The organism is Pseudomonas sp. p99-361 (genome assembly GCF_003935475.1).
GTDB lineage: Bacteria > Pseudomonadota > Gammaproteobacteria > Pseudomonadales > Pseudomonadaceae > Aquipseudomonas > Aquipseudomonas juntendi.
Window position 1 is genome coordinate 4,399 of sequence record NZ_RHQO01000029.1, and the last position, 54,815, is coordinate 59,213.

The following is a 54,815-nucleotide window of genomic DNA, read 5'->3' on the forward strand; positions in this document are numbered from 1 at the left end:
TGCGGGAGCCGGATTTGAACCGACGACCTTCGGGTTATGAGCCCGACGAGCTACCAGGCTGCTCCATCCCGCGTCAGTGGGGCGAATTCTACAGTTTGCAGCGTGTGTGTCAAGCGCTACTTTTTGATTTACCGAGACTTTTTGAAAAATCGCTTTTTCATGGCAAAGAAAAAAGCCACTGCGTGAACAGTGGCCTTTTCTCGAAACTGGTTGCGGGAGCCGGATTTGAACCGACGACCTTCGGGTTATGAGCCCGACGAGCTACCAGGCTGCTCCATCCCGCGCCTGTGAGATCGAATTCTACGGATTTGCGCGCTGGTGTCAAGCAATTGTTTTGAAAAAACCTTTTTTGTTCAAACCCTTAGCGCATCACACCTGCATGCGGCTCAGGCGCGGCGGGCCTTTCAGGCCGATTATCGCGTGGGCATGCGGGTCAGCTGTTGAACGGGCGGCCCCATGCGATACTATCTGTATGAATTTACAGTGCTGACGGTCATCCATGTCTTTGCGCAAGATCATCCACGTTGACTGCGATTGCTTCTATGCCGCGATCGAGATGCGTGACGACCCGCGCCTGGCCGGGCGGCCCATGGCAGTGGGCGGCTCGGCAGAGCGCCGTGGCGTGATCGCCACCTGTAATTATGAAGCGCGTGCCTACGGTGTGCGCTCGGCCATGGCATCGCGCCACGCGCTGAAACTGTGCCCGGACTTGTTGATCGTCAAGCCGCGTTTCGAGGCCTATCGCGAAGCCTCGCGGGAAATTCATGCCATCTTTCGAGACTACACCGAGCTGATCGAGCCCTTGTCGTTGGACGAGGCCTACCTGGATGTCAGCGACAGCCAATGGTATTCGGGTAGCGCCACCCGTATTGCCGAGGATATTCGCCGGCGAGTCGCGCGTACCCTGCATATCACCGTGTCGGCGGGGGTGGCGCCAAACAAGTTCCTGGCCAAGATCGCCAGCGACTGGCGCAAGCCCAACGGGCTGTTCGTGATTACCCCCGATGAGGTCGAGGCATTCGTTGCGGCCTTGCCAGTAGCCAGGCTGCACGGCGTGGGCAAAGTCACGGCAGACAAACTGACGCGCCTGGGTATCGAAACCTGCCTGCAACTGCGTGACTGGTCGCGCCTGGCGCTGGTGCGCGAGTTCGGCAGTTTCGGTGAGCGGTTGTGGGGGCTGGCGCGAGGTATTGACGAGCGTGCGGTGCACAACGATAGCCGGCGCCAGTCGGTCAGCGTGGAAAATACCTACGACACCGACCTGCCGGACTTGGCCAGTTGCCTGGCGCGTTTGCCGGAGCTGCTGGAAAGCCTGAACGAACGCATCGCCCGCATGGACAGCAGTTACCGGCCAGAGAAACCCTTCGTCAAGGTCAAGTTCCATGACTTCAGCCAAACCACGCTGGAACAGGCCGGGGCGGGCAGGGACCTGGAAAGTTACCGGCAATTGCTGGGGCAGGCGTTCGCCCGCGGTGGCAAGCCGGTACGTTTGTTGGGGGTAGGGGTAAGGTTGCGCGATCTGCGCGGGGCGCATGAACAGCTGGAGCTGTTTGCGCCTATATAAAGAAGCGGCCATGCGTCGCGGTGGGCGACGCAAGGCCGATCCACAAGGTGACCGCGACGCGTGGTGCGGGTAGAGACCGGGTTATTGCGCCCCCGGGTCAGCCACTAATCGCCCGGTAGCCTTGGTCAGCGACTGCAGAAACTCCTGCTGCAGCTCCGGGTCGTTGCGGGTCAGCTCGATCAGGCTCTGTTCCATTTCGCTGGCTTCTTCTTCAAGGCCCAGCTCGGACAGGCGCTTGACCCGGTGTACCCACTGGCTGACATCGTCATCTTCGAGGTCATCGAAGATCAGCTCATGGGCCTCATGCAGCTTGTTGCGCAGGGTGGCGCTGACCAGCAGGCTGGCGTCGCCACGGACCCCGTTGTCCTCGTCGAGCACTTGCAGGTGCAGGGTGCCGACGTGGTTGAGGTTCTGCTCCGAAAACGGGCTGTCCAGCAGGTTCAGGCGCAGTACGCCGCTACGGTCGGTGGTCAGCTCGTGAGTCATTTTGCCAGCCTTGACCTCGACCAAGCGTTCGCTCCACGGCATGCTGGTGGATTCTTCACGCTGGCCTTTCTGCACTTCGCTGATCCCGGCCAGGTTCTGCTGGGCGCGGCCATTGGACGCTACGTTCATGAACGGGTTGAGCCCGTCCACCCCATAGCTGAGCCAGTCGTGGGTCATGCTTTGCGGCAGGTTGCCCAAAGCGAAGACATTGACCACGTTGGCGCCAACCCCCGCCACAACGGCCACCGCACCCAGCGGGATCTCGTAGATCTCCCGCCAGGGCTGGTAAGGCGTGTAGCGATCATAGCGGCGGGTGACTTCGAACTCGGTCACTTCGAAACGCTTTTCCTCATGCACGCGCACACGCCGTTGCGGCAGCTCCATCACCTTCGGCTCGCCGACATCGATCTGCAGGGTGCGGGCGAGCAGTTTGCGCTCCACGCGCTCCTCATGGTCGCTGCGCTGGGACATCTGGTTGGCGCAGCCGCTGACGAGCAGGGCGCCGCACAGTGCAGCGCCCCCCCGGGTAAAGGTACTTCGCTTGAACATGATTACTCGTGCATTGGTTATCAGCGGCGAACGCGGGCCTGCAGGAAGGTCAGCACTTCATTGAGCGGCAACGGCTGGGCGTCCTGCTCGGTGCGGTGCTTGTACTCCAGGTTGCCTTCGGCCAGGCCGCGATCGCTGACCACGATGCGGTGCGGGATGCCGATCAGCTCCATATCGGCGAACTTGATGCCGGGGCTGGTCTTCTTGTCGCGGTCGTCCAGGAGTACTTCATAGCCGGCGGCGGTCAGTTCGGCGTACAGCTTGTCGGTTGCCTCGCGAACCGCTTCGGTTTCGTAGCGCAGCGGTACCAGGGCAATCTGGAACGGGGCCAGGGCGTCGTTCCAGATGATGCCTTTGTCGTCGTAGCTCTGCTCGATGGCGGCTGCCACCACGCGCGATACACCGATGCCGTAGCAACCCATCGACAGCACGACCGGCTTGCCGTTCTCGCCCAGCACCTGGCACTTCAGCGCTTCGCTGTACTTGGTGCCCAGCTGGAAGATATGCCCAACTTCGATGCCACGCTTGATGATCAGGGTGCCTTGGCCGTCCGGACTCGGGTCACCTTCAACCACATTGCGCAGGTCGGCTACCTGTGGCACTGGCAGGTCGCGCTCCCAGTTCACGCCGAAATAGTGTTTGTCATCGATGTTGGCACCAATACCGAAGTCGCTCATCAGCGCCACCGAGCGGTCGATGATGCATTCCAGCGGCAGGTTCAGTGGGCCCAGCGAGCCGGCGCCGGCACCGATCGCCTCGCGCAGTTCGGCTTCGGTGGCCATTACCAGCGGGTCGGCAACCTGTTCAAGCTTGGTGGCCTTGATTTCGTTCAGCTCGTGGTCGCCACGAACGATCAGGGCCACCAGCTTGCCCTCCTCGGCGCCGTGCACGATCAGGGTCTTGACGGTTTTCTCGATCGGCAGGCCGAAGTTTTCCACCAACTGGGCGATGGTCTTGGCGTTAGGCGTATCGACCAGGCGCAGCTCTTCGGTAGGCGCAGGGCGCACGGTTTCCCGTGGGATGGCCTCGGCCTTTTCGATGTTGGCGGCGTAGTCGGAGCTGTCGCTGAAGATCACGTCGTCTTCGCCAGACTCGGCCAGTACGTGGAATTCATGCGAGTAGCTGCCGCCGATCGAGCCGGTGTCGGCCTGCACAGGGCGGAAGTCCAGGCCCAGGCGCGTGAATATGTTGCTGTAGGCCTGGTGCATGCGGTCATAGGTTTCCTGCAAGGAAGCCTGGTCGGCATGGAACGAGTAGGCGTCTTTCATGATGAACTCGCGGCCACGCATCAGGCCGAAGCGCGGGCGGATTTCATCGCGGAATTTGGTCTGGATCTGGTACATGTTGAGCGGCAGCTGTTTATAGCTGGACAGCTCGTTACGGGCCAGGTCGGTGATCACTTCTTCGTGGGTTGGGCCGACACAGAAGTCACGCTGATGGCGGTCTTTGAGGCGCAGCAGTTCCGGGCCGTATTGTTCCCAGCGGCCGGACTCCTGCCACAACTCGGCGGGCTGGATGCTTGGCATCAGCACTTCGAGGGCACCGGCGGCGTTCATTTCCTCACGTACCACGGCCTCGACCTTGCGCATTACCCGCAGGCCCATCGGCAGCCAGGTGTACAGGCCGGAGGCCAGTTTGCGGATCATGCCGGCACGCAGCATGAGCTGATGGCTGATGACCACTGCATCGGCAGGGGTTTCTTTCTGGGTGGCGAGCAAATATTGACTGGTGCGCATGGTTAGCCGTGTCGATTGCCTAAGACGTTGAAATAGCCCCGCATTGTACGGGGGTGAAACGAAGGCGTACAGGATGCCCCAGGGCGTGACGCTTGTCAGCCAAGAAAAAGCCCGGCGAGGTCGCCGGGCTTTTCAGGTGCGGGGCACTGCAAGCCAGGCTTACAGGATGCTCAGCGGGTACTCCACGATCAGGCGCAGTTCGTCGATCGAAGGCGAACCGTAGTAAACGCCATCGGCCGAACGGTAGGTGGCTTGACGGACGCGGAAGCTCAGGTCCTTGGCTGGGCCGCTCTGCATCACGTACTTGACGTCGATGTCGCGTTCCCATTCCTTGCCGCTGTCGGTGGTGCGGGTGGTTGCACCGGTACCACGTACATAGCGGGTCATGAAGGTCAGGCCGGGTACGCCGAATTCAGCGAAGTTCAGGTCGTAGCGAGCCTGCCAGGATTTTTCGTCTTCGGCGTTGAAGTCGGAACGGGCCACGGAGTTGGCCAGGAAGACCGTGCCGCCACCGTCTACACCGTAGGCGTAGTCGCCGTCACCGGTGACCTTCTGGTAGGCCAGGGTGAAGGTGTGGGCGCCGACGTTGTACGCGGCCGACAGGCTGGCTGCGATGTTGTCCAGTTCGTTGCTGCCGTCGGACTTGCTGACGAATGCACCGGTCAGGTTGTTGCCGATGGACTTGGTGTCATAGATGTTGAAGTCGAACACCAGGCCTTGCTTGTCGCTGATCGGCAGCGCCCAGTTGATATTGCCGTACCACTTGCGGAAGTGGTCTTCGACACGCGAGTAGTAAACGCTGGTGCTGAGGTTGTCGGAGAGGGCATAGGTGCCACCAAAGACATTGGCCTCGGTCAGCCGCAGGCTGTCGTGGTAAGTCTGGGCCTGGGCGTTCAGCGCAGTGAAGTGACCAGCGTGCAGGGTCAGGCCGTCGATTTCGTTGCTGGTGATCAGGCCACCTTCGGCAACTTCTGGCAGCAAGCGGCTGTCGTCGGTTGCGAATACTGGCAGTGCGGTGAACTGGTCGCCCCACTTCAGTACGGTGTTGGAGATGCGCATTTTCACAGCGCCGCCCGCTTCCGAGTAATCATCTTGCGAGCGACCGTCCGAGCCAGTCGGGAACAGGCCGGTGCCGGCGCGGCCGCGGCCGCTGTCCAGCTTCAGGCCGAGCATGCCGATGGCGTCGACGCCGAAGCCTACGGTGCCTTGGGTGAAGCCGGATTCGAAGGTGCCCAGGAAGCCAAGGCCGGTTTCTTCCACGCGGCTCTGGCTGCCAGGCGCGTTGTTGCGGAAGTCACGGCTGAAATACAGCATGCGGGTCTTGACGTTCAGCTTGCTGTCTTCGATGAAACCTTTGGACTCATCTTGTGCGGAGGCCATTGCCAACTGCGAGGTCCCTGCCGTAACGGCCAGGGCGATCATGCTCCACTTCATCACGCGCATCGTGATTTGCTCCTTTGGTTTTTAGGAAGAGTACCGCTGCGTCCAAGTGTTTTAGTTATATGGAGCAGCTCTTTCTTGTTATGTCGGCGAAAATGTATAGCACGCTGACTGTTCTTGGCGATATGGCGATAGAGACTCTTTACGGAACTTTTCCACCATGTCGCGTTCAGGTATTTCCATGTCGCAAATCACGCCCCAATACAGGGCCGTACAACCCCAGCGCTGCTTCTTTAGCCGCCATGAATCGGTAACTACCGACGCCAGCTGAAGAAACTCCCTGGTAACCAATGCCGCTGTTGTTATTTGTCGCGTACGCCTGCCATTGCAGATGCCGTGCCGACTTGGCGTGAAAGGAATGCAACAAGCGTGCTCAAAATTCGCAACAGTTCATGAAATTTTCACAAAACCCCCTACCGAGGCTCGGAAAGTGCCGTAAACACGGGGTCGAGCGCCGTTTTGGTATTATTGAGTTCGAGAATCATTAAAATTTAAGGCGCGCTCATAAAAGTCAATGTGTTACCGCCATTTGTTCATCCAGAGTCGTTTGTGGGGTGGCAGGTGCGGGAGGGGTGGGTAGATGGCCTCATTTTGGTGCGAAAAGTAGCGCTGTGTTACCGGGATTGTGCAGGGTATTCTTGCCACCCATGTTTTCCGCGCCATGCGGGTCGTTTTGTCTTAAGGAGATATGCCGTGTTCGTCCTCGATTCGCGTCTGCAGCAGGATTCCCTGGTGCTGGGGGAGTTTGCGCTGTGCCAGCTGCTGCTGAGCAAGGATGCCAATTATCCGTGGTTCATCCTGGTGCCCAAGCGTGCTGAGGTGAGTGAGTTGTTCGATTTGGATGTGCACGAGCAGCAGCAACTGTGGCAGGAGACCACCCTGTTGGCAGAAGCGTTGAAGGCCAGCTACGGCGCCGACAAGATGAACGTGGCAACCTTGGGCAATGTGGTAAGCCAGTTGCACATGCACGTGATCGTGCGCCGCCGTGAGGACGCTGCCTGGCCCGCCCCGGTCTGGGGCAAGTGCCCGCCAGTGGCCTATACCGATGCCCAGCTGCAGGCGCTACGCCAGCGTGTGCGCGACCTGGGGCTGGCCGGTTACCAGGAGGCCTGACATGTCACTGGAAATGCGCATGATCGAACTGGAAACCCGCCAGGCGTTCCAGGATGACACTCTCCAGGCATTGAATGATGTGGTGGTCGAGCAGGCGAAGGTGATCGAGCGCCTGCAGCTGCAGGTGGCCGAGCTGATAAAGCGGCATGAAGAGATGGTGGGGCAATTCGGTAGCGAAGGGGACGAGGCGCCGCCGCCGCATTATTGATGCGCTGATCACTATTCTGATCGGGTGCAGGGGCCCCCACAGGGCGGTAGTCAGGCCTGTGGGGGCATTCGTGCTGGGGCTGGCGGTATCAGCGGCGGGTCACGGCCACCACATCCTCGGCCTGCAGGCCTTTGTCGCGGTGCATCACCGAGAACTCCACGCGCTGGCCTTCGACGAGGATGCGGTGACCCTCCCCGCGAATGGCGCGAAAGTGCACGAAGATATCATCACCCGAATCACGGGAAATGAAGCCAAAGCCTTTGGACGTATTGAACCACTTCACCGTGCCGGTATCGCGGTTGCCGGTATCTGGGGCGGTGTGCTGGCTGTTGCGTGGCTTGCGCGGGCTGCGCGCAAAGCCCACGGCCAGGTGCAGGGCGACGGCCAGCGTGGCGCAGACCAGTGCTGCCAGGTTGCCCATTTCCGGGCGGGCCAGCAGCGTCAGGGTCTGTAGCACCACGGCAACTACCAGCAAGGCGCAGGCCAGGTGCTGCAGTTGCTGGCGCGCGCCTCGGTAATACAGGGGCACGACTGGCGCCAGGACCAGGTTGAGCAGGCCAAGCAGTGCCAGGTAGACCGCGTCGGGTTGCAGGAGGAAGGGGGTTGCTTCGGTTTTCAGGCTGGGTATGAGCGATAGCAGCAAAGCTGCCACGCCCGTCACCAGATGGACGATCTTGAACATGGGGTTGGCTCACAGTTGATAAGGCCGATCACAGGAAGAGCGGGCAGCACGGTGCGCATGAGGTGTAGAGCGCAAACACGTGGCAGGCCAGCCTATGCACCCGGCAATAACAGTCCGCACGGGTGGCACGCTGCCTATTTAACAGTAAAGCCGCAGGCTACTCAAACCGCAGGCCGCCCGGCGGGCGATGTGTTGCGCCATGTCACATGCGACAGGCGCCAAGTATTGCTACAGTGGTCGTCGCCCGCTTGAGTCTCAAGCCTTATGCAAAGGGGAACTTCATGGCAATCGATATCGGTATCAGTGAAGAAGATCGCAAATCCATCGTTGATGGGCTGTCCCGCTTGTTGTCGGATACCTACGTGCTGTATCTGAAAACCCATAACTTTCACTGGAACGTCACAGGGCCGTCGTTCCGCACCCTGCACCTGATGTTCGAAGAGCAGTACAACGAATTGGCGCTGGCGGTGGATTCCATCGCCGAGCGCATCCGGGCCCTGGGCTTCCCGGCGCCGGGGTCGTACGCATTCTATGCCCGGCACTCGTCCATCAAGGAGGAGGAAGGGGTACCCGCTGCGGAAGAGATGATCCGCCAGTTGGTGCAAGGGCAGGAGGCTGTGGTGCGCACGGCGCGCAGTATTTTCCCGGTAGTCGACAAGGTCAGTGACGAACCGACCGCCGACCTGCTGACCCAGCGCATGCAGGTGCACGAGAAGACCGCGTGGATGCTGCGGGTGCTGATCGACGGCAAATAATTACCCAGGCTGTCACATAACCCTGTGGGAGATAACACAGCCCTACGGGCTGCGCTGTCGCGCAGAGAACTCGATTCATAAGCACGATGCGGACCCTGTGGGAGCGGGCGTGCCCGCGAAGAATCCAGCGCGGTGGCTGGCACCGGCTACGCCGGTGTTCGCGGGCTCGCCCGCTCCCACAGGGCCGCGTCGTGCATGACAATCAGTGTTTGTGCAGGAACACTTTGCCGCTGCTTTAACCGCGCCCATCAGCGCTTCATAGGCCACCTGGTACCTGTGACGAGGAAGTGTGGCGCATGATGCAAGCGAGCAAGCGTGTAAATGGCCAGGGGCGTTGGCCGGGGAAACCGTGCATCGATCCGTTCAAGGCGGATTTCGACATGTTGCAGATCCAGCCGGTGTCGCGCTCCGTGCGCCTCAACGGCTTTTCCACGTGCCTGCGCCTGGAGGCCGTCTACTGGCAGATCCTCGAGCGCATTGCCGCCGCCAACCGTTGCTCGGTCAGCGCGGTGCTGTCCTACGTTGACCGCGAGATCCACCTACGCCAGGGTGGCGTGCGCAACTTCAGCGGCCTGATCCGGGTCATCTGCGTGGCGTGGCTGCAGAACCCGCCAAGTGCGCGCTGATCGCCTGGCGGGCTGCGCAGTGCTTGCTAACCATATATAATCCCGCTTTTTGCTGCCCCCGCAGCCAGCGTTTTGGTTGACGAGAGACACCCATGCCCCTGTATGACTATCAATGTGCATCCTGCGAGCACCGTATGGAAGTGCTGCAGAAGATCAGCGCCGCGCCGCTGACCGATTGCCCGGCCTGCCAGGCGCCAGCGCTGAAGAAGCTGCTGTCGGTCCCAGGCTTCCGCCTGAGCGGTAATGGTTGGTACGAAACCGACTTCAAGACCGGGGCGAAAAAGAATCTGGCAGGCGGCGACAAGGCCGACTGAGTTGAATGCTGTGACCGGGTCTTGCAGTATTAGCCCTCCGGGCGGCCAAGGCCTCCACCGAATACACGAATCACGAGAAGCGAAACCACCATCATGATGCGCAGCCATTATTGCGGCCAACTGAACGAGAGCCTGGACGGCCAGGAAGTCACCCTTTGCGGCTGGGTCCATCGGCGCCGCGACCACGGCGGGGTGATCTTCCTCGACATCCGTGACCGCGAAGGCATGGCCCAGGTCGTGTTCGACCCGGATCGCGCCGAAACTTTCGCCGCTGCCGACCGCGTGCGCAGCGAATACGTCGTGCAGCTGACCGGTAAGGTTCGCAAGCGCCCTGAGGGTGCAGTGAATGCCAACATGGCGTCCGGTGCCATCGAAATCCTCGGCTACCAGCTGACCGTGCTCAACGAAGCAGAAACGCCACCGTTCCCGCTGAACGAGTACTCCGACGTCGGCGAAGAAACCCGCCTGCGCTACCGCTTCATCGACCTGCGACGCCCGGAAATGGCCGACAAGCTGCGCCTGCGCTCGCGCATCACCAGCAGCATCCGTCGCTTCCTTGACGAAAATGGCTTCCTCGACGTCGAAACCCCAATCCTCACCCGTGCAACCCCGGAAGGCGCGCGCGACTACCTGGTGCCTAGCCGTACCCACGCCGGTAGCTTCTTCGCCCTGCCGCAGTCGCCACAGCTGTTCAAGCAGCTGCTGATGGTGGCCGGCTTCGACCGTTACTACCAGATCGCCAAGTGCTTCCGAGACGAAGACCTGCGTGCCGACCGCCAGCCGGAATTCACCCAGATCGACATCGAGACCAGCTTCCTCGATGAAAACGAGATCATGGGCCTGACCGAAAGCATGATCCGCAAGCTGTTCAAGGAAGTGCTCGACCTGGAATTCGGCGAATTCCCGCACATGACCTTCGAAGAAGCCATGCGCCGCTACGGTTCCGACAAGCCAGACCTGCGTAACCCGCTGGAACTGGTTGACGTTGCCGACCAGCTCAAGGATGTCGACTTCAAGGTGTTCGCCGGCCCGGCCAACGATCCGAAGTGCCGTGTAACCGCCCTGCGCCTGCCAGGCGGCGCCAGCATGCCGCGCAGCAAGATCGACGAGTACACCAAGTTCGTCGGCATCTACGGTGCCAAGGGCCTGGCCTACATCAAGGTCAACGAGCGCGCCAAGGGTGTCGAAGGCCTGCAGTCGCCGATCGTCAAGAACATCCCCGAGGCCAACCTCAACACCATCCTCGACCGCGTTGGCGCCGTAGACGGCGACATCGTGTTCTTCGGTGCCGACAAGTTCAAGGTGGTCAGCGAAGCGCTGGGCGCGCTGCGTATCCGCCTGGGCCACGACTTCGAGCTGCTGACCTGCGAGTGGGCACCGATGTGGGTCGTCGACTTCCCGATGTTCGAAGAGAACGAAGACGGCAGCTTCACCGCGCTGCACCACCCGTTCACCGCGCCGAAGTGCACCCCGCAGGAGCTCGAGGCCAACCCGGCTACCGCGCTGTCGCGTGCCTACGACATGGTCCTGAACGGTACCGAGCTGGGTGGCGGCTCGATCCGTATCCATCGCAAAGAGATGCAGCAGGCCGTGTTCCGCCTGCTGGGTATCGAAGCCGAAGAACAGGAAGAGAAATTCGGCTTCCTGCTCGACGCCCTGAAGTTCGGTGCACCGCCTCACGGTGGCCTGGCCTTCGGCCTGGACCGCCTGGTCATGCTGATGACTGGCGCCCAGTCGATTCGTGAAGTGATTGCCTTCCCGAAAACCCAGAGCGCCGCGTGTGTCATGACCCAGGCCCCTGGCCTGGTCGACGCCAAGGCCCTGCGCGAGCTGCACATCCGACTGCGTGAACAGACCAAGGTCGAATAAGCAGTCCCGGGCGCATCCACATGGATGCGCCTTTGCGTTTCGGCGCAGGCATTTTCCCGTCCCGCCCCGTCATGGGGCGGGGCTGTTTGTGATTCAAGGAAAACGGAGTCGTTATGGCTGGTCATTCCAAGTGGGCGAACATCAAGCACCGCAAAGAGCGCCAGGATGCCAAGAGAGGCAAGGTCTTCACCAAGTGGATCCGCGAACTGACGGTCGCTGCCAAGCAGGGCGGCCCTGATCCGGCATCCAACCCGCGCCTGCGCCTGGCCCTGGACAAGGCCCTGGGTGCCAACATGAGCCGCGACATCATCGACCGCGCCGTGGCCCGTGGTGCGGGCACCAACGAAAGCGACAACGTCGAAGAGCTCAGCTACGAAGGTTACGGCCCGGGTGGCGTGGCGATCATGGTCGAAGCCATGACCGACAACCGCAACCGTACCGCCGCCGCCGTGCGCCATGCCTTCACCAAGTGTGGCGGCAACCTCGGTACTGATGGCTCGGTGGCCTACCTGTTCGAGCGCAAGGGGCAGCTCAGCTTTGCGCCGGGCGTGGACGAAGACGCGTTGATGGAAGCGGCGATGGAGGCCGATGCCGACGACGTGGTAGCCAACGACGACGGTTCGTTCGAGGTATTCACCTCGTTCAACAGTTTCTATGCCGTGCGTAACGCCCTGGAAGAGGCCGGCTTCAAGGCCGCTGACGCGGAAATCGTGATGCAGCCGACCACCAGTGCCGAACTCGACCAGGAGGGTGCCGAGAAGGTGCTCAAGCTGATCGACATGCTCGAAGATCTGGATGACGTGCAGAACGTCTACTCCAACGCCCAGATTTCCGACGAGATCATGGAAAACCTCGGCTAAGGTCTGCAGACTCGCCGAGTCAAGGCTGCTATTGGGGCTGCTGTGCAGCCCATCGCCGGCAAGCCAGCTCCCACAGGTACCGCGCTTTTCTTGAAGCTTGTGCTGTACCTGTGGGGGCTGGCTTGCCGGCGATGGGCCGCGCAGCGGCCCCTATGGTCTTGCAACGTTAGTTTTTTACGACAGGCACTATGACTCTGATTCTAGGTATCGACCCCGGCTCGCGAATCACCGGCTACGGCGTCGTCCGCCAGACCGCCCGTGGTTGCGAGTACGTGGCGTCGGGTTGTATCCGCACCGGCAGCGGCGAGCTGCACGAGCGGCTGCAGATCGTTTTTCGTGGTGTCAGTGAAATCATCACCCAGCACGGCCCGGTAACCATGGGCATCGAGCGGGTGTTCATGGCCCGCAACGCCGACTCGGCGCTGAAGCTCGGCCAGGCGCGTGGCGCTGCTATCGTTGCCGCTGCCGAAGCAGGCCTGGAAATCGCTGAATACAGCGCCACTCAGGTCAAGCAAGCCGTGGCCGGCACCGGTGGGGCCAATAAGGAACAGGTGATGATGATGGTCATGCATCTGCTGAAACTGACGCAAAAGCCGCAGATCGATGCCTCCGATGCGCTGGCCATTGCCCTGTGCCATGCCCATACCCGTTCCAGCCTGGTGCCCCATGGCCTGGCCACCGCACGCCGACGCGGCGGGCGCTTGCGTCTTTGAGCGCTTCATGTGCAGATACAAAATTTGTCCGGGTGAAGCATTCACCCGCCGCATTTGCTGATAGGGTTGAGCGGTCGTTGACCGGCTCCCCGAGAGGAAGGATCGGAACGTGATTGGACGTTTGCGCGGCACCCTGGCGGAAAAACAGCCGCCGCACCTGATTATCGACGTCAATGGCGTGGGCTACGAGCTCGAAGTGCCCATGACCACGCTGTACCGTCTGCCCAAAGTGGGCGAAACCGTCACTGTGCATACCCATCTAGTGGTGCGCGAAGACGCCCACCTGCTCTATGGTTTTGCCGAAAAGCGCGAGCGCGAGCTGTTCCGCGAGTTGATCCGCCTGAACGGCGTAGGGCCCAAGCTGGCCCTGGCGTTGATGTCCGGGCTGGAGGTCGACGAGCTGGTACGTTGCGTGCAGGCCCAGGATACTTCGGCCCTGGTACGCGTGCCGGGGGTCGGCAAGAAAACCGCCGAACGCCTGCTGGTCGAACTCAAGGACCGCTTCAAGGCCTGGGAAACCTCGCCGGCCATGTTTACCCTGGTGTCGGATGGGCCGTTGCCGGCCGCCAGCGCATCAAGCGCCGAGGCCGATGCAGTCAGTGCCCTGGTCTCGCTGGGCTACAAGCCGCAGGAAGCCAGCAAGGCGATTGCCGCGATTAAGGACAAGGCCGGCTTGAGCAGTGAAGAACTGATCCGCCGCAGCCTGAAAGGGATGATTGCCAAGTGATCGAAGCCGACCGCCTGATCGCCGCCAGTGGCCGCGACCGTGAAGAAGTCCAGGACCGTGCGATCCGGCCGCTGAGCCTGAGCGAGTACATCGGTCAGCCGGTGGTGCGCGAGCAGATGTCGTTGTTCATCCAGGCTGCTCGCGGGCGCAGCGAGTCGCTCGACCACACGCTGATCTTCGGCCCCCCAGGCTTGGGCAAGACCACCCTGGCCAACATCATCGCCCATGAAATGGGCGTTTCGGTGAAGAGCACCTCTGGGCCGATTCTGGAGCGCCCGGGTGATCTGGCGGCCATGCTGACCAACCTCGAACCGCACGACGTGCTGTTCATCGACGAGATCCACCGGTTGTCGCCGGTTGTCGAAGAGGTGCTGTACCCGGCCATGGAAGACTTCCAGCTCGACATCATGATCGGCGAAGGGCCAGCGGCCCGTTCGATCAAGCTCGACCTGCCGCCGTTCACCCTCGTCGGTGCAACTACCCGTGCCGGGATGCTCACCAACCCGTTGCGTGACCGCTTCGGCATCGTCCAGCGCCTGGAGTTCTATAGCGACAAGGACCTGGCCACCATCGTCAGCCGCTCGGCCAATATTCTTGGCCTGGCCATCGAGGACCTGGGTGCCTACGAAATTGCCCGCCGCGCCCGTGGCACGCCACGAATCGCCAACCGCCTGCTGCGCCGCGTGCGTGACTACGCCGAGGTGCGCGGCAAGGGCCAGATCACCAAGGCCGTGGCTGACATGGCGTTGAACCTGCTGGACGTCGACGAGCGCGGTTTTGATCATTCCGACCGTCGTCTGTTGCTGACCATGATCGAGAAGTTCGATGGCGGCCCGGTGGGCGTCGACAACCTGGCGGCGGCCATCAGCGAAGAGCGCCATACCATCGAAGACGTACTCGAGCCCTACCTGATTCAACAGGGTTACATCATGCGCACGCCGCGTGGCCGCGTCGTCACACGGCATGCCTACCTGCACTTCGGCCTGAATATTCCAGGGCGCCTGGGGGAGGGCGCAGATTATTCGGAACCGGGCGATGAATGACAGATCGAAACCGACTTTTCGTGGTCCTACCGCAGGCACGCCGAATGGTTGCTGGCAATAAGACATTAATGACGAAAAAACAGTTGCCACAGCGGATTGGCAAGCCGAGGAGTAAGCACTAGAGTATGCGCGCGCAAAATGGCCTGGAACCGTTCGTACACCGTTGTCGCGTCTATTACGAGGATACCGATGCCGGTGGCGTGGTGTATTACGTCAACTACCTGAAATTCATGGAGCGCGCGCGCACCGAACGCCTGCGGCACCTGGGGTTCTCCCAGTCGCAACTGGCCGAAGACAATCTGCTGTTCGTGGTCCATTCCAGCGAAGCGCGCTACCACGCGCCGGCGCGGCTGGACGACCAACTGCGGGTCACCGCGCAAGTACTTGAACTCAATCGCGCCAGCCTGCGTTTCGTCCAGCAGGTTTGGCGGGAAAACGATGAAACGCTGCTCTGCGAGGGGCAGTTCCTGGTGGCCGCAGTGCGTGCTGACACTTTCAAACCCCGAGCCATACCCCCCCAGCTGCGCGACGCTTTTGCGGCGGACGGCTCGGGTAATCAATCGAACGCAGGAGAATAAGCGTGGAAGCTAACGTCGTCGACCATACCTCCATGTGGAGTCTGGTCAGCAATGCCAGCGTGGTGGTTCAGCTGGTAATGCTGACCTTGGTGGCCGCCTCGGTCACCTCATGGATCATGATCTTCCAGCGCAGCGCCATGCTGCGCGCCGGTCGTCGTGCGCTGGATGCCTTCGAAGAGCGCTTCTGGTCGGGCATCGACCTGTCCAAGCTGTACCGTCAGGCAGGCAGCAACCCAGACCCGGATTCCGGCGTGGAGCAAGTATTCCGTGCCGGCTTCAAAGAGTTCTCGCGCCTGCGCCAGCAGCCGGGTGTAGACCCGGATGCGGTCATGGAAGGCGTGGGCCGTGCCATGCGCGTGGCCATCTCGCGCGAAGAAGAAAAGCTCGAGCAGAGCCTGCCGTTCCTGGCCACCGTCGGTTCCACCAGCCCGTACATCGGCCTGTTCGGTACGGTATGGGGCATCATGAACTCCTTCCGCGGCCTGGCCAGCGCCCAGCAAGCGACCCTGGCCACCGTTGCCCCGGGTATCGCCGAAGCCCTGGTGGCTACGGCCATCGGCCTGTTCGCGGCAATTCCGGCGGTCATTGCCTACAACCGTTTTGCCGCGCGCAGCGAAGTGCTGATCGGCCGTTACTACACCTTCGCCGACGAGTTCCAGGCGATCCTGCACCGTAAAGTGCACACCAGCGAAGAGTAATCAGGTAGAAGCCCATGGCCCGAGTTCGCCACAAACGCAAGCCCGTCGCCGAGATGAACGTGGTGCCCTACATCGATGTGATGCTGGTGCTGCTGGTCATCTTCATGGTGACGGCGCCCATGCTCAACCAGGGCGTGAAGGTAGACCTGCCCAAGGTTTCCAGCGAAGCCTTGCCGCAGGACAACAACGTCCAGATCCTCACCATCTCCATCAAGGCCGACAAGACCTATTACTGGAACCTCGGCAGCGAAGTCGATACCGACAAGCAGATGGACAAGGCCATGACCCTGCCGGCCATGACCGATGCCGTGACCAAGATCATTGCCGCCGGCCGTGACCAGGGCAAGCAGACCCAGGTATTCATTCGGGGTGACAAGGCGGTCGACTATGGCGCGGTCATGGGTGCCATGGGCGGGTTGCAGAAGGCCGGTGTCGGTAACGTTGGCCTGATTACCGAGGCGCCCTGATGCAACAGCGAGAGCCATCCGCCTCGGAAAGCTACTTCTGGCCCAGTGTCTGGGCCATCGGTCTGCATGTGCTGGTGTTCGGCTTGCTGTTCGTCAGTTTTGCCATGACGCCTGAGCTGCCGCCTTCCAAGCCAATCGTCCAGGCTACCCTGTACCAGCTCAAGTCCAAGAGCCAGGCGACCACCCAGACCAACCAGAAGATTGCCGGGGAAGCGAAGAAAACCGCGTCGCGTCAGACTGAAGTCGAGCAGCTGGAGCAGAAGAAGGTCGAGCAGGAGGCCATCAAGGCTGCGGAACAAAAGAAAGCCGACGCCGCTCAAAAGGCCGAAGAGGCTCGCGAAGCCGCCGAAGCGAAAAAAGCCGAGGACGCGGCCAAGGCCGCCGAAGCCGCCAAGGCCAAGCAAGCCGCCGAAGCCAAGAAGGCCGAGGAGGCGAAGAAAGCCGCCGAGAAGCAACAGGCTGACATCGCCAAGAAGAAGGCCGAGGACGAAGCGAAGAAAAAAGCCGAAGAAGAGGCCAAGAAAGCGGCCGCTGAAGAGGCGAAGAAACAAGCCGCCGAGGACGCCAAGAAAAAGGCAGCCGAAGAGGCCAAGAAGAAAGCAGCCGAGGAAGCCAAGAAGAAAGCGGCGGCCGAGGACGCGAAGAAGAAGGCAGCTGAAGAGGCCAAGAAGAAGGCCGCTGCAGACGCCCAGAAGAAAAAGGCACAGGAAGCGGCTCGCAAGGCGGCAGAAGACAAGAAAGCCCAGGCCCTGGCCGAGCTGTTGTCCGATACCACCGAGCGGCAGCAGGCCCTGGCTGACGAGCAAGGTGACCAGGTGGCCGGCGATTTCGACGACCTGATCCGCATGCGCGCGGCCGAGGGTTGGGCGCGTCCGCCTTCCGCGCGCAAGGGCATGACGGTGACCCTGCAGGTAAGCATGTTGCCGGACGGTACCGTTACCAGTGTCAGCGTGGTCCGTTCCAGTGGTGACGGCCCGTTCGACAGTTCGGCGGTGGCTGCGGTCAAGAACATTGGTCGTTTGACCGAGATGCAGGGTATGAAGCCGAGCGATTTCAACCGTTATCGTTCGTTCAAGATGACATTTACACCTGAGGATCTAGCGTTGTGATTAAACGTCTGAGAGGACTGCTGGTCTTGCTCTGCTGCGTGGCAGGCTTGGCGGTGGCAGAGGAAAAGAACATCCTGGTCACCAGCGGCAGCGACCGGGCCACGCCCATCGCGGTAGTACCGTTCGGTATGCAGGGCGGTAGCGTGTTGCCTGAAGACATTGCCGACATCATCGGCAACGACCTGCGCAACTCTGGCTACTATTCACCGATTCCGCGGCAGAACATGATCAGCCAGCCGTCGCAGGCCAGCGAAGTGATCTTCCGTGACTGGAAAGCCTTGGGCGCCCAGTACGTGATGGTCGGTAGCATCGTGCCATCGGGTGGTCGCCTGCAGGTGCAGTACGCGCTGTTCAACGTCGCCACCGAGCAGCAAGTGCTGACCGGTAGCGTGGCGGGCAGCACCGACCAGTTGCGCGACATGGCGCACTACATTGCAGACCAGTCGTTCGAGAAGCTCACCGGCATCAAGGGTGCGTTCTCGACCCGCATGCTGTACGTGACTGCCGAGCGCTTCTCCACCAACAATACCCGCTACACCCTGCAGCGCTCGGACTACGACGGTGCACGTGCGGTCACCCTGCTGCAATCGCGCGAGCCTATCCTGTCGCCGCGGTTCGCACCGGATGGCAAGCGTATTGCCTACGTATCGTTCGAACAGAAGCGCCCGCGCATCTTCGTGCAGAACATCGATACCGGCCGCCGCGAACAGGTGACCAACTTCGAGGGCCTGAACGGCGCGCCAGCCTGGTCGCCTGACGGTTCGCGCCTGGCCTTCGTGCTGTCCAAGGACGGCAACCCGGACATCTACGTGATGAACATGGCCTCGCGCCAGATCAGCCGTGTAACCGCCGGCCCTGGTATCAACACCGAGCCGTTCTGGGGTAAAGACGGCAACACCATTTACTTCACCTCCGACCGGGGCGGCAAACCGCAGATCTATAAACAGTCGGTCAGTGGGGGTGGTGCCGAGCGCGTAACCTTCGTGGGTAACTACAACGCCAACCCAAAACTTTCGGCAGACGAGAAAACCCTGGTGATGATTCATCGCCAACAGGGCTTTACCAACTTCAAAGTGGCGGCACAGGACTTGCAGCGCGGAAGTGTAAAGATTCTGTCGGAAACAAGTCTTGATGAGTCTCCCACTGTTGCGCCAAACGGCACCATGCTAATCTACGCCACCCGCCAGCAGGGCCGGGGAGTCTTGATGCTCGTGTCGCTTAATGGCCGCGTGAGGCTCCCACTTCCTACCGCTCAAGGCGAAGTCAGAGAACCGTCCTGGTCCCCTTACCTGAACTGATTGCGGCGTAATACGTTTTGCTTAACACACTGGGGTTTCATTAGGAGTTTCACGATGGAAATGCTGAAGTTTGGTAAATTTGCTGCGCTGGCTCTGGCCATGGCCGTAGCTGTAGGTTGCTCCTCGAAGGGCGGTGACAACGCAGGCGAAGGCGCTGCTGTAGATCCTAACGCTGGCTACGGTGCCAACACTGGCGCTGTCGACGGCTCCCTGAGCGAAGAAGCCGCCCTGCGCGCAATCACCACCTTCTACTTCGAATACGACAGCTCGGACCTGAAGCCAGAAGCCATGCGCGCTCTGGACGTTCACGCCAAGGACCTGAAAGCCAACGGCAACCGCGTTGTTCTGGAAGGTAACACCGACGAGCGCGGCACCCGCGAGTACAACATGGCTCTGGGTGAGCGTCGTGCGAAAGCCGTTCAGCGCTACCTGGTTCTGCAGGGTGTTTCCCCTGCTCAGCTGGAAGTGGTTTCCTACGGCGAAGAGCGTCCAGTTGCTACCGGCAACGACGAGCAGTCCTGGGCTCAGAACCGTCGCGTAGAACTGCGTAAGTAAGTTCTTATGCGTATGTGCCGCCGTGTAGTAACCGTCCTCGCACTCAGCCTGCCGCTCGCGGCCTGGGCTGAGGTCCCTGTAGTAGATGACAACGCAGGCAGTTATCCGCCCGCGGGTTATGGCACGAGCGGCGCCTATGCCGGGTCGGGGGCTTCGGCCCCTGCCTCTGCACAGGGCCAGCTGTTCATGCAGCTGCAACAGATGCAGGACCAGCTTTCCCGCCAGCAAGGCATCATCGAAGAGCTGCAAAACGATGTGTCGCGCATGAAGCAGGAAAACCTGGAGCGATACCAGGACCTGGACCGTCGCATTAACAGTGGTGCCGCACCTGCCGCAACCCCTGACAATTCCTCCGGTGGTGCATCCAATGCCGCCTCCGGTGCAGCAGCCGGTGCTGCTGCGCAACAACCGGCCGCCAGTAGCGAGCCCGGTGATCCGGCGAAAGAGAAGCTTTACTACGATGCAGCTTTCGACCTGATCAAGCAAAAAGACTTCGACAAGGCCAGCCAGGCGTTCACCGCCTTCCTGCGCAAATACCCGAACAGCCAGTACGCCGGCAATGCCCAGTATTGGTTGGGTGAGGTGAACCTGGCCAAGGGTGACTTGCAAGGCGCCAGCCAGGCGTTTGCCCAGGTCAGCCAAAAGTACCCTAAGCACAGCAAGGTGCCAGACTCGCTTTACAAACTGGCCGACGTCGAGCGCCGCATGGGCCACACCGACAAGGTCAAGAGCATCCTGCAACAGGTCATCACCCAGTATCCCGGCACCTCTGCCGCGCAATTGGCACAGCGTGACCTGCAAAAGCTCTAAGGCCCTTTGCAGTAGCGTTTGAAATAAACCCGCGCCAGTCGCGGGTTTTTTCGTTAGAATCACGGCCCTTTTTTCGTAAACACGCTGCTGCGGATAACGCGATGTCGAGTCCGCGGCAGTGCCTGACGGAGGCGGGCAGCCTGTTTAGCTGTCACGCCCGTGGCGAGCATGCAAGACACATTACGCATCACCGAAGTCTTTTACTCTTTGCAGGGTGAAACACGAACGGCTGGGCTGCCCACGGTATTCGTGCGGCTCACCGGTTGCCCCCTGCGCTGCCAGTACTGCGACAGTGCCTACGCATTCAGTGGCGGTACCATTCGTACCCTCGATTCGATCCTTGAGCAAGTGGCCGGCTTCAGGCCGCGCTACGTGTGTGTCACCGGTGGCGAACCGCTGGCCCAACCGAATGCGCTGCCGCTGCTGCAGCGGCTGTGCGATGCCGGCTACGAGGTGTCGCTGGAGACCAGTGGCGCGTTGGATATCGCCGGCACCGACACCCGGGTCAGTCGTGTGGTAGACCTGAAGACCCCAGGTTCCGAAGAGTCGCACCGTAACCTCTATTCGAACATCGACCAGCTGACCCGCAACGACCAGGTCAAGTTCGTCATCTGTTCCCGCGAGGATTACGACTGGGCAGTTTCCAAGCTGATCCAGTACAACCTGGCCGAGCGTGCCGGTGAAGTGCTGTTTTCACCCAGCCATCATCAGGTGAGCGCCAGCGACCTGGCAGACTGGATCGTCGCCGACAACCTGCCCGTGCGCTTCCAGCTGCAGTTGCACAAGCTGCTGTGGAACGACGAACCCGGGCGTTGATTGAGGAGTAAATACACATGACAGAAAAACGCGCAGTCATCCTGTTGTCCGGTGGCCTGGACTCGGCCACGGTGGTCGCCATGGCCAAGGCCGACGGCTACAGCTGCTATACCATGAGCTTCGATTACGGCCAGCGCCATCGCGCCGAGCTGAACGCCGCCGCCCGCGTGGCCCGCGACCTGGGCGTGGTCGAACACAAGGTCATTGGCTTGAACCTGGACGGTATCGGTGGTTCGGCCTTGACCGACAGCAGCATCGACGTGCCGGAAACCCCCGGTGAAGGTATTCCGGTGACCTATGTGCCAGCGCGCAATACCGTGTTCCTGTCGCTGGCGCTGGGCTGGGCAGAAGTGCTGGAGGCGCGTGATATCTTCATTGGCGTGAACGCCGTGGACTACTCCGGCTACCCGGATTGCCGCCCTGAGTTCGTCGAAGCGTTCGAGCGCATGGCCAACCTGGCGACCAAGGCCGGCGTTGAAGGGCAGGGCTTCCGGATCCAGGCGCCGCTGCAGAATATGAGCAAGGCGCAAATCGTGCAGGCCGGTATGGCCCGCGGCGTGGACTATAGCCTGACTGTTTCCTGCTACCAGGCCGACGATGAAGGGCGTGCCTGCGGCAAGTGCGACAGTTGCCGCCTGCGTGCCGATGGCTTCAGGGCTGCCGGTGTCGACGACCCGACGCGCTACGCTTGAACTGATCAGAGGGTATTGATTTCCCGTTAGAAATCAGTATTATACGCGCCATCCAACGGGTCGTTAGCTCAGTTGGTAGAGCAGTTGGCTTTTAACCAATTGGTCGTAGGTTCGAATCCTACACGACCCACCATATTCACAGCGGTTCGTGAGTGCTAGAGAGGGGGGCTTGCCACAGCCATGTCTAGTCTTGCAGCCGTCTGGAGCGAACCTTAGTCTCGCTTCAGCGTGATTTCAATATGAAATAGCCCGCAGCCTGCACAGGTTCGCGGGCTTTTTCGTTGGCCCAGCCAGCGGAAGCACCTGTCTTCAACCCTTGGCCCACCTGCGGCCACTGTTCAAAGAAAAAGTCATGCAAAACAGCTTCATAGCTGTGCAGGTCATCGTTTTTCGCCCACGCTCAACCCTACCTGGTCCGGCATGCCAAAAAAAAGTCGCAGTTAGAAGTGAGGTGTCAGCTCCACCTATACGACCCGACGACGTTGACTGATGGCACTGTCTCCATCAGCGCGGCAGGGTATGCAGTCTTTTCGCTGTGAGGTTTGATCTGGACATGCGCTGCTCGCAGCGCCCCTTACTGCTCGTCGCAGCGTTCTTGAGCAAGGAGCTCCACGAAGCGCGCGGCAATTTTTGCCGGTTGTTTGTGTGGACATTAGACAGATGGGAGGGGGCAGGGGAGATGGGGGCGAAGATCAGTCCTTACCACCAGAGGTATCAAGAGCGATGCCTTAAAAGTGTAGACAGCTCATCTAAAAGGAACTTTTACGCTTCTAACTAGGACTGAAAATGATTGGAGTTGGCCAGCTGGGACGAGGCCATCTATCTGGCCATCGTCCCGATAATGCCAGTCAATTATTTTCAGCGATCTGCATAATGGGAAATGGTAAGCGCAATGACCAGCACGATTTGGATGGCTAACATGCTCACCAATAATCGTTTCATTTTGGTCGGGAAACGTTTAACTTCATTTAAGTCAATTAAGCCTCTGCGCAAAAAGATTGTCGGTATCGCCAGCACCAGAGAGATCGATCCCGTGCGCATGACTTTGCCAAGTAAGCCTGCATGCTGGAATATTTTTTATTGCCGGTCACGTACGTACAGTTCGGAAGAAACGACTCAAAGTACTCAGTGTACTTATGTGCGATGTAACACAGCACGATCATAAACAGAATTATGGGTGCAAGGATAAACAGCGCAATCAATCCAGGGTCTACTGCATTCACTCCGATACCTCACGATATAAAAATTCACCTACCTTTTCGCCTCTATCGCTCCCGAAGTCACCGGCGATTTTACCGCCTACTGCACCGCCTATTACAGCACAAGCCAGCGCTCCTGGGCCGCCTGTACTAACCCCCAGAACGACTACACAAGCACCAGCTCCTACCATACCTCCCGCAGCCCCCCCCCGATGCTGCCGCCTCCCAGGCCACCTATCAACGCCGAGCTTTCAACATATTTGGCGCGGCGGCACTGCTCTTCCCGGCCCATTGTGCAGGCTTTATGAATCGACAAGCCTGTGGCGGCCACATCCAGCGCAGTGCCGATGTACGTGCCTTTCTTAACTAGGTTGGAGGCTCTGGCAACGCCAGATACCTTATCGGCATAGCCGGCAATCTCACCTGTGTGGAGATAGCTGCGGGTCGAGATATTCAATGCTTGTTTGATCTTTCCCTGATTACGTAACCCTGAACCGTACGCGGCCAGGCTCCCCAAATGCTTTTCGAGCTTCATGAACAAAGCGGTGCGCTTGGCATAAAACGCGTCGCGGGCACTCAAGGTGCCAGAGCCGAGGTAATCGCGATGGAGTTTTTCGATCTCCTCAAGTGTGTCCTTGATATTTTGCAGATGCCTGCTCCAGCCGTCACCGACTGCACCAACTCCCATTGAAGAGCTGGCAAGCACACTTTGCAGTAAGTCGAAGTGTTCCAGGAAGAAATCATCCGCATCCACCCCACTGGTAAGTAGTCCAGCGTGGATCTGAGCAGCCTGGGCCATCAGGGACGCTTCGTGGCTGGTACATGAGGGTGTGTTGGAATCGCCCACGATCACCAGCTCACCGCCCAGGACAACGCTGTTGACAATGTGCGCATTCAGGATATCGAATTTGCCTCGGGCGTGCCCAGATAGCGGAGTGCTGGCTTTCAAAGACTGGTAGGACTGGATTCTGGGATTAACGAAGCTTATTGCCTCACTCATCGGATTGCCTCACGCATACTTCTTATTGTTGATCCGGTCCCAACCTCCCGTCACATTTCCTCCAGCGCTGCCGTCAGTTCGTTTCTGTCGAGTATAGGTAGTTTTGATGCGTCTGTAGTTCAACTGAACGACCTCAATAGGAACGCCTGAACTGGCATTCTGCGAGTAGTCGGCAATGATCACTTCTTCCAGGACAATTTCGTAGTACTTGAGCTTGTCTGTGCCTGCCCGGCAAAGCGCGAGCTTCACTTCTTTGAGATGTTCACCCGCGCAGCTTGCCTCCAATAGCTTGCAGCTGGCGGAGTCAAGAAACTTGGTGAAGGTGAAATTAGACAGGGTCGTACGCCCTGAAGTCGCACCACCAGCTGAGCTAGCGGTGGCAGATGTGCTTTGGTTGACAGCGAAGTTGTAGCTGTTGATCTCAATCCAGTTGGTGTACTGCTCATCCAGCGCTTCGCCGGCAATACCCTCAATTTGAATGTAGGCGTCGAAAGCCATGCTTACCTCTCCTTGGTAATGGTTGGGTGAATCCTGATGGGAGAACACGACACCTGCAGCAACGAAATGTTCCCAGGCACGTATAAATGAAGCCACACCAGTAGCTTCGAGCATGTCGTCCTGATGGATATCCCAGGTAAGCGTTGCTCATGGGGCGTTTAGACGAGGCGGAATGAGGTGGCGAAGATCAGTTCTTGCAACCAAAAACTTCACGAGCGGCGCATGCAAAATTGCCTGCTATGCTGCGGCCAGTTAGGTCTCACGGAAAGCGCCTCAGCTAAATGCGGCCTGAAGAAGGTCCACGCGGGTATGCTCGGCTTCGAGGGGCAGCAGGTCCCGTTTCTTGTCCAAACCGCCGCTGTAGCCGCTTAGCTTTCCCTTGGCGGCGATCACGCGGTGGCAGGGCACGATGATCGAAATCGGGTTGACCGCATTGGCCATGCCGATGGCTCTGGCAGCGTCAGTTTGCCCATGCTCTTGGCCAGTTGACCGTAGCTGGTGACGGTGCCGTAGGGAACCATGGCAAGCATTGCCCATGCCTGCTCGAGAAAGTGGCTGCCACGAGGTGCCAGGTTTAGCGAGAAATCACGACGGGCCCCGCCGAGGTACTCAAGCAACTTTTGGATGATAGCTCCGAGGCCAACTTTCCAGCGTTCACGCTCGTTCGGCAGTTGATAGGTGGTCCTTCACCACGAGAGCTATTGACCAATAGCTGTCGATCGGTAGCTGCATAATCGCCCCCCCCCTGTCTGGATCAAACCGCCGAGAAACCATTAGTCGAGCGCCACAGAGGCGCGCTCCCGAGCCACCGATTCCCAGCAGAGCCGATTGCCCTTGGATTTGCGGGCGTCAATACTGGATTGAAACCGATAGCGCGGGATCAGCACGAAGTGCGCGAGCGTCAGACGTTGCACTTGAACCCCGTCATGATATTTCTTGGAGCGCTGTACATACCGTGGTCGCCGGCATAGCTCAGGTATTCACGGTCGAACACGTTGTTTAGATTGACTGACGCACTCAGATGCTGGTTGAAGTCGTAGCGAGCCAGGAGGTTGGTCACGGCATAGCTACTTTGGGTGAAGGTGTGCAGGTCGGCACCGGTTTTGCTCTGCCAGTTCACACCGCCGCCAACGGTGAGCTTGTCCAGAATCCCCGGCAGGCGATAGCTGGTGAAGGTCTCAGCTCTCCGTCCAGGGTGAACTCAGCGCCTTTGGTAGTGGTTCCCTGTTCCGACCTATACGTGTTACCGCCTGGAGTATTGATCCAGATCGCCAGGTTTTCCTGCTCGATCTTGAACAGCGCGATGCTGGAGTTCAACTTCCCGTCGAACTGGCTTCCCTTGACGCCGACTTCATACCCGGTGCCTTCCATCGGATCCAGTGGTTTGTTGTCAATGTCGCGAACCCAGGACGACTGTGGGTTAAAGATTTTCGTGTAACTGGCATACATCGACCACGTCTCGTTGACGTCATACACCACGCCAGCATACGGGATGTAGACGCCGGTTTCCGACTCTTTGGTCTTGGTTTGCTCAGCATTGTAGGGCTTATCCTCGATGTCACGATGCCAATCGATCACGCGGCTACCCAGCAAGAGACCGAGGTCGTCGGTGGCGTGCAGGCGCGTGGCGAGATAAGCGGCATATTGAGTTTCGTCGGTAGTGGATTTGCCAGCCGATGCCCATCCAGGGGTACGAGGGCTTCTGTCGCGTGCGGGCGCAATTCAATGCACCGTCCCATCTGGCCATCCTGAATACGCAAGCGCTCATGGAACCGCTCGCACAGGCCAATGAACTGACATTGAAAGCAGCGGAAAATCAGTGCCGGGCCATGCTGGATCGCTATGCGCGATGAGGTGCGATATGCGCTGGCCAGGGAGTTCTTGCGCGAATATGTGCTATCGGTGGAACAGATTTCTGCCCGCCTTGGGTACATTGATCCGACCAGTTTCATCAAAGCCTTCAAGCGATGGACGGGTGAGACGCCGTTGTCGTATCGAAAGCGGCCTCGCGTGAATCGTTAGTTCGGGCACAGCATTCGGCCCGGGAAGCGTTGACCACCATAAGGATAGAAACAATGATCACTCGGTTGAGCTGGGTCCTGCGTCAAGTGACAAAACGCCTGTGGTTTCGGACAACGCTGTTTTCGCTTGCTGGCGTTGTCACGGCCTTGCTCGCCATCGCCTTGCGCGACTTCGTACCGCCATCGCTGCCTGCGAAGATCGGTGCAGACTCGGTCGACAAGATACTCGGCATCATCGCCTCCAGCATGCTGGCGGTGACCACGTTTTCCTTGAGTATCATCGTTTCTGCCTACGGTGCTGCCAGTAATGGCGTGACACCCAGGGCGACCACCTTGGTGATGGAAGATTCGACAACGCAGAGTGCACTGGCCACGTTCATTGGCTCGTTTCTGTTCAGCCTGGTCGGCATCATCGCGCTGAGTACCGGTGCTTATGGGGCTCAGGGGCGGGTGGTGCTTTTTGCAGTGACCCTGTTGATGATCGTCCTGATCGTGTACACGCTGTTACGCTGGATCGGTCACCTATCCACGCTTGGAAGAGTCGGCGAGACAATTGATCGGGTCGAGGCCGCGACACTGGCTGCCCTGGAGCATCGCGCCCGCTGGCCCTATCTGGGTGGTGCTCCTTACCCCGAATCCTGCGTGCTGCCCTCTAGCGCGCTCACGATTGCCAGTACCGACACCGGCTACGTGCAGCACATCGATATCAGCGGCCTGGCGGCAGTGGCCGAGAAGCAGCAGCTCAAGATCTACCTGGAAGTACTGCCAGGCACCTTTGTTCACATTGGCGCGCCCATAGCGCGGCTGCTACCCATAGCTTCGCCCCCTCCACAGGGCTCGGCGCTGGCGGCTGAAATCCTGCGCGCGGTCACGGTGGGTGTACGCCGCTCATTTGACCAGGATCCACGCTTCGGCCTTGCGGTTCTAACCGAAATCGCCTCGCGCGCCTTGTCTCCGGCGACCAATGATTCCGGGACCGTGATCGATGTGATCGGCCGTGGAGTCAGGTGTTTTTCCAAGTGGTCGATGCAATCCCCGGCGTCCGACCAGGTCGATGAGAAGTGCCTACGCGTTCATGTACGCGGCATCGAAGTGCACGATTTATTCGATGACTTCTTTACATTGATCGCACGGGACGGGGCAGGGCTGTTGGAAATCGATATCCGGCTGATCAAGGCATTGATCAGTCTGGCTGAACTCGATCCACAGCGGTATGGCAAGCATTGCCGACACCATGCCACTTTACTGGTCAAACGTGCGCAGACATCGTTGCACCTGGATGAAGAAAAGCAACGGCTCCTGGATGTAGCCACGCCGTTGCTTGGTCAGTAGCTTCGACGCGCAAACGTAAAGGCCGTCAGCGAAGTTTGATAAAGCTGAAATCACTACGGCGCTTCTTGCACCCTGCGCTTGGCGATGGAGAGTTTCGAGTAGTGTACTGGGGCGGCGGGTGCACAATTTTCAATCGCCTTGAGAAATGCCTCGGCGTCGTTCATGGGCAGGCGTTTGAGGTACTCGACATCCAGGTTCCACCATTCGCTTGCAAGCAGCCGCTCAATAATTTCAGGGCTATGCCGGTATTTGATGAACTTGGCTGGGTTTCCGCCAACGATCGCATAGGGGGGCACGTTTTTTGTCACCACTGCCCGTGTGGCAATGATTGCCCCCGTGCCAACCTCTACACCTTCCAAAATGGTCGCGCCATGCCCGACCCAGACATCGTGTCCCATGGTGACCCAGGAAAGCGCTGGAGAATAGGACAAGCCTCCCGTTTCATACTGGAAGGGGTGCGTGCTTACCCAATCGGTAGGGTGGGTATGCTTTTCCTGGCCCAGTGTGCAGTCGGATCCTATTGAGCAAAAACGACCGATCGCAGAAATCACCGATAACGTGCTGCCACTCCTGATATAGGTGTGGGCACCGATGGTTACCGACGGCGACTCTACCCTGATGTGTCCAAGGCTTACACCTTGCTCAATGGTTGCGCAGGCACGAGCGCTGAAGGAACCAGAACCTCCGGCGGCTTTGCCGCCCAGTTTTCGGAACGCTTTCTTGAATTGTTGTTCTCTGAATATTTTGAGCATATTTTTGATCGCTTCACGCTTTTTGGGCATCTTAGCAAGCCCTCTGCAATGAACAAACGCTTACTCCGCCCATTCCGGGTCGCCCGTGAACACCACCGTCAACCAGCGGTTCGGCCCTTCACCGCCCACGGCTTCACCAATCTCGTTGCGCCACGCGTCCCATTCATCGATGGTCTTCGCTGCCATGGCCTTGGGTACGATGAAGTACAGCTCGATCTCGCGTGAGCGCCCGACCTTGGCAACATAGGCACGGTAGGACTGCAACCCGTGGCGGGCGACAAAGGCCTTGGCCACTTCGTCCACGTGCAGCTTGAGGTCGCCTGGGGTGACCAGGAAAATGTCCGCCAGGGCCTGGCGCACCACCGCCATCGGCAGCGGCACAATCACCAGGCACACCAGCGCCAGTACCGCCGGGTCGATGTACGGTGATACCCACTCCCAAGAGGTTCCCTGAACCGCGTAACCAAAGCAGAAGGCGATCAGCAGTGCCGCGGTGATGCTGGCCGACATCACCCAGCCCTTGACGTCCATGGCCACGAAGTCCGACTTCAGCTGGCGGTTGGCGCGGGCCTCGACCAGGGCGATGGTCACGCAGCAGATCACGGTCACTACCGCGTAGACCATGGCAATGCCGAACTCCAGGTGTCGGCCGCCCTGCAGCAGGCTGCTGACGGCGTTGATCAGGGCATAGACCGCCACGCCGCTGAGCAGGATGCCATTGAGTGCCAGCACCATCGGCTCCAGGTGCCAGAAGCCCATGGTGAAACGCTCGCGCAGCTTGCGCGACATCTGCACGCTGGTGGTATGCGAGGTGATCAGCTTGACCACCACCAGCGACAGGCCGCTCATGCTGGCGTCGACCAGTGAGTAAACGCCATCGAACATGATCGAGAACGACCCGGAGGCCACGCCGAAAGCGATGCCGATGCTGGCGATGAACAGGGTGACGGCGATCGAGGTGCGCAGCAGGCCCTGTTCGCTGGTGATGTCGAAGAACGAGGATCGGGGGGCGGTTTGCATAAGGTGTGCTCGGCAAAAACGATGATGCTGTGGTGCCTGTGAGGGCCTCTTCGCGGGTAAACCCGCTCCTACAGAGGGGCATGGCTTCAAAGGCCAGTGCGGGTCCCTGTGGGGGCGGGTTTACCCGCGAAGAAGCCCTTACAGATTAGACGCGGAACTGCTCCATGAGCGCTTGTTGCTGGTTGGCCAGCCGGTTCAAGGCCTGGCTGATGCGAGCCGACTCGTCTGCCTGGCCTGCCAGCGATTGGGTAACGTCGCGAATGCCGGCTACGTTGCGGTTCACCTCTTCGGCCACTGCGCTCTGTTCCTCCGCGGCCGAGGCAATCTGCAGGTTCATGTCGCTGATCACCGCCACCGCCTCGCCAATGCGTTGCAGTGCCGGCAGGGCCTGCTCCATGCGTGCAGCACTGGCCTGCGCCTGGCGTTGGCCCTCGTGCATGGCGCCCACGACATCCTGGGTGCCTTGCTGCAAACCTTCGATGACCTGGCGAATTTCCTCCACCGACACCTGCGTGCGCTGTGCCAGCCCGCGCACCTCGTCGGCGACTACGGCAAAGCCACGGCCGGCTTCCCCGGCACGGGCTGCTTCAATGGCCGCATTCAGTGCCAGCAGGTTGGTCTGCTCGGCGATGGTACGGATGACTTCCAGTACCGTGCCGATCTGAGTGCTGCGGCCCTCCAGGGCGCGTGCGTCGGCCATGGCCGTGTCCATGTCCAGTGCCAGCCGGTCGATGCCCTGGCGGGTGCTGTCGATTAACTGCAGGCCTTCCTGGCTGGCCTGGTCGGCGGCACGTGCCGCCTGGGCCGCCTGCGCGGCGTTATGGGCGACATCCAGCGCGGTGGCGCTCATTTCGTTGGCCGCGGTGGCCACTTGCTCGATTTCACGGTGTTGCTGCTGCATGCCGGCGCTGGTCTGGCTGGCGATGGCTGCCGACTGGTCGGCGGTGCCGCGGGCCTCCTGCAGCGAGCCTTTGACCTGGGCGATGACCGGCTGCAGTTTGTCGAGGAAGCGGTTGAACCACGCGCTGAGCTGGCCCAGTTCGTCCTGGCGGGCGTAGTCCAGGCGGCGGGTAAGGTCGCCTTCGCCGCTGGCGATGTCTTCAAGCCGGGCAGCCACCGCCAGGATCGGGCGGGTTACCCCGCGGGCCGTGAGCCACACCAGCAGCAAGCCCAGCACTGCCGCGCCCAGGCCGATCAGCAGGCTGGTCAGGTTGGCACGCTGGTTGTGCGCATCCAGGCGCTGATTGAGGGCTACCGCGGGCGCCTGCAGCACGCTTTCCGGCACTTCCAGCAATACCTGCCACGGGGCGGCGTCGGGAATGGGCGTGAAGGGGTGCGCAACCCGTAACTGGCCAGCGGCAACTGCAGGCTCAACGGGTTTGCCGAGCATGCTGGCGTCGCGGCTATTGCCTGCCAGCAGGCCGGCCGCGCTGGCGATGCTCACCTGGCCCTGCCCCTCGAACAGCTCGCGGCGGCCGTTTGTGCTCAGTTGCTGCAGGTTGTCCAGGCTGATATCCAGGCCGACCACGCCCACCACTTTGCCATGTTCCAGCAAGGGCAGGGCGATGCTGGTCATCAGTACCTGGCTGCCGTTGACCTCGTCCAGATACGGTTCCAGCAGGCAGGTTTTGCCGGTCTCCAGTGGGCAGGTCAGCCAGCGGTTCTTCGCCGCGCCGTTGCTCCCGATGCTGGCGTCGCCGAGCAGCGCTTCTGGCATGGCTTCGCGCTCCAGGGTGCCCGGGCGCGGCTGCGACCAGTACAGCGAAAAGCGCCCGCTCTCGTTGCTGCCCACCGCGTCCTGGCCGCGGTACTGGCTGTCTTGCTGGTCCAGGGCATCGGGTTGGAACACCAGGTACAGGCCGATCATGTCAGGTTTGCCGGCCAGGCTGGCTCGCGCCTGGCGGGTGAGTTCGGCGCGCAGGTCGTTGCCACCTCGGGCTTGCAGCACTTGCACCAGGCGGGCAAAGCCATTGCCGTATTGATAAGCGTCCATGAAGTAGCGCTGAATGCGCAGGGCCTGGGTTTCGGCGTGGGCCTCCAGGCGCTGCCGCGCGCTGCTGTCGAGCATGGCGGTGTTGGCTTGGTTGACCAGCGTGGCACTGCGTTGTGCCTGAGTCAGCGAGGTGGCCACCAGCAAGGCGACGATGGCCAGCAGGCAAAGGCCGGCCAGCAAGGTGATCTTCCATTGGATGGAGAGGCGGCGCAGCAGCATGGAGCTTTCCTTTTCGAACACTGCAACGCCCGCGGCCAGGCGCGGGCGTTGTAGGTAGCGTGGGTCATTCAGGCACGTAGTTGGGGGGCGCCGAGCGGAACGCCTTGGTCAGCCAGCCCAGGTACAGCAGGCCGAGCGCCGCCCAGATACCACCAAAGATCAGCGAGTGGGCATTCAGGTCCAGCCACAGCGAAACGATGATGCAGAAGCCGATGGTGGGCAGTACCAGGTACTTCAGCTGGTTGGCCAGGCCCTTGCGGTTGCCTTCGCGCAGGTAGCAATGGTTGATCACCGACAGGTTGACGAAGCTGAACGCCACCAGGGCGCCGAAATTGATGATCGAGGTGGCAGTCACCAGGTCGAAGAAGATCGCCGACAGCGAAATGATGCCGACCACGGCAATGTTCAGTACCGGTGTCTTGTAGCGTGCGTGCAGGCGGGCGAAAACGCGGGCCGGGATCACGTTGTCGCGGCCCATCACGTACAGCAGGCGCGACACGCTGGTCTGCGAGGCCAGGCCCGAGGCGATGGTGTTGATCACCGTGCAGGCAATGAACACCGACTGGAACAGTTTGCCCCCGACATACAGGGCGATTTCCGGCAGGGCCGCCTCGTGGTCATGGAAGCGCGCCATGGTCGGGAAGTAGGCCTGGATGAAGTACGACACGGTGATGAACACCACGCCACCGATCAGGGCGGTGAGGAAGATCGCCCGCGGGATGGTCTTGCCCGGGTCGCGGGTTTCTTCGGACAGGCAAGTGACGGCGTCAAAGCCCAGGAACGAGAAGCACAGGATGGTCGCGCCGGCGGCCAGTGCGCTGAACTGGGTCTGACCGTCGGCGAACGGGATCAGGCTCCAGGCCGTGCCAAGCCCTTCACCGTGGTGCAGGCCACGCACGCACAGGTAGATGAACACGGCGATGATCGCCACCTGCACGCCCACGAACAGCAGGTTGAAGTGCGCCACCAGGTTCACGCTGCGCATGTTGATCAGGCTGATGAGGGTCACGAAAGCGGCTACCCACACCCATGCGGGTACTTCCGGGAACATCGCCGAGAGGTACAGCTTGGCCAGCAGGGCATTGACCATTGGCAGCAGCAGGTAATCCAGTAACGACGACCAGCCGACCAGGAAACCCACGTGCGGGTTGATCGCGCGCTGGGTGTAGGTGTAGGCCGAACCCGACTGCGGGAAGCGTTTCACCAGGGTGCCATAGCTGACTGCGGTGAACAGAATGCCGGCCAGCGCCAGGATGTACGCGCTGGGCACGTGGCCGGCGGTTATCCCGCTGACGATGCCGAAGGTGTCGAATACCGTCATCGGTGTCAGGTAGGCCAGGCCAATGATGATCACGTGCCACAGGCGCAGGGTTTTGCGAAGTTGGCCGTTGCTGGCAGCGCTAGGGTCATGCTGCATGCTGGCATGGCTCCTGTTGCTGGGCGCGAACGGCGGGCACGGGGTATGGCGCATGCGGCAAGGGCGAGCGGGTGGGCTCCATGTTGTTCACCTTTTATGTTGGAGCAGCGGAAGGCGCGAGGGGGCGCGCAAAGTGGTGAAAATAAAAAACGATGGGTAGGTGGGTGTCAAGTTAAACATGACAAGACGTTACAACATTGAAATATTTATCGATATTAAGTGGATTTTGTTCGGTTTTTACGCGGTTTTTTGCGGTTCTGATCAATTTGTGTGTTCGAAAAAATCAACGATTCGGTCATGTGGTCAATCGGTTTGTTAGATGCTTCCGAAAGGCAGGATTTCGGCACTTTGGCCTGCGTCCCGTGCCTGCGGGGGTGATATTCTTCGTACTCTGTGTGGCCCGTGGCCGCCTACCCAGCCCTTACGGACAGCAATCGGTTCAATTCATGAAGAAATCAGTTGGCATTCTTTCCGGCCTGGCGGTTGCCATCGCCGTCGCAACCACCGCTGGCGCCTGGTACACCGGCAAGCAGTTGCCAGCCGAGCTGGACAACGCGCTTGCCCGCAGCAACGCCGAGCTGCAAAAGGCCCTGGTCACCACCGGTGGCAGCCTGCGTATCGAGCGGGTGTCGCTGGAGCAGCACTTCTTCAGCAGTACTGCCCAGTACCGGCTCAAGGCCCGCGACATCAACGTGGGTGAAGGCGAGGTGATCAACTTCGACGTGGGCGTGACCGACCACATCGAGCACGGCCCATTCCCCTGGTCGCGGATCAAGGCGCTGAAGCTGGTGCCGGTGATGGCCGTCAGCAACAGCACGTTGCAGAAGGACGATGCCGTCGCGCCTTGGTTCGACGCTGCCGGCGGCAATGTGCCGCTTAGCGCGCAGACCAGCCTGGGTTACGGGGGGGATGTGGTCAGCCGGATTCAACTGGCGCCGCTCAAGCTCGACAAGGCAGACGGCAACCGCCTCGATTTTTCGGGGATGCAACTGGAGGTCAGTGGCGACAAGGACGGCAAGGCCTCCAAGTTCCACGGCCATGCCGACCGTTTGCTGATGAAGCTGGTGAACGACGACCAGCCACCGGCCACATTCGAGCTTCAGGGCCTCAAGCTTGGTGGCAACCTGGCGGCCACGCCGTACGACAATATCTACGTGGGCAACGTCGACCTGTTGTTGGCCGAGGCCAAGGTCACGCTAGGGCCAAAACAGCAGGTCCTGCTGGTCAAGGGCGTGGAGCAGTATGCCCTGCAGAGTCTTGAAACCCCCGACACCGTGGGCGGCCGCGTGGAGTACAAGGTCGGGGACATCAGTTGGGACGGCCGCGCGGTGGGCAAGGCGCAAATGGCGGTGAGCATCACCTCGGTCAATGCCCCGGCGCTGCAGGCCTTGTCGAAGTGGTACCAGTCGCACCTGCCGGAGTTCGAAGCTGCCGCTGCTGCCGGCCAGCCGGTGCCGCAAATCCAGATGGACGACGCCGAAAAGGCCCGCTTCCAGGGCGACCTGCAGCAACTGCTGGCGGCCAGGCCCAAGGTGGCGGTGGAAAACCTGTCGTTCAAGACCGCCAACGGCGAGAGCCGCTTCAACCTGGCGATGGACTTCGCCGCGCCGGCCAGCTTCGACCTGCCGCCGGACCAGCTGAGCAAACAGGTCGTCACCGAGGTGAAGAGCAAGCTCTCGCTGTCCAAACCCATGATTGGCGACCTGGCGACACTGCAAGCGCTGCTCGATGGGCAAACCGATGCCCAGGCGATCGCCATGCAGTCGGGGCAGGCCGGGGAGATGGTCGGCATGATGGCCGTGCAGAGCGGCCTGGCCACCGTGCAGGGCGATGATGTGGTCAGCAGCCTGCACTATGCCGATGGCATGGTCGATTTCAATGGGCAGAAGATGACCGTGGAAGAATTCGCCATGCTGATGGCCGCGCACCTCGCAGCGCTGTCGCCGCGGGGGTGATGGTTATCCGGCGCTGGTCTCCTGGTGGCTTCACCCGCGAACAGGCCAGCGCCGGCAATACAAAAACCCCTTTAGTAATCGCTGGATTCTCTGTAGCCTTCGGCCTCCGATAATAATCCGCGCCCGCAGAGGGCCGTGGCGGCCTGCGCCGTCCGGCACCCTTAGCCGATCTGTCAGGGCCGGGTGATACACTCGATTTGATGCGCACGCGCGCCTGCAGGTCCAGCGATCATGACCCAGATTTCCGAACGCCTGTTGGTTCAGGCCCACCTCGACGCCAAGCAGCCCAACCCGCTGACAGCCGAGCAGGAGGCCGAATACCGTGCGGCCATCGCTGCCGAGCTCAAGGCCCAGAACGCTGTGCTGGTCGCCCATTATTACTGCGACCCGGTCATTCAGGCGCTGGCCGAAGAAACCGGCGGCTGCGTGTCCGACTCGCTGGAAATGGCTCGCTTCGGCAAGAACCACCCCGCCGAAACGGTGATCGTGGCCGGTGTGCGCTTCATGGGCGAAACGGCAAAAATCCTCACCCCGGAAAAGCGCGTGCTGATGCCGACCCTGGAGGCCACCTGTTCGCTCGACCTGGGCTGCCCGGTCGAAGCGTTTTCGGCGTTCTGCGACCAGCACCCGGAGCGCACCGTGGTGGTGTATGCCAATACCTCCGCTGCGGTGAAGGCCTGTGCCGACTGGGTAGTGACCTCCAGCTGCGCACTGGAAATCGTCGAAAGCCTGATGGACAACGGCGAAACCATCATCTGGGGCCCGGACCAGCACTTGGGCCGTTACATCCAGAAGCAGACCGGTGCCGACATGCTGTTGTGGGACGGTGCCTGTATCGTCCATGAAGAATTCAAGTCGCGCCAGTTGGCCGACATGAAGGCGTTGTACCCGGACGCCGCCATCCTCGTGCACCCCGAATCACCGGAAGCGGTGATCGAGTTGGCGGATGCGGTGGGGTCCACCAGCCAGTTGATCAAGGCCGCGCAGACCTTGCCGAACAAGACCTTCATCGTTGCTACCGACCGCGGCATCTTCTACAAGATGCAGCAGTTGTGCCCGGACAAGGTATTCGTCGAAGCGCCTACTGCCGGCAACGGCGCCGCCTGCCGCAGCTGCGCGCACTGCCCGTGGATGGCCATGAACACCCTCGAGCGCGTGCTGCACTGCCTGCGCAATGGGGGGGATGAGATTTTTGTCGACCCCGCGTTGGTGCCCAAGGCGATCAAGCCATTGAACCGCATGCTGGACTTCACCCAGGCGGCGCGGCTCAAGCTTTCCGGTAACGCCTGAAATTGCCGAGGGCCGCTTGGCTGCCCCAGCACAGCCACCGCGCCGCCTGCTTCTTAAAGCTCACGCTACCGATGTAGGCGCAACTGTCTTTCTGAAAAATTGAAAAGCCTGCGCGATTCATTGTGGGAGCGGGCTTGCCCGCGAAGCAGGCGACGCGGTGTCTGGCACCGGCTCCGCCGGTGTTCGCGGGCACGCCCGCTCCCACGCCGGCAACGCCGGTGCCCGTAGCGGCATTGTGTCGCGATGGACCTCAAGCGGCCTATAGCCAGCCCGACCTCTTGAAACTGGCATACAACCCGGTACACCCCGCAGCAATCACCCCCAACACCGCAAAATAGCCGTAATGCCAGCTCAGCTCCGGCATATTCTGGAAGTTCATCCCATACACCCCGGCGATCGCCGTGGGGAACGCCAGGATCGCCGCCCACGCGGCAAACTTGCGTTGCACGATGCTTTGCCGTGACGACTCCAGGAACATGCCGATCTCGATGGTCTGGCTGGCAATGTCGCGAATGCCCGACAAGTCCTCCATCTGCCGTGTGACGTGGATTTGCACATCACGAAAATACGGGCGCATGTTCTTGTCGATGAACGGGAAGCTCAGGCGCTGCAGCTCTTCGCTGACCTCAACCATGGGCGCCACGTAGCGGCGCAGGCGCAGGATATCGCGGCGCAGGCTGTGCAGGCGGCGAATGTCGTCCTCTTGCAGTGAGCCACCCAGCACGCTCTGCTCCAGCGCTTCGATCTCGCCATGGATGGCTTCGCTGACTGGCTGGTAGTTTTCGGTGACGAAGTCGAGCAGGGCGTACAGCACGAAGTCCTCACCGTGCTCCAGCAGCAAGGGCCGAGCCTCGCAGCGCTGGCGCACCATGGCATAGGATTTGGAGTGGCCGTTGCGGCAGGTGATGATGTAGCCGTTGCCGGCGAAGATGTGGGTTTCGATGAACTCCAGCTTGCCTTCGTGACGTACCGGCGAGTATGTGACGATGAACAGCGCGTCGCCGAATGTCTCGAGCTTGGGCCGGCTGTGCTTTTCCAGGGCATCCTCAATGGCCAGTTCGTGCAGGTTGAACTGGCATTGCAGGGTGGCCAGTTCCTCGGCGTTGGGCTCTTCCAGGCCGATCCAGACAAAATGCCCAGGCTTGCGTGCCCACTCGCTGCCCTCGTCGATGCTGATGTTGGTGACCTTCCGGCCGGCGCTGTACACCGCTGACGCCACTACTCGACCCATGGTTGCCCGCTTATTCCGGTTGAACACGGTTCATAGCTTGGGCTGTAGACGGCTGAAGAGCAACCTAGCCCTTGCCCAGTTCCCCTTCCATGCGCTCGATGCACTGTTGCATCTGCACACGGCACTGCTCCACCAGTGCTGGCAGGTCCTGCTGGGTCAGGCCCGCGGTGGCAATGGGCGGCAGCGAGCGCACGATCACGGTGCGGCGGCGCCAGCTGTTCAGGCTCAGGCGCCGGGCATAGCGGCTGACGCACACTGGCACGATCGGCACGCCGGCCTCGATGGCCATGTGAAACGCGCCTTTCTTGAACGCCAGCAACTGCTCGCCGGCATTGCGTGTGCCTTCGGGGAAAATCCAGATAGAGGTGTCGTTCTGCAGCACCCGGGTGGTCTTCTGCAGGGCCTTGCGCGCCTGGTAGGCATTGTTGCGGTCGACCAACACATTGCCGCCCAGCCAGAACAGCTGACCGAACAACGGTATCCAGCCCAGGCTTTTCTTGCCGATGGCGACCGTGCGCTGCGGCACCACCTGGCCCAGCACGAACAGATCGAAGTTGGACTGGTGGTTGGCCACGATCACGCAACCGGGTGGTTGGTCCCACAGCGGGCCGACCTCGGCCTTGACCTTGATGCGCAACAGCCAGGTGGCCGGCCGGCTGTAAAGGCGGGCGAACAGGCGGCTGTTGTCGGGGTTGAAGGGGCGGCACAAGCCAATGGCCAGGCCCAGGACGCCAACGGCGAGAAAGTGCAGCGCCAGCAGGAGCATGCGCAATGAATAAAGCATGGTACGACTCACACCAGACAGTCGCTGGGCAGTGTACGGCTGTGCACTGGCTGGGGCAAATACCGGTATCAGCCTGTGCTGGCCACTTCGCGGGTGAGCCCGCCCCTGCGCGGGATCAGGTACGCCCGACCCGCGTAGCGGCCAGCAGGGTCAACCCATAGGCTGCTGGTCCAGTTGTATGGCGGTGTCCAAGGCCTCGAGCAGCCCTTTGCGCACCTTCAGCTTGGTGTTCTTGTGCGCCAGCATGTTCAGTTTCTTCAATTCCCGCGCCACGTTCAGCGCCGCTTCCTGCAGTTGTTCGGCGGGCACCACCTTGTCGAGGAAGCCGGCATCCACCGCCGCATGCGGGTCAAACACTTCGGCGTTGATCACCGACCGGTGGAAGGCCGAGCGGCGCAGACGGTCGCGGGCCAGTTCGATGCCGGCGTGGTGCATGGTCATGCCGATCTGCACTTCGTTCAGGCAGATCTTGTACGGCCCTTCGACGCCAATGCGGTAGTCGGCCGACAGCAGCAGGAAGGCGCCCTTGGCCACGGCATTGCCCGGGCAGGCGACCACCACCGGGAAGGGGTGAGCCAGCAGGCGGCGGGCGAGGGTGGACCCGGCGGTGACCAGGCTGATGGCTTCCTGTGGGCCGCGGGTCATCACCTTGAGGTCGTAGCCGCCCGACAGAATGCCCGGCTGCCCGGTGATGATCACCACTGCGCGGGCCTCGGCGGCGCGGTCCAGCGCGGCATTGAACGCGCTGACTACCTCCGGCGAGATGGCATTGACCTTGCCGTTGTTCAGGGTCAGGGTGGCGATGCCGTCTTCGGCGTGGTAGGTAATCAGCTCGCTCATGGCAGAGTCCTTTTGTTGGCGTGGCACCGACGTTACCCAGCGCGATGGGCAAGGTAAAGCAGCAAGGCTGACTGGTCGGTCAGCGCCCAGCCGGGCTCTGGTGCAAATACATGAAAAAACTGAAAAAAATGCTTGCCAAAGGGGAACGCTTTCACTAAATTAGCGCACCTCGACGGGCCGCAAGGCTTGAAGAGAAACGGTGAAGTGTCCGAGTGGTCGAAGGAGCACGCCTGGAAAGTGTGTATACGAGAAATCGTATCAAGGGTTCAAATCCCTTCTTCACCGCCACATTCTACAAAAAGCCCCCGCGCTGAAAAGCCCGGGGGCTTTTTGTTTCAAGGCCCATTGGGCCGGCTGCACAGCCCCTGTGGCAGCGGGCATGCCGGCGATGGGCCGCAAGCGGCCCTGAATATCAGAAGCTGACCGAAGCTGACAGCCGGGCAGTGCGCGGCGCGCCCTGGAACAGGTAGTTGTCCCCCAGGTAGTCGCCCACATCACGCCAGTAACGCTTGTCGAGCAGGTTGTCCACCGTCAGCCGCAGGACCGTGTCATACCCGCCGACCCGCGTGCGGTAGCGGCTGCCTACATCGAATACCGTGTACGCACCAACCGCCACATTCCCCGCCTGGCTCGCATACTTGCTGGCGCTGTAGCGTGCGCCGCCCAGCAGCGCCAGGCCTGCGACCGGCAGGGTGTATTCGGCGTGCAGGGCTGCGCGCAAGCGTGGCACGTTGATCGCCTGGTGCCCTTCATAGTCGGGCGTGCCGCTGTCCTGCACCCGCGCCCGAATGGCCGCTGCGCTGGCTTGCACCTGCAGCCTGCGGGTCAGCCAGCCGCTGGCACCCAATTCCAGGCCGATGTTCTTCTGCTGGCCTTGCTGCACGTAAGTGAAGCTGCCGGCGCCGTCGGGGCGCGCATACTGATAGGCCTGGCGAATCTGAAACAGCGCGGCGCTGAGGCTCAGCGCCTGCCAGTCGTGCTTGAGGCCCAGCTCCAGCTGGTGTGACGTTGTCGGCGCGAGGATTTCGGCGGCGTTGCTGGTGAACCAGGGCGCCGTCCCGCCAGCAGACAACCCCTTGGCGTAGCTGGCATACACGGTGGTCTCCGGCTGCGGCTTGTAGATGAGCGCAGCATTGGGCAGCAGCTGGTATTGGCGGGTATGGCGCCCGGCAACGCCGGTCTCGTCCCAGGTCTGTTCGTCCAGGCGTACCTCACGGGCACCCAGCACGGTTTGCCAATGTTCGTTGAAACGGATGCTGTCGCTGACGAACAGGCCGTACTGGCGGCTGTCCAGGCGGCGCTGGCTGGCGCCAAGCGGCTGGTCGGACGGCTCGAAAGCCGGGGCCCCGGTGTCGATGTTGCCGGTACCCAGCCACGCGTTGTAATACGGGCGCTGGTCCAGCGTACGCCGCTGGGCGCTGCTGCCCACGGTCAGTTCGTGGCCCACCCCCAGGCCATCGAAGCGCCCGGTGAGCAGGGCCTGGGCCTCGTCGGTGCGGCGGGTGTCGTCTGGGCTGCGGTAGTCGTAGATGTCGTAATCACCCGTGCTGCCGAAGTACGCGCCTTCACTCGAGCCCCAGGCAAACGCGCTGTAGTCATCGATCACCACCTTGCTGCGCGAAGCGCTGAGGGTGCCGGTCCAGCTGTCGTTGAAGCGGTACTCGAAGCGCCCGCCCAGGTTCAGCGAGTCGTTCTGCACCGGCTTTGCCCAGTGCTGGTAGGCCAGCCGGTCATCCGGGTCGATGCCGTGGGGCACTACGCTGCCGCCGAGCAACTGGTAACCGGGCACCGAGCGCTGTTCGCGGTGCTGGTATTCAGCGTCCAGCTGCAGGGTGGCGTCGGGGCTGATCTGCCAGTCGAAGGCCAGCGAGGCGAAGTTGCGCTGGCCATCGGCATGGTCGACGTACGAGCGCAGGTCTTCATGGGCCAGGTTGGCGCGCAGGCCGAACTGCTGTTCGCTGCCAAACCAGCCGCCAAGGTCGGTGGCCAGGTAGCGCTCGCCCTGTTCGTTGGTCGACAGCGTAAGGCTGCGCACCGCTTCAGCGCGCTTGGTCACGTAGTTGATCAAGCCGCCGGGGGCCGCTACGCCGCTCTGAAGCCCGGACAGCCCCTTGAGCAGTTCCACCTGCTGCTTGTTCTCCAGGGCCACGCTCTGTTCGCCGGCGATGGTCTGGCCGTTGATGCGGTAGCTGCTGGCCGCGTTCAGCGCAAAGCCCCGCACATTGAAGTTTTCGTAGTAACCGATGGGGGCATAGCTTTCGCCAACCGACGCGTCGCTTTGCAGCACCTGGCTGAGCATGCGCACCTGGCGGTCTTCCAGCAGTGGCTGGCTGAGCACACTGATCGAAGCCGGGGTGTCGAGCAGAGGGGCGGGCTGGAAGCCACCCACTGCAGCCTCGCTGGCCTGGTAGCCGTCGTTGGCGTAGGTATCGACGACCTGCACCGGGGCCAGCAGCACGCCGCCCTGGGCAAGCACGACAGGGCACTGCAAGGCCAGGCCCAGGCCGAGCAGGCTCAGGGGCAGGCGGGGAGGACGCGGGGGCATGCGGGGGCTCCTGAAGGCGCGACAGGCCGGCAAAAAGGCGGCATCTTACCAGCCGCCTTGCCCCAAGACGATTCACGCGTTGCGCCACGCTGTCAGGCAGATGCGCCTGGCCGTTGTGCTGGCGCCAGTTGCCGTCGATTGTCGACCAGGTATCGCTGCCTGTAACAGGCGCCTAGGCCGCCCCGGCGGAGGTGCGAGCTTCGGTTTTACGCGCGGCAAGCAGCCATGCCAGCAATGCCAGGGCGCCGATGACCAACCCTGCCGCCACGATGCCCAGCCAGCCTTGGCGCTGGTACAGCTGCGTGCCTAACAAAGAGCCTAGCGCCCCGCCAATGAAGTAGCAGGTGATATACCCGGCGTTGAGCCGGGTACGCGCTTCGGGCCGCAGGGCGATCACGGCGTTCTGGTTGCTCACGTGGACCAGTTGCACCGCCAGGTCGAGCATCAGCACGCCCAGCAGCAAGGCCAGCAGTGACTGTTGGGCAAACCCCAGCGGCACCCACGACAGCAGCAGTACCACCAGGCCCACGGTGGTGCCCAACTGGCCCTTGCCCCGGTCGGCCAGGCGCCCGGCCCAGTTGGCCGACAGTGCACCGGCTGCACCCGCCAGGCCGAACAGGCCGATCACCGCATCTGAATAATGGTAAGGAGGGTTTGCCAGCAGGAATGCCAACGGTGTCCAGAACAGGGCGAACAGGCTGAATGCCAGCAGGCCCAGCAGCGAGCGCAGGCGCAGTACCGGCTCTTCCAGGAACAGGCGGAACACCGAGCCGATCAGCGCCGGGTACTTCAGCCCGGCATGGCTGTGGTGTTGCGGCAGGCTGCGGTACAGCGCCACGGCGGTGATCGCCATCAGCACGGCGGCCAGCACATAGATGCTGCGCCAGCCGCCCAGTTCGGCCATGAAGCCGGCCGCGGTGCGCGCCAGCAGAATGCCCAGCAGCAGCCCGCTCATCAGTGTGCCGACCGCACGGCCGCGCTGCTGCGGCTCGCTCAGCGAGGCAGCCATGGGCACCAGAATTTGTGCCACTACCGAGAACAGGCCGGTCAACGCCGTACCGAGGATCAGCCATGGCAGGCCAGGGGCACAGGCGCTGATGACCAGGCCGAGGGTGGCGATGACGGTCATCACGGTAATCAGCCGACGCTGCTCGAACAGGTCGCCTAGCGGTGCCAGCAGCAACAGGCCGGCGCCATAGCTGAGCTGCGCGGCAATCACGATGCTGCCGGCGCTGACGGTGCTCAGGCCGAATTGCTGGGCAATGCTGTGCAACAGCGGCTGGGCATAGTAGTTGCTGGCCACGGCCAGGCCGGTGGCGGTGGCCATCAGCAGGATCAGGGTGCGGCTGAGAGTAGGGGCGGGCATGTGTTTCTCGTAGCGGGCAGGAGCAAGAGGGAGATTATCGGCAAGCACAGGGCACGGCACCAATGCATTTGCGGGGGCGGGTGGCGCTCGATCTACAGGGTGCCACCACACCAACGGCGCAATCAGGCGGCAAAGCCACCGTCCACCGTCAAGCTGGCCCCCGTGATATACCCCGCTTCAGGCCCGGCCAGGTAGGCCACGAAGCTGGCAATCTCGTCCGCTTCGCCATACCGCCCGATTGCCATCAGCGGGATCAGGCTTTCGGCGAATTCGCCGCTGGCCGGGTTCATGTCGGTGTCCACCGGCCCTGGTTGCACGTTGTTCACGGTAATGCCCTGCGGCCCCAGGTCGCGCGCCATGCCGCGGGTCAGGCCGACCAGCGCCGACTTGCTCATGGCATAAGGCGCGCCGCCGGCAAATGGCATGCGCTCGGCATTGGTGCTGCCAATGTTGATGATGCGCCCGCCCTGGCCCATGTACCGCGCCGCTGCCTGGCTGGCGACAAAGACACTGCGTACGTTCACCGCCAACGTGCGATCGAAATCGGCGAGGTCGAATTCGGTCAGCGGCGCGACCGTCAGTACCCCGGCATTGTTGACCAGGATATCCAACCGGCCGAAGGCCTTCACGGTGTCATCCACGGCCAGCTGCACGGCAGCGGCATCGGCGCTGTCGGCACGCAGGGCCAGGGCCTTGCCGCCGTTGTCGCCGATTTCCCGTGCCAGGTCTTCTGCCGGCCCGGCAGAGCTGACATAGGTGAAGGCCACTTGCGCACCCTCGCGGGCCAGGCGCCGCACGATAGCCGCGCCAATACCCCGGGAACCGCCCTGTACCAGGGCCACCTTGCCTTCGAGTGTAAGTTGCTTGGACATGCTGATCTCCTGCTGTAAGCCAGGCTGGAATGCCTCGGATAGGCGCAGTATCGGCGCTCGATTACCTGCTGATAAGATGGCAATCACTATAAGCAGAGTAAACCTTTGGTTGCCAATCATGGCCATGGAATCGTTCAACGCGTTGGAATGCTTCATCCGCAGTGCCGAGGTGGGCAGCTTTGCCGAAGCGGCCAGGCGCTTGCGCATTACGCCCGCTGCCGTGGGCAAGCACGTTGCGCAGTTGGAGGCGCGCCTGGGGGTGCGGTTGTTCCAGCGTAGTACCCGCAAGCTGACCTTGACCGAAGCAGGGCAGCGTTTTCTTGGCGAGGTGAGCGACAGCTTTCGCACTATCCAGTATGCGGTGGCCAACCTGGCCAGTGCCGAAGGGCAACCGGCCGGGCTGCTGCGGGTCAGCATGGGCACGGTGTTCGGGCGTTTGTACGTGCTGCCCTTGCTGGGCGAATTTCTGCGCCGCTACCCCGCCATTACCCCGGACTGGCATTTCGATAACCGCCAGGTCGACCTGATCGGCCAGGGCTTCGATGCGGCCATTGGTGGTGGTTTTGAACTGCCGCCGGGGGTGGTGGCGCGCAAGTTGACCCCGGCGCACCGGGTGCTGGTGGCCGCGCCGGCGTACCTGCAGCGGCATGCGCAGATCGATGAGCCGCACGTGTTGCAGCGCCATGACGGCATTCTAATCCGCTCGCCGCAGACCGGGCGGGTACGCTCGTGGCCATTGACCAGCCGCTGGCAGGCACAGCAGCCATTGCTGTTGCGCCAGGCCATGACCATGAGCGATTCGGACGCTGCCTGCGCGGTGGCCGAGCAGGGGCTGGGGATTGCGCTGGTGAGTTTGCCGTTCGCGGTGCCCTACCTGCAGGCCGGTCGGCTGCAGCGGGTGTTGCCGGACTGGTATGTGGACGATGGGCATATCAGCCTGTATTTCGCCGAGCACAAGTTGTTGCCGGGCAAGACCCGTGCGTTCGTCGATTTCATCGTCGAGCAGTTCGCCGAGCAGGGCCTTGCCGGGCGTTTCGATGCCCTGCACCGTTAGTAGGCGTGCGCGGCCTGTTCAGGCAACATCCACGACGAACAGTACCTGCGCCCCCAGGCTCACCTCATCATCCACCCGCTTACCCAGCAACACTTGCCCCAGCGGCGAGCGCGGGGTGATCACTGTCACCAGCCCGTCTGCTGCGGCAATCTTCAGGCCGGCAGCTTCAGGCCCCAGAAACACCCGGCGTTGTTCGCCAGTTTCATCCTCCAGGGTCACCAGGTTGCTCACCTGCACCCCGCGCGCCGGGTCGTAGTCGCGCAGCAGCAGTTGCTGGTAAATCAGCAGCGCCTGGCGGATTTGCGCACTGCGTCGGGCTTGCCCGGTGGCCAGGTACGAGGCCTCCAGGCCCAAGGTGTCGTACTTGTTCTCGGCGATGTTCTCTTCCGCCGTGGCGGCTTCATAGGCGGTTTGGGCCGCACGGGTCAGCACGTCCAGGTCATGTTCCAGGGTGGCGACGATCTGTGCCAGCAGGTGGGGCTTGCGCGTGGTCAATAACAGAACTCCAGCACGTTGGCCTGGCTTTTGTCGGTAGGTGCAGTGCGATTCTGTTGCAGCCAGAACTGGCACTTGGGGCTGTTCAGGTTGCGCGGGTTACCCTGCGCAGCCTCAGCGGCCTGTTGTTGTTCCTGTTGCTGCAGCATGTGCTTGTAGCGCTCGAACATTTCAGCTTGCGCGTCGGCCGGTTGCACCGGTGCCGGTGCCGGTGCTGGTGCCACGGCCGGGGCCGCGGCTTGCCGCTCGGGCGGGAGCGGCCACAGTTGATGGGCCAGCAGCAGGCTAAGGGCAATCGCCATTGCGCCAAGCCATAGGCCCAAAGCCACGCACAGTATCAACTGCAACGGCTTCAGGGTGATGGTCAGTTCACGGCGGCGGGGCATGGCAGCCTCCTTGGCAAAGTGGGCGGGGTGCATTGTCGCATGCTGTCGGGCAGAATCCGCGTTTTTACGCAAGTTAAAGGGAACGGCGCATGAAAGCCACCTGGGACATCTTCTGCAGCGTGGTCGACAACTACGGCGATATTGGCGTGACCTGGCGCCTGGCCCGGCAGTTGGTGGCCGAGCATGGCCTGGCGGTGCGCCTGTGGGTGGATGATCTCAACGCCTTCACGCCGATGTGCCCCGGCGCCGACGCCAACGCGGCGCAGCAGTGGCAGCAGGGTGTGGAGGTACGCCAGTGGCCGGCGGCCTGGTTGCCGGTAGCGCCTGCCGATGTGGTGATCGGTGCCTTCGCCTGCCAGTTGCCAGCGGCTTATGTCGAGGCCATGCGGGTCTGCCCCCGGCCACCCCTGTGGTTGAACCTTGAATACCTCAGTGCCGAGGATTGGGTAGCGGGTTGCCATGGTCTGCCGTCGCCGCAGGCAAATGGCTTGCGCAAAGTGTTCTTCTTCCCCGGCTTCACCGAAAACACCGGTGGCCTGCTGCGCGAGGCTGAGCTGCTGGCCCGGCGCGACGCGTTGCAACAGTCGGCTGCTGCCCGGCAGGCGTTCCTGCAGGGGTTGGCTGTAAGCCCAGCGCCCGGGGCTCTGCTGATCAGCCTGTTCGCCTATGAAAACCCGCAATTGGGCAACTGGCTCGATGCCTTGGCTGCCGGTGACCAAGCCTGCCACCTGCTGGTGCCGCAAGGCCGTGTGGTCGCCGGCCTCAGCCACTGGCTCGGCGAAGCGCCGCTGCAGGCCGGGCAGGTGCGCACGCGTGGTGTGCTGACCGTGCAGGTGTTGCCGTTCGTCAGCCAGGATGATTTCGACCGGCTGCTGTGGTGCTGCGACTTCAATGCGGTGCGGGGCGAGGATTCGTTCGTGCGGGCGCAGTGGGCCGGGCAGCCCATGTTGTGGCACATCTACGTGCAGGACGAGAATGCACACTGGGAAAAGCTCGAAGCGTTTCTGGCGCTTTATCGACGCGGCTTGTCAACCGATGCCGGCGCCGCGTTGCTGGGCCTGTGGCGGGCCTGGAACATGGACCAGGACATGGGCCAGGCCTGGCAGGCAGCCCGCCGGCATTGGCCGGAACTGCAGCAGCACGCCCGGTGCTGGGCGGCGCAACAGGCCGCTCAGCCGGACCTTGCCACGGCGCTAGTACACTTTTATGGAAATTCGCTATGATATGCGGCCTCGATTTTTATAAATCCATCCAGATTCGGATACTTCGTAATGAAAACTGGTAAAGAACTGAAACCCGGTACCGTGCTGCGCATCGACAACGACCCGTGGCTGGTTCAAAAAGCTGAGTTCACCAAGTCGGGCCGTAACAGCGCGATCATGAAGACCAAGCTGAAGAACCTGCTGACCGGCTACAAGACCGAAACCGTATACGGTGCAGACGACAAGCTGGACGACGTCATCCTGGACCGCAAAGAAGCGACCCTGTCGTTCATCAGCGGTGATTCGTACACCTTCATGGACACCAGCGACTACACCATGTACGAGCTGAACGAAGAAGACATCGAAGCTGTTCTGCCTTACATCGAAGAAGGCATGGAAGACGTCTGCGAAGCCGTGTTCTTCGAAGGCCGCCTGGTATCGGTTGAACTGCCGACCACCATCAGCCGTCAGGTTGTCTACACCGAGAACGCTGCGCGCGGCGACACCTCGGGCAAGGTCATGAAGCCTGCCAAACTGAAGAACGGTACCGAGATTTCGGTTGCTGACTTCATCCAGATCGACGAGTGGATCGACATCGACACCCGCGACAACAGCTTCAAGGGCCGTTCCAAGAAGTAATGCTTCTTGTGAAAGGCAAAAAACCCGGCTTCGGCCGGGTTTTTTTGTGTCTGCCAATTGTGCATCGCTGCACCTGGAGGGCAGGCTTAAACGGCTACGTGCAGCCGCACATCCACATTGCCGCGGGTGGCATTGGTCTCCACCAGCGCTTCGGCCGTTCCAACGAAGTAATGCTTTTTGTGAAAGGCAAAAAAACCGGCTTCGGCCTGATGCCTGTCAGTTAAGCGTTAGTGGGGCTGCTTTGCAGCCCTTCGCGGGCACGCCCGCTCCCACACGTTTGGCGCTGAACTCAAGAGATGCGCTATCCCCCTGTGGGAGCGGGCGTGCCCGCGAAGGGTCGCAAAGCGGCCCAAAATTGCTTAACTGACTGGCATTAGGCTTCGGCCGGGTTTTTTGTGTCTGTCAATTGTGCATCGCTGCACCTGCAGGGCAGGTTTAGACTGCTACGTGCAGCCGTACATCCACATTACCGCGGGTGGCGTTGGAGTACGGGCACACCTTGTGCGCCTTTTCCACCAGCGCTTCGGCGTCGGCCTGGGCCAGGCCGGGCAGGTTGATGTGCAGATCGATGTCCAGGCCGAAACCGCCCGGAATCTGGCCAATCCCCACCTTGGCGGTGATCGAAGCATCGGCCGGCAAAGCTTTTTTCTCTTGCCCTGCCACGAACTTCAAGGCGCCGATGAAGCACGCCGAGTAGCCGGCGGCAAACATCTGCTCAGGGTTGGTGCCGTCACCGCCAGCCCCACCCAGCTCTTTCGGGGTGCTCAGCTTGACGTCCAGCTTGCCGTCGCTGGAACGGGATTTACCGTCGCGCCCACCGGTGGAGGTAGCTTCTGCGATGTACAGCGGAGTGACCTTTTGCATCTTGAGCCTCGCTAATGCGCTGTGCGCTCCCGTTAGCGGGAGGACGCGGGTTGGTGTGGAATTTAAATTAGCGCGCAATTAGTTAGCGCGCAAGATAAATATTCACCGCTCAGCCGAACGGCCATTGCCCAGCATAGCCGCTAAAGGTTTTTCTGCAGGTTCTCGCGCAGGTCCAGCAACTCGGCCTGCAACTGCTGCAACTGCTCAAGGCTGCGACCGCTGGCCTTGAGGATGCACTGCGGCACTTCCTTTGCCCGCTGCTGCAGGGCGCGGCCTTTGTCGGTGAGTTGCACCAGCACCACCCGTTCGTCCTCGCGGCTGCGGTTACGCTGTAGCAGGCCTTCGCTTTCCAGGCGCTTGAGCAGCGGGGTCAGTGAGCCCGGGTCGGTCAGCAGGTGCTGGCTGATTTCACCCACGGTCAGGCCGTCTTGCTCCCACAGCACGAGCATGGCCAGGTATTGCGGGTAGGTCAGGCCCAGGGCCTGCAGCAGCGGTTTGTAGACCTTGGTCATCAGCAACGAGGTGGAATGCAGGGCGAAACAGACCTGGTTGTCCAGCAGCAGCTCGTCACAGGGAGCTTGGGTGTCGGCGTTCATGCACGTCCTTGAAGGTAATCAATGGGAAATCCTGGCACGTTGAGCGTCACTGCACGCATCACTCGCGCAGTCCGCTGCGCAGGGCCAGGTCCCAGGGTGGAATCGGACTGAAGCGGCTCTTGAGAAATTCGAGCAGCAAACGGCTGCGAGAGTTCGTTTCATGTTCCAGGCGTAGCGCGTAAATGCCGCTGCTTTCAGCCTGGGGCAGGCCTGCGTCACAAAACAGTGGCACCAGTTCGCCGCGCAGCAGGTACTCGCTGATCAGCCAGGTGGGCAAATGGGCGATGCCCAGGCCCGCCAGCGCACCAAACAACAGGGTTTCGGCGTTGTTGGCGGCCATGCGCATGCGGGCCGGGCGGTAAAGGCGGGTTTGCCCGGCGACCTCGAAACGCCACGCGTACGGGGGGGCCAGGCCGTCCCAGTCCAGGCCGTCATGGCCGGGCAGTTCGCTGGGGCAGCTGGGCATGCCGCGGCTGGCCAAATAGGTGGGGCTGGCGCAGGCAATGCGCACCATGTAGGCCAGTGGCGTGGCGACCAGGCGGGTATCGGCCAACGGGCCGGCACGCAACACCAAGTCCACTTCGCCCAGGTGGCTGCCCTGCAGGTCGACAAAGCTGTCGATCAGGCGCAGCTGCACGTCCAGGCCCGGGTAGGCCAGCAGGAAGTCGGCAATGGCCGGGGCCAGGTGGCGGCGGCCGAACGCGGCGGGGGCGTCGATGCGGATCAGCCCTTCCGGTGCATTGCTCAGCGACACTGCCTCGGCACGGGCCAGGCGCAGTTCCTCGATGATGCGCTTGGCCCGCTCGGCAAAGGCGTGGCCCGCCGGGGTGGCGCGCACGGCATGGGTGCTGCGGGTAAACAGGCGGCTGCCCACGGCGGCTTCGAGGGCGTCAATGCGCCGCGCCACCGCAGACGGGGTCAGCGGGTAGCGGCGGGCGGCGGCAGAAAAACTGCCGCTTTGCAGCACGTCCAGGAACAGGCTTAGCTGCTCGGTGAGGGTATCGGGGCTCATGGTTGCCTTGCTTTTGCACAATACGCACAGCCATTGTGCGCTGCTGTGCGTTTCCCCGCCAGCGCACACTGGTTAGCATGCCGCTATCAACTTTGCTGGCGAACGAGGCCCTGATGATCGAGTGGTTGCTGTATATCGTGCTGGGCGCTGCCCTGGGCACCATGGGGGGCCTGTTCGGCATAGGCGGTGGGCTGATCGCGATCCCGGCGCTGGGCGTGCTGTTCGGCCTGGACCAGCAACTGGCGCAGGGCACTGCGCTGGTCATGGTGGTGCCGAATGTGTTGCTGGCGTTGTGGCGTTATCACCAGCGCAACCGCATTGAGTTGCGCCACGCCGTGCCGCTGTCGTTGTGCAGTTTCGTGTTCGCCTGGCTGGGTTCGATCTGGGCCGTGGGGCTGGATGCGCATTCCATGCGCCTGGGCTTTGTCGGCTTTTTGGTGGCGCTGGCGGTGTGGAACGTGGCGCGGATGTTCATGAAAGTGGCGCCAGCCAGTGCCGAACTGCGTTATGCCTGGCCTTGGCTGGGGGTGCTGGGCAGCTTTGCCGGTACCATGGGCGGGCTCTTCGGGGTAGGTGGCGCCGTGGTAGCCACACCGATCCTGACCAGTGTGTTCGGCACTACCCAGGTGGTGGCCCAAGGGCTGTCGCTGGCATTGGCGGCGCCGAGCACCCTGGTGACCCTGGTGACCTATGGCGTGCATCACAGTGTTGACTGGGGGGTAGGGTTGCCGTTGGCGGTGGGCGGCCTGCTCAGTATCAGCTGGGGGGTGAAGCTGGCCCATGCGCTGCCAGAGAAGGTGCTACGGGCGATGTTCTGCGTGTTCCTGGTGGTGTGTGCGGTGATGCTCGGGTTCGAGCTTTGAGCGTTTGACCGCGCCGGTGGGGCGAGCGCCGCGCAGGCGGCGCTTCGCGGCACCAGGCCGAGGGGGTAGGCGCCGAGGGTCAGCGCCGTACTTGCTTCAGTGTTTCGGCAATCAGGAACGCCAGCTCCAGCGACTGGTCGGCATTCATCCGTGGGTCGCAGTGAGTGTGGTAGCGGTCTGACAGGGCATCTTCGGTGATCGGCCGTGCGCCACCGATGCACTCGGTCACATTCTGCCCGGTCATCTCGATATGAATGCCGCCGGCATGACTGCCTTCGGCCTGGTGCACCTGGAAGAACTGCTTCACCTCGTCGAGGATCTGCGCAAAATCACGGGTCTTGTAGCCACTGCTGGCCTTGATGGTATTGCCGTGCATGGGGTCGGAGCTCCACAGCACCTTGCGCCCCTCGCGCTCTACGCAGCGGATCAGCCCTGGCAGGTGGTCGCCGACCTTGCCCGCGCCCATGCGTACGATCAGGTTCAGGCGCCCTGGGTCGTTGGCCGGGTTAAGGGTGTCGATCAGGCGGAGCAGTTCCTCGGGGTTCATGCTGGGGCCGACCTTGACCCCGATCGGGTTGTGCACCCCGCGCAGGAACTCGACATGGGCGCCGTCCAGCTGGCGAGTGCGGTCGCCGATCCACAGCATGTGCGCCGAGCAGTCGTAGTAGTCGCCGGTCAGGCTGTCCTGGCGCACGAAGGCCTCTTCATAGTTCAGCAGCAGCGCTTCGTGGGCGGTGAAGAAGCTGGTTTCACGCAGCTGCGGCGCGCTGTCCAGGCCACAGGCACGCATGAACGCCAGGGTTTCGTCGATGCGGTTGGCCAACTGGTGGTACTTGTCGGCCAGCGCCGAGTTGGCGATGAAGTCCAGGTTCCACTTGTGCACCTGGTGCAGGTCGGCAAAACCGCCCTGGGCGAAGGCCCGCAGCAGGTTGAGGCTGGCGGTGGCCTGATGGTAGGCCTGCAGCAGGCGCTCCGGGTCGGGGATGCGGCTCTTGGCGTCGAAGCCGATGCCGTTGACGATGTCGCCCCGGTAAGCGGGCAGGGTGACGGTGCCGATGGTTTCATCGCCCGCCGAGCGTGGCTTGGCGAACTGCCCGGCCATGCGCCCGACCTTGACCACCGGGCAGCCCGCGGCAAACGTCATGACGATGGCCATTTGCAGCAGCACCTTGAAGGTGTCGCGGATTTTTGCCGCTGAAAACTCGGCGAAGCTCTCGGCGCAGTCGCCGCCTTGCAGCAGGAAGGCGCGGCCTTCGGTCACTTCGGCAAACTGCCGGCGCAGTTCGCGCGCTTCCCCGGCGAACACCAGCGGCGGGTAGCTGGCCAGGGTCTGTTCGACCTTCAGCAGGTGCGCGGCATCGGGATAGGTCGGTTGCTGCTGGATCGGCAGGGCGCGCCAGCTGTCGGGGCTCCACGGTTGGTTCATGTCAGGCTCGGTCTGGTCGGTTATCGGCTGGCGGCCATGGTAACAGTTGGCGCTGCGCTTGTTGCATCGGGGGCGTTGGCGGACAATGCGCGTTTTTGTGCGGGCGGGTGCAGGCATGGCGACGGAACGGCAAGAGCGGCTACTGGCGCGGGTGGAGGATGCCTTTGGCGTCATCAGCGTGTACGAAGTGGACGACTACCGCTTTCTGGAATTCGGCGATGCCATCGAGCAAAGCTGTGTGTTCACTGCCGACCCCAGCTGGTTGGAGTACGACTATACCCGCGCCATGCTGGTTGGCGCGTTGTGCCATGAACAGCCGGAAAGCGCGCTGTTCCTGGGCCTTGGCGCGGGCACGCTGACCCAGGCCTGCATGAAGTTCCTGCCGCTGGACGATATCGAAGCCATCGAGCTGCGCCCGGACGTCCCGCGCCTGGCCATGCAGTACCTGGGCCTGGACGACGACCCGCGGCTGTACGTGCGCATTGGCGATGCGCTGGAGCTGCTGCCCAGCGCAGAAAAGGCCGACCTGTTGTTCGTTGACCTGTACACCGACCATGGGCCGGGGGTAGGGCACCTGGCGTGGAACTTCCTGGCGAGCTGCCAGCAGCAACTCAACCCGGGCGGCTGGCTGGTGATCAACCAGTGGGCCACCGATGATGGCAAGCCGCTGGGTGCAGCGTTGCTGCGTGGCTTGTACCACCGCCATTACTGGGAACTGCCGGTGAAGGAGGGCAATGTGATTCTGCTGGTGCCGGCGGATCTGGAGCAGACCCTGGACATGGAAGGCTTGCGGGCCCGGGCGCAGGCGCTGGCGCCACGATTGGGCTACAGCCTCGAGGGTTTGATCCGCGAGATTCGGCCGGCTACCTGAATGGCAGGTGCGGCCGTAGCCGTCGCGATCCCTGTAGGAGCGGCCTTGTGTCGCGAAAGGGGCGCGCAGCGGCCCCACATTTTCAGCTTCGCTGCGGATGTTGCCGGGGCCGCTGCGCGCCCCTTTCGCGACACAAGGCCGCTCCTACGGGGATCGTGGCAGCGTCAGGGATTATCGTTTCAGCCCCTGAAAATATTCCTCACCTAACCGTACATTTCAGGTATAGTACGCGCCGGTCTTTTAGCGGACCTCAAAATCAGGTGGTGCAAATCCTCCGAGTCCAGCTTCGGCTGCACGTCCGCTAGGCGGACCTTCCCAAGTTTTCTTTTTCAATCGTTTTCGCAAATCCCCGCCGCCAAAGCTGCCTGGGTGACCTGACGGTCTTTCAAGGCATGTGCAGCTTTGGAGCATGGGTCTTTGCGGATGCACCTAGAGGCAGACCCATGACCCAGGAAACCGGCGGCTTCGCCGCTCTCGATCTCAACCCGAATATCGTTGCTGCCGTAGTGGCTACCGGCTATGAAGAGCCGTCCGCCATTCAGCAGCAATCTATCCCGATCATCCTCGCCGGTCATGACATGATCGGCCAGGCGCAGACTGGCACCGGCAAGACCGCTGCCTTCGCCCTGCCGATCCTCAACAAGATCGATGTGAGCAAGCGCGAACCGCAAGCCCTGATCCTGGCGCCAACCCGTGAGTTGGCGCTGCAAGTTGCTACCGCTTTCGAAACCTACGCCAAGCAGATGCCAGGCGTGAACGTGGTTGCTGTGTACGGTGGTGCCCCAATGGGCCCACAGCTGCGCGCCATCCGCAACGGCGCGCAAATCGTCGTCGCCACCCCGGGCCGTCTGTGCGACCACCTGCGTCGCGACGAAAAAGTCCTGTCGACCGTGCAGTACCTGGTACTGGACGAAGCCGACGAGATGCTCAAACTGGGCTTCATGGACGACCTCGAAGTGATCTTCGACGCCATCCCTGCTACCCGCCAGACCGTGCTGTTCTCCGCCACCCTGCCGTCGTCGATCCGTTCGATCGCCGAGCGCCACCTGCGCGAACCCAAGCACGTCAAGATCCAGAGCAAGACCCAGACCGTTACCGCGATCGATCAGGCCCACCTGATGGTCCACGCCGACCAGAAGATCCCGGCTGTACTGCGTCTGCTGGAAGTGGAAGAGTTCGACGCGCTGATCGCCTTCGTGCGCACCAAGCAAGCCACCCTGGACCTGGCCGCCGCGCTGGAAGCCAAGGGCTACAAGGCTGCTGCGCTGAACGGCGACATCGCCCAGAACCAGCGTGAGCGCGTGATCGACTCGCTCAAGGATGGCCGCCTGGACATCGTTGTCGCCACCGACGTGGCGGCCCGTG

General features: G+C 61.6%; 54 protein-coding genes, 4 tRNA genes and 4 pseudogenes (1 of these 62 running past the window's edge). 34 read left to right on the plus strand and 28 right to left on the minus strand.

Annotated elements, in window-relative coordinates; translation table 11 throughout:
- Positions 1 to 73, minus strand: a tRNA-Met gene (locus EGJ22_RS14395).
- Positions 74 to 207: 134 nt separating this feature from the next.
- A tRNA-Met gene (locus tag EGJ22_RS14400) sits at positions 208 to 284 on the minus strand.
- A 221-nt stretch (positions 285 to 505) separates the two neighbouring features.
- Between EGJ22_RS14400 and dinB the strand changes: the two genes are divergently transcribed.
- On the plus strand, positions 506 to 1,564 hold the full coding sequence (gene dinB / locus EGJ22_RS14405; protein WP_161892868.1) for a DNA polymerase IV: 1,059 nt from the start codon (positions 506 to 508) through the stop codon (positions 1,562 to 1,564).
- A gap of 81 nt (positions 1,565 to 1,645) precedes the next feature.
- On the opposite strand, the gene EGJ22_RS14410 is transcribed toward dinB, so the two are convergent.
- From EGJ22_RS14410 to EGJ22_RS14420, 3 genes are all read right to left on the minus strand, one after another.
- Positions 1,646 to 2,599, minus strand: coding sequence for a hypothetical protein (locus EGJ22_RS14410; RefSeq protein ID WP_029885226.1), 954 nt, complete (start codon positions 2,597 to 2,599; stop codon positions 1,646 to 1,648).
- Between the two features lie 20 nt (positions 2,600 to 2,619).
- Positions 2,620 to 4,335 carry a proline--tRNA ligase gene (locus tag EGJ22_RS14415; protein WP_029885227.1) on the minus strand — a complete coding sequence of 572 codons (1,716 nt, stop codon included), beginning with the start codon at positions 4,333 to 4,335 and terminating at the stop codon, positions 2,620 to 2,622.
- A 159-nt stretch (positions 4,336 to 4,494) separates the two neighbouring features.
- Entirely contained in the window at positions 4,495 to 5,778 is a 1,284-nt protein-coding gene (locus EGJ22_RS14420) for an OprD family porin (RefSeq protein ID WP_009684041.1), read from the minus strand.
- A 690-nt stretch (positions 5,779 to 6,468) separates the two neighbouring features.
- On the opposite strand from EGJ22_RS14420, the gene EGJ22_RS14425 reads away from it, so the two are divergent.
- Complete coding sequence (locus EGJ22_RS14425) at positions 6,469 to 6,888, plus strand: HIT domain-containing protein (RefSeq protein ID WP_029885228.1); 420 nt, start codon at positions 6,469 to 6,471, stop codon at positions 6,886 to 6,888.
- Between the two features lies 1 nt (position 6,889).
- Positions 6,890 to 7,096 (plus strand): SlyX family protein, encoded by a 207-nt coding sequence (locus EGJ22_RS14430; RefSeq protein WP_029885229.1) that lies wholly within the window; start codon positions 6,890 to 6,892, stop codon positions 7,094 to 7,096.
- 88 nt (positions 7,097 to 7,184) lie between these two features.
- Here EGJ22_RS14430 and EGJ22_RS26790 read toward each other — a convergent pair whose 3' ends face one another.
- Positions 7,185 to 7,778 (minus strand): cold-shock protein, encoded by a 594-nt coding sequence (locus EGJ22_RS26790; RefSeq protein WP_009684044.1) that lies wholly within the window; start codon positions 7,776 to 7,778, stop codon positions 7,185 to 7,187.
- A gap of 281 nt (positions 7,779 to 8,059) precedes the next feature.
- Here EGJ22_RS26790 and EGJ22_RS14440 point away from each other — a divergent pair, with 281 nt between their 5' ends.
- From EGJ22_RS14440 to EGJ22_RS14530, 18 genes are all read left to right on the plus strand, one after another.
- Positions 8,060 to 8,533 (plus strand): Dps family protein, encoded by a 474-nt coding sequence (locus EGJ22_RS14440; protein WP_029885230.1) that lies wholly within the window; start codon positions 8,060 to 8,062, stop codon positions 8,531 to 8,533.
- A gap of 296 nt (positions 8,534 to 8,829) precedes the next feature.
- Entirely contained in the window at positions 8,830 to 9,159 is a 330-nt protein-coding gene (locus EGJ22_RS14445) for a ribbon-helix-helix domain-containing protein (RefSeq protein ID WP_009684046.1), read from the plus strand.
- A gap of 92 nt (positions 9,160 to 9,251) precedes the next feature.
- The gene (locus tag EGJ22_RS14450) at positions 9,252 to 9,473 is read left to right on the plus strand and encodes an FmdB family zinc ribbon protein (protein ID WP_003254776.1); all 222 of its coding nucleotides are present in this window, start codon (positions 9,252 to 9,254) and stop codon (positions 9,471 to 9,473) included.
- Positions 9,474 to 9,566: 93 nt separating this feature from the next.
- Entirely contained in the window at positions 9,567 to 11,342 is a 1,776-nt protein-coding gene (aspS, locus tag EGJ22_RS14455) for an aspartate--tRNA ligase (protein WP_029888030.1), read from the plus strand.
- 113 nt (positions 11,343 to 11,455) lie between these two features.
- Positions 11,456 to 12,202, plus strand: a complete 747-nt coding sequence (locus EGJ22_RS14460; protein WP_029888029.1) for a YebC/PmpR family DNA-binding transcriptional regulator — start codon at positions 11,456 to 11,458, stop codon at positions 12,200 to 12,202.
- A 188-nt stretch (positions 12,203 to 12,390) separates the two neighbouring features.
- Positions 12,391 to 12,915 carry a crossover junction endodeoxyribonuclease RuvC gene (gene ruvC, locus EGJ22_RS14470; RefSeq protein ID WP_029888028.1) on the plus strand — a complete coding sequence of 175 codons (525 nt, stop codon included), beginning with the start codon at positions 12,391 to 12,393 and terminating at the stop codon, positions 12,913 to 12,915.
- Positions 12,916 to 13,024: 109 nt separating this feature from the next.
- Positions 13,025 to 13,642, plus strand: a complete 618-nt coding sequence (gene ruvA, locus EGJ22_RS14475) for a Holliday junction branch migration protein RuvA (protein WP_029887413.1) — start codon at positions 13,025 to 13,027, stop codon at positions 13,640 to 13,642.
- Positions 13,639 to 14,685, plus strand: a complete 1,047-nt coding sequence (ruvB, locus tag EGJ22_RS14480) for a Holliday junction branch migration DNA helicase RuvB (protein ID WP_029887414.1) — start codon at positions 13,639 to 13,641, stop codon at positions 14,683 to 14,685. The genes ruvA and ruvB overlap by 4 nt, the downstream gene beginning before the upstream one ends.
- A 125-nt stretch (positions 14,686 to 14,810) precedes the next feature.
- Positions 14,811 to 15,263: a tol-pal system-associated acyl-CoA thioesterase gene (ybgC, locus tag EGJ22_RS14485; protein ID WP_009684053.1), complete on the plus strand. Its 453-nt coding sequence runs from the start codon at positions 14,811 to 14,813 to the stop codon at positions 15,261 to 15,263.
- 2 nt (positions 15,264 to 15,265) lie between these two features.
- On the plus strand, positions 15,266 to 15,961 hold the full coding sequence (tolQ, locus tag EGJ22_RS14490; RefSeq protein ID WP_009684054.1) for a protein TolQ: 696 nt from the start codon (positions 15,266 to 15,268) through the stop codon (positions 15,959 to 15,961).
- Between the two features lie 14 nt (positions 15,962 to 15,975).
- Positions 15,976 to 16,428 carry a protein TolR gene (tolR, locus tag EGJ22_RS14495; RefSeq protein WP_003254760.1) on the plus strand — a complete coding sequence of 151 codons (453 nt, stop codon included), beginning with the start codon at positions 15,976 to 15,978 and terminating at the stop codon, positions 16,426 to 16,428.
- Positions 16,428 to 17,537, plus strand: coding sequence for a cell envelope integrity protein TolA (tolA, locus tag EGJ22_RS14500; protein ID WP_064314243.1), 1,110 nt, complete (start codon positions 16,428 to 16,430; stop codon positions 17,535 to 17,537). The genes tolR and tolA overlap by 1 nt, the downstream gene beginning before the upstream one ends.
- Positions 17,534 to 18,835, plus strand: coding sequence for a Tol-Pal system beta propeller repeat protein TolB (gene tolB, locus EGJ22_RS14505; RefSeq protein ID WP_009684057.1), 1,302 nt, complete (start codon positions 17,534 to 17,536; stop codon positions 18,833 to 18,835). The genes tolA and tolB overlap by 4 nt, the downstream gene beginning before the upstream one ends.
- 54 nt (positions 18,836 to 18,889) lie before the next feature.
- The gene (gene pal / locus EGJ22_RS14510) at positions 18,890 to 19,390 is read left to right on the plus strand and encodes a peptidoglycan-associated lipoprotein Pal (protein WP_029887416.1); all 501 of its coding nucleotides are present in this window, start codon (positions 18,890 to 18,892) and stop codon (positions 19,388 to 19,390) included.
- A gap of 6 nt (positions 19,391 to 19,396) precedes the next feature.
- Entirely contained in the window at positions 19,397 to 20,200 is an 804-nt protein-coding gene (ybgF, locus tag EGJ22_RS14515; protein ID WP_029887417.1) for a tol-pal system protein YbgF, read from the plus strand.
- A 168-nt stretch (positions 20,201 to 20,368) separates the two neighbouring features.
- A complete protein-coding gene (gene queE / locus EGJ22_RS14520; protein WP_029887418.1) occupies positions 20,369 to 21,016 on the plus strand; it encodes a 7-carboxy-7-deazaguanine synthase QueE in 648 nt (215 codons plus the stop codon).
- Between the two features lie 17 nt (positions 21,017 to 21,033).
- A complete protein-coding gene (gene queC, locus EGJ22_RS14525) occupies positions 21,034 to 21,708 on the plus strand; it encodes a 7-cyano-7-deazaguanine synthase QueC (RefSeq protein WP_009684061.1) in 675 nt (224 codons plus the stop codon).
- 57 nt (positions 21,709 to 21,765) lie between these two features.
- Positions 21,766 to 21,841 (plus strand) — tRNA-Lys (locus tag EGJ22_RS14530).
- A 1,086-nt stretch (positions 21,842 to 22,927) separates the two neighbouring features.
- On the opposite strand, the pseudogene EGJ22_RS14540 reads toward EGJ22_RS14530, so the two are convergent.
- The 5 genes and pseudogenes from EGJ22_RS14540 to EGJ22_RS14560 all read right to left on the minus strand — a co-directional run.
- Positions 22,928 to 23,907: pseudogene (locus EGJ22_RS14540) on the minus strand (hypothetical protein).
- Positions 23,908 to 23,916: 9 nt separating this feature from the next.
- Positions 23,917 to 24,405, minus strand: a complete 489-nt coding sequence (locus tag EGJ22_RS14545) for a type VI secretion system tube protein Hcp (RefSeq protein WP_029887419.1) — start codon at positions 24,403 to 24,405, stop codon at positions 23,917 to 23,919.
- 273 nt (positions 24,406 to 24,678) lie between these two features.
- Positions 24,679 to 24,942: a methylated-DNA--[protein]-cysteine S-methyltransferase gene (locus EGJ22_RS26550; protein WP_256671863.1), complete on the minus strand. Its 264-nt coding sequence runs from the start codon at positions 24,940 to 24,942 to the stop codon at positions 24,679 to 24,681.
- A gap of 236 nt (positions 24,943 to 25,178) precedes the next feature.
- Positions 25,179 to 25,319 (minus strand): hypothetical protein, encoded by a 141-nt coding sequence (locus EGJ22_RS26270; protein ID WP_155273755.1) that lies wholly within the window; start codon positions 25,317 to 25,319, stop codon positions 25,179 to 25,181.
- A pseudogene (locus EGJ22_RS14560) lies at positions 25,307 to 26,106 on the minus strand (TonB-dependent siderophore receptor); the annotation flags it as partial. The gene EGJ22_RS26270 and the pseudogene EGJ22_RS14560, both read right to left, overlap by 13 nt.
- On the opposite strand from EGJ22_RS14560, the gene EGJ22_RS26160 reads away from it, so the two are divergent.
- The 3 genes from EGJ22_RS26160 to EGJ22_RS14570 are packed head-to-tail and all read left to right on the plus strand — an operon-like array spanning position 26,082 to position 27,758.
- A complete protein-coding gene (locus tag EGJ22_RS26160; protein ID WP_154211370.1) occupies positions 26,082 to 26,258 on the plus strand; it encodes a hypothetical protein in 177 nt (58 codons plus the stop codon). The pseudogene EGJ22_RS14560 and the gene EGJ22_RS26160 sit on opposite strands and share 25 nt — an antisense overlap.
- Entirely contained in the window at positions 26,248 to 26,427 is a 180-nt protein-coding gene (locus EGJ22_RS26935; RefSeq protein WP_047149756.1) for an AraC family transcriptional regulator, read from the plus strand. Before EGJ22_RS26160 ends, EGJ22_RS26935 begins: the two co-directional genes overlap by 11 nt.
- A gap of 53 nt (positions 26,428 to 26,480) precedes the next feature.
- Positions 26,481 to 27,758: a DUF2254 domain-containing protein gene (locus EGJ22_RS14570; RefSeq protein ID WP_029887421.1), complete on the plus strand. Its 1,278-nt coding sequence runs from the start codon at positions 26,481 to 26,483 to the stop codon at positions 27,756 to 27,758.
- Positions 27,759 to 27,811: 53 nt separating this feature from the next.
- Here the strand turns inward: EGJ22_RS14570 and EGJ22_RS14575 are convergent, their stop codons facing one another.
- From EGJ22_RS14575 to EGJ22_RS14590, 5 genes and pseudogenes are all read right to left on the minus strand, one after another.
- Entirely contained in the window at positions 27,812 to 28,510 is a 699-nt protein-coding gene (locus tag EGJ22_RS14575; RefSeq protein ID WP_029887422.1) for a CatB-related O-acetyltransferase, read from the minus strand.
- A gap of 60 nt (positions 28,511 to 28,570) precedes the next feature.
- Positions 28,571 to 29,530 carry a cation diffusion facilitator family transporter gene (locus EGJ22_RS14580; RefSeq protein ID WP_029887423.1) on the minus strand — a complete coding sequence of 320 codons (960 nt, stop codon included), beginning with the start codon at positions 29,528 to 29,530 and terminating at the stop codon, positions 28,571 to 28,573.
- 145 nt (positions 29,531 to 29,675) lie between these two features.
- Positions 29,676 to 30,431, minus strand: coding sequence for a methyl-accepting chemotaxis protein (locus tag EGJ22_RS26940; protein WP_371105812.1), 756 nt, complete (start codon positions 30,429 to 30,431; stop codon positions 29,676 to 29,678).
- A gap of 102 nt (positions 30,432 to 30,533) precedes the next feature.
- Positions 30,534 to 31,742, minus strand: a pseudogene (locus EGJ22_RS26945) (HAMP domain-containing protein); the annotation flags it as partial.
- A gap of 64 nt (positions 31,743 to 31,806) precedes the next feature.
- Positions 31,807 to 33,159 (minus strand): APC family permease, encoded by a 1,353-nt coding sequence (locus EGJ22_RS14590; protein WP_009684088.1) that lies wholly within the window; start codon positions 33,157 to 33,159, stop codon positions 31,807 to 31,809.
- 446 nt (positions 33,160 to 33,605) lie between these two features.
- Between EGJ22_RS14590 and EGJ22_RS14595 the strand changes: the two genes are divergently transcribed.
- Positions 33,606 to 35,114, plus strand: a complete 1,509-nt coding sequence (locus EGJ22_RS14595; RefSeq protein WP_029885637.1) for a YdgA family protein — start codon at positions 33,606 to 33,608, stop codon at positions 35,112 to 35,114.
- A 231-nt stretch (positions 35,115 to 35,345) separates the two neighbouring features.
- Positions 35,346 to 36,404: a quinolinate synthase NadA gene (nadA, locus tag EGJ22_RS14600; protein WP_064314244.1), complete on the plus strand. Its 1,059-nt coding sequence runs from the start codon at positions 35,346 to 35,348 to the stop codon at positions 36,402 to 36,404.
- Positions 36,405 to 36,663: 259 nt separating this feature from the next.
- On the opposite strand, the gene EGJ22_RS14610 is transcribed toward nadA, so the two are convergent.
- The 3 genes from EGJ22_RS14610 to EGJ22_RS14620 form a co-directional block, all read right to left on the minus strand.
- Entirely contained in the window at positions 36,664 to 37,635 is a 972-nt protein-coding gene (locus EGJ22_RS14610) for a magnesium and cobalt transport protein CorA (RefSeq protein WP_009684091.1), read from the minus strand.
- A gap of 64 nt (positions 37,636 to 37,699) precedes the next feature.
- On the minus strand, positions 37,700 to 38,419 hold the full coding sequence (locus EGJ22_RS14615) for a 1-acyl-sn-glycerol-3-phosphate acyltransferase (protein WP_029885635.1): 720 nt from the start codon (positions 38,417 to 38,419) through the stop codon (positions 37,700 to 37,702).
- A 150-nt stretch (positions 38,420 to 38,569) separates the two neighbouring features.
- Complete coding sequence (locus tag EGJ22_RS14620) at positions 38,570 to 39,259, minus strand: crotonase/enoyl-CoA hydratase family protein (RefSeq protein WP_009684093.1); 690 nt, start codon at positions 39,257 to 39,259, stop codon at positions 38,570 to 38,572.
- A 198-nt stretch (positions 39,260 to 39,457) separates the two neighbouring features.
- On the opposite strand from EGJ22_RS14620, the gene EGJ22_RS14625 reads away from it, so the two are divergent.
- Positions 39,458 to 39,547 (plus strand) — tRNA-Ser (locus EGJ22_RS14625).
- Positions 39,548 to 39,671: 124 nt separating this feature from the next.
- Here EGJ22_RS14625 and EGJ22_RS14630 read toward each other — a convergent pair.
- The 3 genes from EGJ22_RS14630 to EGJ22_RS14640 all read right to left on the minus strand — a co-directional run bounded on the left by EGJ22_RS14630 (position 39,672) and on the right by EGJ22_RS14640 (position 44,042).
- Positions 39,672 to 41,804 carry a TonB-dependent siderophore receptor gene (locus EGJ22_RS14630; RefSeq protein ID WP_029885634.1) on the minus strand — a complete coding sequence of 711 codons (2,133 nt, stop codon included), beginning with the start codon at positions 41,802 to 41,804 and terminating at the stop codon, positions 39,672 to 39,674.
- Between the two features lie 172 nt (positions 41,805 to 41,976).
- The gene (locus tag EGJ22_RS14635) at positions 41,977 to 43,170 is read right to left on the minus strand and encodes an MFS transporter (RefSeq protein WP_009685216.1); all 1,194 of its coding nucleotides are present in this window, start codon (positions 43,168 to 43,170) and stop codon (positions 41,977 to 41,979) included.
- 122 nt (positions 43,171 to 43,292) lie between these two features.
- On the minus strand, positions 43,293 to 44,042 hold the full coding sequence (locus EGJ22_RS14640; protein WP_009685217.1) for a 3-oxoacyl-ACP reductase family protein: 750 nt from the start codon (positions 44,040 to 44,042) through the stop codon (positions 43,293 to 43,295).
- 118 nt (positions 44,043 to 44,160) lie between these two features.
- Between EGJ22_RS14640 and EGJ22_RS14645 the strand changes: the two genes are divergently transcribed.
- Positions 44,161 to 45,096 (plus strand): LysR family transcriptional regulator, encoded by a 936-nt coding sequence (locus EGJ22_RS14645; protein ID WP_029885633.1) that lies wholly within the window; start codon positions 44,161 to 44,163, stop codon positions 45,094 to 45,096.
- An 18-nt stretch (positions 45,097 to 45,114) separates the two neighbouring features.
- On the opposite strand, the gene EGJ22_RS14650 is transcribed toward EGJ22_RS14645, so the two are convergent.
- Together EGJ22_RS14650 and EGJ22_RS14655 are read right to left on the minus strand one after the other, a co-directional pair.
- The gene (locus tag EGJ22_RS14650) at positions 45,115 to 45,591 is read right to left on the minus strand and encodes a GreA/GreB family elongation factor (RefSeq protein ID WP_029885632.1); all 477 of its coding nucleotides are present in this window, start codon (positions 45,589 to 45,591) and stop codon (positions 45,115 to 45,117) included.
- Entirely contained in the window at positions 45,588 to 45,977 is a 390-nt protein-coding gene (locus tag EGJ22_RS14655) for a hypothetical protein (RefSeq protein WP_029885631.1), read from the minus strand. Before EGJ22_RS14655 ends, EGJ22_RS14650 begins: the two co-directional genes overlap by 4 nt.
- A gap of 89 nt (positions 45,978 to 46,066) precedes the next feature.
- On the opposite strand from EGJ22_RS14655, the gene earP reads away from it, so the two are divergent.
- The 3 genes from earP to EGJ22_RS14670 are packed head-to-tail and all read left to right on the plus strand — an operon-like array spanning position 46,067 to position 48,042.
- A complete protein-coding gene (gene earP, locus EGJ22_RS14660; protein WP_029885630.1) occupies positions 46,067 to 47,200 on the plus strand; it encodes an elongation factor P maturation arginine rhamnosyltransferase EarP in 1,134 nt (377 codons plus the stop codon).
- A gap of 48 nt (positions 47,201 to 47,248) precedes the next feature.
- Positions 47,249 to 47,818: an elongation factor P gene (efp, locus tag EGJ22_RS14665; RefSeq protein ID WP_009685223.1), complete on the plus strand. Its 570-nt coding sequence runs from the start codon at positions 47,249 to 47,251 to the stop codon at positions 47,816 to 47,818.
- 8 nt (positions 47,819 to 47,826) lie between these two features.
- Positions 47,827 to 48,042 carry a hypothetical protein gene (locus EGJ22_RS14670; protein ID WP_125920308.1) on the plus strand — a complete coding sequence of 72 codons (216 nt, stop codon included), beginning with the start codon at positions 47,827 to 47,829 and terminating at the stop codon, positions 48,040 to 48,042.
- 211 nt (positions 48,043 to 48,253) lie between these two features.
- On the opposite strand, the gene EGJ22_RS14675 is transcribed toward EGJ22_RS14670, so the two are convergent.
- The 3 genes from EGJ22_RS14675 to EGJ22_RS14685 all read right to left on the minus strand — a co-directional run bounded on the left by EGJ22_RS14675 (position 48,254) and on the right by EGJ22_RS14685 (position 50,290).
- Positions 48,254 to 48,682, minus strand: a complete 429-nt coding sequence (locus EGJ22_RS14675; RefSeq protein WP_009685224.1) for an organic hydroperoxide resistance protein — start codon at positions 48,680 to 48,682, stop codon at positions 48,254 to 48,256.
- Positions 48,683 to 48,822: 140 nt separating this feature from the next.
- Positions 48,823 to 49,278 (minus strand): MarR family winged helix-turn-helix transcriptional regulator, encoded by a 456-nt coding sequence (locus EGJ22_RS14680; RefSeq protein WP_029885629.1) that lies wholly within the window; start codon positions 49,276 to 49,278, stop codon positions 48,823 to 48,825.
- A 58-nt stretch (positions 49,279 to 49,336) separates the two neighbouring features.
- Complete coding sequence (locus EGJ22_RS14685; protein WP_029885628.1) at positions 49,337 to 50,290, minus strand: LysR family transcriptional regulator; 954 nt, start codon at positions 50,288 to 50,290, stop codon at positions 49,337 to 49,339.
- Positions 50,291 to 50,403: 113 nt separating this feature from the next.
- Here EGJ22_RS14685 and EGJ22_RS14690 point away from each other — a divergent pair, with 113 nt between their 5' ends.
- Entirely contained in the window at positions 50,404 to 51,153 is a 750-nt protein-coding gene (locus EGJ22_RS14690) for a sulfite exporter TauE/SafE family protein (protein ID WP_029885627.1), read from the plus strand.
- Positions 51,154 to 51,232: 79 nt separating this feature from the next.
- Here EGJ22_RS14690 and EGJ22_RS14695 read toward each other — a convergent pair whose 3' ends face one another.
- Positions 51,233 to 52,579, minus strand: coding sequence for a class II 3-deoxy-7-phosphoheptulonate synthase (locus EGJ22_RS14695; RefSeq protein ID WP_009685228.1), 1,347 nt, complete (start codon positions 52,577 to 52,579; stop codon positions 51,233 to 51,235).
- 115 nt (positions 52,580 to 52,694) lie between these two features.
- On the opposite strand from EGJ22_RS14695, the gene EGJ22_RS14700 reads away from it, so the two are divergent.
- Positions 52,695 to 53,450, plus strand: a complete 756-nt coding sequence (locus EGJ22_RS14700) for a spermidine synthase (protein WP_029885626.1) — start codon at positions 52,695 to 52,697, stop codon at positions 53,448 to 53,450.
- A 409-nt stretch (positions 53,451 to 53,859) separates the two neighbouring features.
- Positions 53,860 to 54,815: pseudogene (locus EGJ22_RS14705) on the plus strand (DEAD/DEAH box helicase); it runs 758 nt beyond the window's last position.

Coding starts and splice junctions, on each gene's coding strand:
- EGJ22_RS14410 (WP_029885226.1), bottom strand. CDS start 2,599: ATGTTCAAGCGAAGTACCTTTACCCGGGGGGGCGCTGCACTGTGCGGC.
- EGJ22_RS14415 (WP_029885227.1), bottom strand. CDS start 4,335: ATGCGCACCAGTCAATATTTGCTCGCCACCCAGAAAGAAACCCCTGCC.
- EGJ22_RS14420 (WP_009684041.1), bottom strand. CDS start 5,778: ATGCGCGTGATGAAGTGGAGCATGATCGCCCTGGCCGTTACGGCAGGG.
- EGJ22_RS14430 (WP_029885229.1), top strand. CDS start 6,890: ATGTCACTGGAAATGCGCATGATCGAACTGGAAACCCGCCAGGCGTTC.
- EGJ22_RS26790 (WP_009684044.1), bottom strand. CDS start 7,778: ATGTTCAAGATCGTCCATCTGGTGACGGGCGTGGCAGCTTTGCTGCTA.
- EGJ22_RS14440 (WP_029885230.1), top strand. CDS start 8,060: ATGGCAATCGATATCGGTATCAGTGAAGAAGATCGCAAATCCATCGTT.
- EGJ22_RS14445 (WP_009684046.1), top strand. CDS start 8,830: ATGATGCAAGCGAGCAAGCGTGTAAATGGCCAGGGGCGTTGGCCGGGG.
- EGJ22_RS14450 (WP_003254776.1), top strand. CDS start 9,252: ATGCCCCTGTATGACTATCAATGTGCATCCTGCGAGCACCGTATGGAA.
- aspS (WP_029888030.1), top strand. CDS start 9,567: ATGATGCGCAGCCATTATTGCGGCCAACTGAACGAGAGCCTGGACGGC.
- EGJ22_RS14460 (WP_029888029.1), top strand. CDS start 11,456: ATGGCTGGTCATTCCAAGTGGGCGAACATCAAGCACCGCAAAGAGCGC.
- ruvC (WP_029888028.1), top strand. CDS start 12,391: ATGACTCTGATTCTAGGTATCGACCCCGGCTCGCGAATCACCGGCTAC.
- ybgC (WP_009684053.1), top strand. CDS start 14,811: ATGCGCGCGCAAAATGGCCTGGAACCGTTCGTACACCGTTGTCGCGTC.
- tolR (WP_003254760.1), top strand. CDS start 15,976: ATGGCCCGAGTTCGCCACAAACGCAAGCCCGTCGCCGAGATGAACGTG.
- tolA (WP_064314243.1), top strand. CDS start 16,428: ATGCAACAGCGAGAGCCATCCGCCTCGGAAAGCTACTTCTGGCCCAGT.
- pal (WP_029887416.1), top strand. CDS start 18,890: ATGGAAATGCTGAAGTTTGGTAAATTTGCTGCGCTGGCTCTGGCCATG.
- ybgF (WP_029887417.1), top strand. CDS start 19,397: ATGCGTATGTGCCGCCGTGTAGTAACCGTCCTCGCACTCAGCCTGCCG.
- queE (WP_029887418.1), top strand. CDS start 20,369: ATGCAAGACACATTACGCATCACCGAAGTCTTTTACTCTTTGCAGGGT.
- queC (WP_009684061.1), top strand. CDS start 21,034: ATGACAGAAAAACGCGCAGTCATCCTGTTGTCCGGTGGCCTGGACTCG.
- EGJ22_RS14545 (WP_029887419.1), bottom strand. CDS start 24,405: ATGGCTTTCGACGCCTACATTCAAATTGAGGGTATTGCCGGCGAAGCG.
- EGJ22_RS26550 (WP_256671863.1), bottom strand. CDS start 24,942: ATGGGCAATGCTTGCCATGGTTCCCTACGGCACCGTCACCAGCTACGG.
- EGJ22_RS26160 (WP_154211370.1), top strand. CDS start 26,082: ATGCCCATCCAGGGGTACGAGGGCTTCTGTCGCGTGCGGGCGCAATTC.
- EGJ22_RS26935 (WP_047149756.1), top strand. CDS start 26,248: ATGCGCGATGAGGTGCGATATGCGCTGGCCAGGGAGTTCTTGCGCGAA.
- EGJ22_RS14570 (WP_029887421.1), top strand. CDS start 26,481: ATGATCACTCGGTTGAGCTGGGTCCTGCGTCAAGTGACAAAACGCCTG.
- EGJ22_RS14575 (WP_029887422.1), bottom strand. CDS start 28,510: ATGCTCAAAATATTCAGAGAACAACAATTCAAGAAAGCGTTCCGAAAA.
- EGJ22_RS14580 (WP_029887423.1), bottom strand. CDS start 29,530: ATGCAAACCGCCCCCCGATCCTCGTTCTTCGACATCACCAGCGAACAG.
- EGJ22_RS26940 (WP_371105812.1), bottom strand. CDS start 30,431: ATGCAGCAGCAACACCGTGAAATCGAGCAAGTGGCCACCGCGGCCAAC.
- EGJ22_RS14590 (WP_009684088.1), bottom strand. CDS start 33,159: ATGCAGCATGACCCTAGCGCTGCCAGCAACGGCCAACTTCGCAAAACC.
- EGJ22_RS14595 (WP_029885637.1), top strand. CDS start 33,606: ATGAAGAAATCAGTTGGCATTCTTTCCGGCCTGGCGGTTGCCATCGCC.
- nadA (WP_064314244.1), top strand. CDS start 35,346: ATGACCCAGATTTCCGAACGCCTGTTGGTTCAGGCCCACCTCGACGCC.
- EGJ22_RS14610 (WP_009684091.1), bottom strand. CDS start 37,635: ATGGGTCGAGTAGTGGCGTCAGCGGTGTACAGCGCCGGCCGGAAGGTC.
- EGJ22_RS14615 (WP_029885635.1), bottom strand. CDS start 38,419: ATGCTTTATTCATTGCGCATGCTCCTGCTGGCGCTGCACTTTCTCGCC.
- EGJ22_RS14620 (WP_009684093.1), bottom strand. CDS start 39,259: ATGAGCGAGCTGATTACCTACCACGCCGAAGACGGCATCGCCACCCTG.
- EGJ22_RS14630 (WP_029885634.1), bottom strand. CDS start 41,804: ATGCCCCCGCGTCCTCCCCGCCTGCCCCTGAGCCTGCTCGGCCTGGGC.
- EGJ22_RS14635 (WP_009685216.1), bottom strand. CDS start 43,170: ATGCCCGCCCCTACTCTCAGCCGCACCCTGATCCTGCTGATGGCCACC.
- EGJ22_RS14640 (WP_009685217.1), bottom strand. CDS start 44,042: ATGTCCAAGCAACTTACACTCGAAGGCAAGGTGGCCCTGGTACAGGGC.
- EGJ22_RS14645 (WP_029885633.1), top strand. CDS start 44,161: ATGGCCATGGAATCGTTCAACGCGTTGGAATGCTTCATCCGCAGTGCC.
- EGJ22_RS14655 (WP_029885631.1), bottom strand. CDS start 45,977: ATGCCCCGCCGCCGTGAACTGACCATCACCCTGAAGCCGTTGCAGTTG.
- earP (WP_029885630.1), top strand. CDS start 46,067: ATGAAAGCCACCTGGGACATCTTCTGCAGCGTGGTCGACAACTACGGC.
- efp (WP_009685223.1), top strand. CDS start 47,249: ATGAAAACTGGTAAAGAACTGAAACCCGGTACCGTGCTGCGCATCGAC.
- EGJ22_RS14675 (WP_009685224.1), bottom strand. CDS start 48,682: ATGCAAAAGGTCACTCCGCTGTACATCGCAGAAGCTACCTCCACCGGT.
- EGJ22_RS14680 (WP_029885629.1), bottom strand. CDS start 49,278: ATGAACGCCGACACCCAAGCTCCCTGTGACGAGCTGCTGCTGGACAAC.
- EGJ22_RS14685 (WP_029885628.1), bottom strand. CDS start 50,290: ATGAGCCCCGATACCCTCACCGAGCAGCTAAGCCTGTTCCTGGACGTG.
- EGJ22_RS14690 (WP_029885627.1), top strand. CDS start 50,404: ATGATCGAGTGGTTGCTGTATATCGTGCTGGGCGCTGCCCTGGGCACC.
- EGJ22_RS14695 (WP_009685228.1), bottom strand. CDS start 52,579: ATGAACCAACCGTGGAGCCCCGACAGCTGGCGCGCCCTGCCGATCCAG.
- EGJ22_RS14700 (WP_029885626.1), top strand. CDS start 52,695: ATGGCGACGGAACGGCAAGAGCGGCTACTGGCGCGGGTGGAGGATGCC.